Here is a 57,152-nt window from a genome sequence, read left to right as displayed (position 1 = left end):
CTATTATAAAGAGCCAGAAGAAGGAAAAAAATCTTTTGCAGATGCTTTTGGCGCATTAGAGAGAGGCGCTTTTCTAGTTGTTGAAGGGATCGACAATAACAGAGCGCAATTCACACAAGTCGAAGTTAAAGAGACCGAGGACGAAAACCCTTTTGAAGATGTAGGGGAAAAAGTGGCGTCCTTTGAAACTGTTTCTACTGGGACTCGAAAAGGTTTAGAAATTCTCAACTACATTGGTGGTACATATAAAAGCGGACTGTTGACAGAAGAAGAAATTTCAAATGAGAATGCACCGAACGAAGACCCGTTTGCAGAAGTCGTTGTCAATGACGATGATCTGCCTTTCTAAAAACAAAAATAACTTTGATTAATATAATAAATTAAAAGGAGAGATTAAATGAGCTTTAGAAAAAAAATTAAAAATAACACACCAAAGGTTGAACTTCAATCCATCATGACACTAGTAGCAGGGGGATATAAAACAGGTAAGACACGGCTCTGGAAAGAAGTAACAGAGATGCATTACGCACACCCAGAAGAGGCTCTATTATTGTCCTTTGAGGACGGGTATGAAACTTGGCAACTAAACAATATTGTTCCTTTGCATGAGGAAGGCACAGACAAAAACCTTTGGAAAGTATGGGAGTATTTCAAAAAAGCTGTAGTGCCTGAATTAGTCCAAGAAGCAAAAACAGGAAGAATCGTCAAGCTTATTGGAGTAGATACAGCAGACAGAGCTATTGATGCTTGTACAGCCTGGATTTTGAATGATAGAAAAAGGCTTTATGGTAAAACATTCGAATCGCTTCAGGATATTTCTGAGTCGACTAACGGTAAGGAAAATGGGTGGACAGCTCTTTATGAGGAACTTAAAAAGCCTTTCGATACTTTGAAAAATGCAGGTTATGGATTAATGTTTCTCGCATGGACAAAGGAAAAGGAAACAACCCTTTATGATGGAATGAAGTATAACTCCATTCAACTTATGATGCCTAACTCCGGAAGAAAAGTCTTTGAGTCGCAGGCAAGTCTTATTTGCTGCTTACATAACGAAGTATCCGTGTTGGATAAACAGGGAAATGAGCTTGATGACAATATTAAAGATAAAAAAGGTCGTGATAAAGCAAGTAACTTCCATGACACAAAAGTAATGATGTATTTTAGACCTTCTGAGTATGTTGAAATTGCTGGAGGCCGATACACTGAACTACCAGAAAAGGTTGAATACAGTGCTGAAAACTTCTTGAAGACATTCGAGAATGCAGTGCTAGGACAAATTACAAAGACTGACCGAACTGTCCAGGAAATAAAAAAAGAGGAAGAGTTACTTAGAGAGGAGAAGGTGCAGGAAGCTGCTGAGAAGACTGAAAGCGACCCTCAGACTTACTTGGACGAAATCACTTCTTTAGTAACTGGTCAAACGCCCTCAGTAAAACATCAATTAGCTGATGCTTACGCGGCAAAGTTTGGCGGACAAAAGAATTATAAGCAATTAACTTCTGTAGAAGATCTTAAAGAAGCTTTAAATATCACTAAAGAAATACTGGAGGCGGCTAACTAAGGGAGAGAAATCTCTCCCTATTTTATAAAGGAGAATTGCCTATGAAAGAAGTAAAATGTCAGTGGTGTGGATCAAAAGGGGTTAAAAATAGTATGTCCTGTGAAGCAAAACCCACTGGGAAACTCAATAAGAATGGATCAGAAAAATATATCAGGAAATACTTTCACGGCGATTGCTTTGAGGCATACAATCAGGATAAGAAATTTAAAGAAAATGAAGCAACAGAATTTGATGAACTCTACAATTACTTATTAAATTTGCATAGATTAGAGCGGTTAGACTCCCGTATGATTGAGCGTATCCAGGATATAAGGAACGGTACAGTTAAATACCAAAATCGAAAGATTAAAAGGTATAAAGAGGGCGTTCCATTCACAAAAATTTTAGAAGCATATAAATTCTCTGAACAACAATTACATAATGTCCGCAATTACAAAACCCTTGAAACAAGTTGGCAAGAGTTTACCTATTTCCTGAGTATCGTAATCAATAATTTGAACGAGATGAAAGAAACGAACAGGCGTAGTAAGCAACAAGATGATATCCGTACAAACATTATTAATAAACAAATTCAAGTGCAAAGTGAAATTGATATTAAAATTAAACCTAAAATCATAAAAAAAGATGAATTAGATATCTCAAGTTTTTTATAGGAGAGTGCCATGAAGAAACGAAATTACATAGATGAATTTGTTGAACCGTCATATATTCATGAGTCTCTTTTCGTTGGGTATTTGTGGTCAAATCCAATGTTGTATCAAAGATACAGAACACATAAGATTACAAAGGAAACATTTACTGAGCCAATATGGTACTTCTACTTCACTGTTGGATCTCAGATGTTTGAAAATGGAATCAGAGATTTTGACGACAAAACTGTTTATTCATTCTTAGTATCAAGGCCTAAAGAAAAAAATAAAAAGAGCTATTTAGATGCTTACAATGATTTTGGTGGCTATGAATCAGTCGAAGAACTTATGAATGAATGTAAAACCGACAGTCAGAATGAAGAGTACCATTTTAACGAAATTCAAAAATATGAGAGCTTGCGAAAATTACAAGATGCTTCATTGATTGATATTTCTGATGAGAAGTTAATTGAAAAGCTTACGATTATGACGCTTAAACAACTGCAGTTATATGTGCAATATAAGTATAAGGAAACATTCGCTCACATCAACTCTGGCGATGTTATCGAGCACGATCTCGTGGACGGGCTCAATGAGACAATTGAAGACCTGGATTCAGGTGAGTCTATGGGATCGCCATTACATGATTCTCCACGATTAAATAGGAAAATTAAAGGATGGAAGGACGGGTCTCTTTACTATTTAGTTCTTTCATCTGGAGTTGGGAAAAGCTCAATTGCAATGGAAAAGTTTATCTTGAGCCTTTTCGAAAACCAAGAAAAAGCAATTCTGGCCATAAACGAGGAGAGTGTTAAGAAGTGGCGTTCATTACTTCTTGCAACCATTTCATCTAAGATCCTAAAAAAACCGATAAACAGGGAAAAGTTGTATGAGGGTAATTTTAAGCAAGAGATGCTAAATAAATTAAATGCAGCAAAAGATTGGGCGTGGGAGCGTGGCCAGGGATTAATTAAAACACTGGAGTTAAAAAAGTATCGTGTAGAGGATATATTAAGCCGAGTTGAACTTTACAGGCCCAAGGGCTATAACAAGCTTATCATCGATACCTTTAAACCTGATCGATCACAAAAAGATATGGCTCGGTGGGAAGCTTTTTCAAACTCAGCTCAAGAACTGCATGATTTGATTAAGGAAGACAACCAGAATGTGGGGACTTTAGCGACAGTACAGCTGAAGTTAGGCAAAGAGACAAGATTCTTGGACTTAGACTCTACGGGAAAGAGTATGGAGATAAACGAAGTAGCTGCAGTTGTAATGATGGGAAGGTTACTTTTCGCAGATGAGTACACAGGTTCTAAAACCAGATATGAATTAAAGCCATATAACTATAAAAAGGATGAGCTGGGGAACTGGTATGAAGAAGAGTACATATTGGATCCAAAGAAGACATATTTAGTTCTATTTCTAGCGAAGAACCGTTTCGGTAGTGAGGAAGAGCAGATTATTTATGAAGTCAATTACAGTATTAACTCTTTCGAAGAAGTTGCGTATGTAAAGGTTCCAAGACTCGGAGGAGCATTCTAAGAAGGTGGCGATTAATGTCCGATCTACAAACCATTAGAGAAAGAATTTATAGAGAAGAACAGATTCAAGAAGTATTAGAAGCACTTGGTTGTTGGGGTATTAGCACTGAACAAGGAGGTAAATTGTTTGTTGCGGGTCTTCCTGATGGCGATAACGAGCGGAGTGTGCAGGTTAAAAACACCGCCTCTTTAACATCAAACATCAGAAGTAAGGGAATATCAGGTTCGATATTTGATGTTATATCTTACATACTTTATGGAGCTACAACTGAAGATGAAAAAAAAGCATGCCTTTCCAAAAGCAAATTTTGGTTATGCAGTAAACTTAATTATTTAGAGTACATAGATGATTTTTATAAAATAACAGCGGAAAAAGAAAAACCGCAGCCTAATAAATGGTTGCACAAACTTCAGAAAGAACGAAAGAAAGAAAATAGGAAAATAATAGAGAACGAAATAATGCCACAAAGTGTTTTAGATCAATATGGCATTGTCCCGTATTATGGTTGGTATAAGGAAGGGTTATCGATAAGCACACAAAAACTTTTTGGAGTAGGCATTGATGTAAGATCCGAACGAGTCACTTTTCCAGTACACAATAGGGACGGTCGATTAATCGGGGTTAAAGGACGTTATATTGGAAAAGACGAAGTTATAAAAGATAAATATAAGTATATATACATTCATTCGTGCAATAAGTCAATAGAATTTTACAATTTACATAGAGCTCTACCGTATATAAAGACCTTAAACGAGGTGATTATTGTTGAAGGCGCTAAAACAACATGGTTTTTGAACCAGTGGGGCTATAAAAATTGTATCTCCATAGAGGGGGACAGTATGTCTGATGAGCAAATAAGAATACTTAAAGAGCTGGGTATTGGGATCAAATTTGTATTTGCTTATGACAAAGACAAAGATGCCAAATTCATTGTAAATGAAGTGTCGAGGGTTACTGGCAGGATACGCTATGGAATTTATGATAAGGATAATCTGTTGTCCGGTAAAGACTCACCAACAGATAAAGGACAAGCTAGTTGGACGGCCTTGTACGATAATAAATATAAAATAACAAGGTAAGAGAGGAAAATAATGAATTATAAACTTATAGGGGAGAACAATTACAAAGAACCAATCTCAACAATAATAAAAAATAGGGATTTTGATTCTGATTTGTTCTTTAATCTGAATGAATCAGCTTTAAACCATTACTCTTTATTAAACAACATGAAAAAAGGTATTGATTGTTTAATCAAGCATATTGAGTTACGGAATAATATTTTTATTCAGGTCGACTCAGATTGCGATGGTTACCTTTCAAGCGCGATTCTTATTAATTATCTTAACCGGGCTTTTCCTACGCTTGATGTAAGATGGAGGCTTCATGAAAAAAAGGAACATGGAGCCTCCCTTGAGACAATTCCAGAAGATACACATTTGCTAATCATTCCAGATGCGGGCAGTAATCAATATGATTTGCATGAAAAGTTACAAGAGCGGGGAATAGATACACTGATCTTAGATCATCACGAATGTGAGAGGGAATCCAATGTTGCTATTGTTATTAATAATCAACTCTCAAGTAAGTACCAAAACAAAAGCTTTTCTGGAGTAGGTATCGTTTATAAATTTTGCCAAGCGTTAGATGATAAATTGGGAATACGTTTGGCAGATGATTTTTTGGATTTAGTTGCAATAGGAAATATTGGAGATGTAATGGACTTAAGGGAACCGGAAACACGGTATTACGTAAAAAAGGGCTTAAAACAAATAAAAAACCCTTTAATACAGGAAATCGTGGATAGGCAAAAATTTTTCTTGAATGGAAATATTAATATTCATTTCACGGGGTTCTCTATTGTCCCGTTCATAAATGCTACTATTCGTTATGCAACCATGGATGAAAAGATAGACATGATGAAGGCATTACTGGGTAGTCAGGAATCTGTTTATTATTCAAGAAAAAAAATATACGAACCGATTGTTAAGTCAGTAGCCAGAAGAATTGCAAATACGAAGAACAGACAGAAAAAATCACTCGAAAAACCAATTAGTAGCCTGATTGATCAGATTTACGTTGAAAAGAAAATAAATGATAAAGTTGTAGTTTTGGACGTTACCGGTGAATTGGAACCTTCATTTACAGGTCTTGTAGCTACACAATTAGCAAAAAAGTTTAAGCGTCCCGTAATTCTAGGAAGGAAAACGAAGGAGGGGAAATTCGGAGGATCTGCTAGAGGGTATGAAAAATGTGGAGTTGAGAACTTTAAACAGGTATTAACTGAATCAGGTCTTTTTAATTTTTGCGAAGGCCATGCAAATGCATTTGGGTTTGAAATTGAACCGGAATATTTTGAAAGCTTAAACATTCAACTAAATAGTTTAATTGATTCAGAAATTGCGCTAGAGGATATCCATGAAGTTGACTTTATTATCCCTGCCCAAGACATGAGCGCTTCGATAATAAAAACTATACATAAATATCGAGATGAATGGGGATCGACACTTAAAGAGCCGTTATTAGCCGTAGAAGGGATCCAAGTTAATAAATCAGATATTCAAGTGCATAAGAATAGAACATCAACATTCGTTATTAAAACTGGCGAATATAAGCTAATTAAGCCGTACTATAAGGGTGATTTCGATGAGATGTTTGATAACGGTGACGAGAACTTTTATATCAACATTGTTGGCAAGTGCAAGGTTAATAAATATGAAGATAGGTTAACCCCTGCTGTTGAAATTGTAGATATCGAAGTAACAGACAGTTTTTTATTTTAGGTGAAAATGGGGTGAAGCAATGATAATAAAACCAAAGTTAGAAACAGAAGCCACTGAAAAGTATGAGAAGCACTGGGTAGAGGACTTTGAACAAATAGAGAGCCTCTTTCTCAAGGATAGCCCCAAATTATGCGTACTTGATTCTGAGACGACTGGGTTGCACATAATTAAGGATCGTCCTTTTATGTGGGTTTTTAGTTGGTTGCTACCCAGGAATAAAAGAACAGCTCAGTTAAAGGGGCGGAGTTTTGCATTTAATTCTGATAGGGACATGTTATTAAAAGTAATTAATCTTACTAAAAAATGCATGATGACAGTAGGACATAACGTAAAATATGATTTGCATATGCTCATTAATGGAGGAGTTAACGAAGAGGTTGTATATGCCTTAAGAAACATTGTCGATACTATGGGGCTATGTAGGTTAAGTTTTGATGCTGTTTCTGCAAGAGATGGAGGGGATGTATTAGGACTAAAAAAAGTTTCGGAGAAGTACATTGATCCAAGGGCAGCTGAATTTGAAAAAGAGGTAAAAAAAGAGCTTAGAAAAATAAATGATGAAAAACGAAACGTCTTAAAGGAGTTGCTAAAGCCTTACAAGGGTTGGGGATTAGGAAAAATTAAAGAGGCATATAAAGTTAAGAAACGTAATGAAATGGACTACTTTACTAAAGAGAAAAAGCAACGTTGGCTCAAGGTTCCTGAAGAGATTGAGACGGTCTATTTTAAGTGGATGGAAGAGAACCCCTTTGCTGATTATTCTGAGGTAGACAGAAATGTAATGATGGAATATGTTCATAGTGATGGAATATATACATTAGAGTTAGTTGAATTTACATACCCTACAGTATTAAAAAGAAAACAAAAAGCCATTCTTGAACAAGAAAATAAACTAATAATTGAGTTATTAAAAATGGAACGTGTCGGTATGAAAGTAGACATGTCTTATCTTCACACCTGCTTTAAAAAATGTGAGGACGAAATTCAAAAACTATACGAGGAACTGTGGGAGATCGTCGGAGAATATTTCACTGTTTCTCAAGGGACAGTAATTGCTGATTACTTTGAGAAAAAACTTGGAGAGAGACCAGAAACTACTGATAAATCATTTCTTAAAAAGCACAAAGAGGATCGTGTATCTCAATTAATTACAAGACTTAGACGACTTGAAAAGTGGCAATCAACTTATATTTCAAGGATTATTGAAGTAGCGCAATATGATAATCATTTTTATACACAATATGGACAGTTTAACACCGTGTCTGGAAGGCTGGGATCTGATGCGCAGCAATTTCCTAAAGAAAGAATTCTAACAGAGGAAGGAGAGCATTACGAGAAAGAAAATGGAGAAGGTAAGGCACCGATTGAATATGAAATTTTCTCTCCGAGACGAGCATTTATAGTGGAGGGTGGAAATTACAACAAAATTGCATACTTTGACTTATCACAAATAGAGTTAAGAGTACAGGCAAACTATACAGTTCTGTTGAAGAGACCTGATTTAAATCTATGTAGAGCATATATGCCTTTTAAATGCACTCATTACATAACTGGTGAAGAGTATCGTTTTGATACGAAAGAAGAAAGAGCGAGGTGGTATGAAAAAAAAGAAGATGGAACGTCAGTTTGGCTTCTTGAAAACGGAGAAAGCTGGACTCCTACTGATGTACATAGCGAAACATCTCATAATACATTAATGGCACTGGCGTTTAAATGTGTGGAAAAGTATAAGCAATATGACCATGAAAAAGAATCTCCAGTTGATGAAAAATCTTTTAAAAAGTTTTGGAGATACATAGGAAAGATGTTTAACTTCATGCGAAACTATGGTGGGGGTGCTAAAAAAGCATCAGAAGCACTTGAAGTCTCAATGGAAATTGCTAATGCCCTTGTCTCAGGTTGGTCAAATACCTTTCCGGAGGTGTCTTATTATCAGAAACAAGTTGCAACTAAGGTGCAAAAGAGTAGCTATGCAACAAATATGTATGGGAGAGTTTATTTCCTTTCAAATACTGATAAAGCATACAAAGTAGGGAACTATAATGTCCAAGGATCATGCGCAGACATGTTAAAACGATATGTTATTAGAATTGGAGAATTTTTGAGAGAAAACAATTGTAAAACCCTTCCCTTAGCCAACATTCATGATGAATTGCAGTTTTTAGTGCACAAGGGTGAGGAATGGATTTTCCCTCATATTAAGAGAATTATGGAAGATGTGGAATGGATGCAAGTGCCCGTGGTGGTTGACTTAGAGATCACAGAAACCACGTGGGCTGATAAAAAGGAAATAGAAATACAGGTATCATAAATTATGAGGAAGTGATGAAAATTTTCAAAAAACTCATAGACAAAAATAAAAAATATGTATATTATAATATTAATAGCATAAAATTAACAGCAACCGTAATGCTCTTGTTTGCTGGGGGAGTGGTAAGTGTAAAGAATATCAACAGTGTAAAAAATGAAGTTGCTTCGAAAGAAGAACCATTACACAATAAAAAGCAAAAAGAATTATTAATTGAAAGCCTTACGCATCAAAAGGAACATAACTGCAAACCACTTCCTAAAATTAAAAGTAGCATGGATATACGCATCGAAAGCCAAGAGAAGTATATCAATGCAAAATTAATACAAACAAAAAAGCTCAAGAAGGTGCAGCATAGACGATTGACTGTAAAAACTAAAAATAAGTATTCAGTAGGTAAAGAAGATAAAGCTGTAATAAAGGCTACTGAAAATACACGGAGGCCTTCACATTCATTGCATTCAATAAACGTCGTAGCAACAGCTTATACTGCATTTTGTTCATCTGGGTGCATTGGGAAAACTAGGACAGGCTATGATGTATCAAGCACATCATATTTCAAAGGGAAGAGGATAATTGCGGTGGATCCTAAAATAATTCCATTAAACTCATTAGTTGAGGTTAGCTACAAAGGAAACAGCTTTCAAGCATATGCAATTGATACTGGTGGAGATATAAAAAACAACAGAATTGACATCCTTATAAATACAGAAGATGAAGCAAGGTTATTCGGAAGAAAGGCAGTTAAGGTGAAGGTATTGAAAAACTAATGATCAAGGTGTGGTAAATGTAACCAATGGATGGAATGCTGTAAACATTTTGAAAGTGTGGACGATGCAATAAATACATAGAAAAATATTACATAAGAGAGTGTGGGATACTCATGTTTGCTCTAGATCAGGAAGTATGTGTGAAATCAACTGGTGAATCAGGAATTGTAGTAGACATTTATCACGAAACAAATAGTGTGGAACTTTGGTATTACGATGGTACATATGATGAACGGAAATTTGATGACATTATAGGAGGTGATAGCCCACAAAAATCTAACGATTAAAAATAAATTATAAGGGGATGATCAGGTATTAGAGGGGATTTGAAAGTCGAAATGTCGTTCACTGATGAATATAGCCAAACAACGAAACTAGAAAGAGTCATTACTTCATGCGCTTTAGATGATCATCAAGATGGTACCCTAGGATTCCTGTTAGATGAATTTAAAAAGTTCTTGTTAAGCTCAGGCATTTCCTTTGAAGATGTTTCAAAAATCAAGTTGAAAGATTAATAGTTGGAAGCGAAAGGAGGCGGTTAATTGCCTAAGTTTTGGACTTATCCAGTGGGATTAAAGGTCATCATCAATGAGAACGCAAAGAAAGCTTGTCCTCATCATGTTGGACGGGAAGGGAAAATTATTGAGCAGATGAATTCAGCCACATATGATTACTTGGTTAGCGATGAAACAGGTGATATCACATTCTTCAAAGAGCATGAATTAAATCCAGCTAAAGGGGGTTAATTGTATGTTTAAAAAGGGAGAGAAGGTGATTGCGGGTTTCACAGAAGAGATTGGTGTTGTTGCACAAGTTGATAAAGGACATGAGCAATTAGAAGTTGAGTATCCAGACGGCTCATATAGAGTGATTGGCTTCAGCAATGTGAGAAGGGTGGAAGATAAATGACGATGATAATTTTAGAAGGCACTGACTGCTGCTACAAATCAACAGTAGCGGAAAAGCTAAGTAAAGAACTCGGATATCCGGTAATAAAGGGATCCAGCTTTGAATTAGCTAAGAGTGGTAATGAGAAGATGTTCGAGCACTTTAACAAACTGGCCGATGAGGACAATGTAATTATTGATCGATACATATATTCAAATTTGGTTTATGCGAGGAAGTTTAATGATTACTCAATCTTAACGGAAGAGCAGCAAAGGGTCATCGAGGAGAAGATTAGATATAAAGCAAAAGTGATCTACTTACATGCTGATCCGAAGGTTATTAAACAACGTTTGCTTAAACGTGGTGACGAATACATAAATGATCGAGACATTGAACCGGTTTTAGAGTTATACAGAGAAGTAATGAGCGATGCAGGATTACATAAATATTCATGGGATACAGAGCAGTGGTCTAGTAAAGAAATTGCTGAAGACATAATCTTTTTAACGGATGGGGTGATTTATGAAGAAAGTAATTGCAATTGACATGGATCAAGTTTTAGCTGATTTACTAAGTGATTGGGTAGCCTACATTAACACCTATGATGATCCTTTTCTAAAAGAGGAAGATATACTGTGCTGGGATATTAGCAAATATTCAAATACCCAAAACAATGTTTACAGACATTTGGATTACGAATTGTTCAGAAATCTGGATGTTATAGAAGGAAGTCAGAGGGCGGTTAAGGAGCTGACTAAGAAATATGAAGTATATGTTGTTACTACAGCAACAAACCATCCAGAATCCCTTAAAGCAAAGTTAGAATGGCTCACAGAGCATTTTCCATTTATACCACATAGCAATGTTGTGCTTTGTGGCAATAAAAACATAATTAAAGCAGACATCATGATTGATGACGGAATACATAACTTGGAAACATTTGATGGAATGAAAATACTATTTGATGCACCCCATAACAGGGATGACAATAGATTTATTCGTGTTATGAATTGGGAAGAGATTGAACGGAAATTACTTTGAAATATCAATATATTTAGAGTGAAAATAAAGTTAAAAGGAGTGAATTAACACTCCTTAGTAAACTAACGTGCTTCTACAGTAATTTTATAAATTACATAATTGTCGTTAATGTCATATGCGTAAACCAATGCTGTGCCCAAAGTTGAATGAGAGGATACAACACCACTGGAACTAATGCTTATAAGGTTGCTTCCAGATACAATTTCCCAACGGGTGTAGCCTTTTAATAGAGATACGTTAGAATTCCTAAGCATGTGAAAATCAACTGTACCAAGCGGATCACCTAGCTGCTTAACTTGATCAACTGATTTGACAGGGGTTAAAGCAGAAGCCTGTGATGTGAATGCAGGGAGTGCTAGTGCTGTAAGCGATAGAGCAGAAACAATCAATCCTTTGTGAAACTTTTTCATAAGAATTACCTCCTAGGTTTTGATTGTGATTACAACTTCAGTCTATCATGTTAAATATTTGAAATGTGTGAAGTGTTTGTGAAACTATTTAAAATATCTCTTTTATAGAGAAAGGAGAGATAGATATAAACGGAAAGGATTTAAACAAAATACATAATAATGATTGCGTCCAATTCATGAAGGAGAATATTGGTGATTGTTTTATCGACTTAACAGTGACTTCTCCTCCTTATGATGACTTAAGAAATTACAACGGATATTCATTTAATTTTGAGGAAACTGCTAAAGAATTGTATAGAGTGACAAAAGAGGGCGGAGTGGTTGTTTGGGTAGTAGGGGATAAAACACATAAAGGTTCCGAAACAGGGTCAAGTTTTAGACAAGCTTTATACTTTAAAGAGTTGGGATTTAACCTGCATGACACAATGATTTATGAAAAAGACAGTATCAGCTTTCCAGATAAGAATAGATATTACCAGATTTTAGAATACATGTTTATTTTTTCGAAAGGTAAGCCAAAAACAATCAATCTAATAGCAGACAGGAAAAATAAATGGTACAACGGCAAGAAACACATAAAAGGACATTATAGAAAACTGGATGGTGAAAAAGTAAGGCATCATAAGCAGAACTTACTGAAGGAGTTCGGTGTGAGGTTCAACATTTGGAGAATACCGAATGGTCATCAAAAATCGTCGTTGGACAAAATAGCATTTAAACATCCGGCAATTTTTCCAGAAAGGTTAGCAGAAGATCACATTCTTTCTTGGTCAAATGAAGGTGACATTGTGTTTGACCCCTTCATGGGAAGTGGAACAACTGCAAAGATGGCAGCTTTAAATAATCGTAAATACATAGGTACGGAGATTAGTAAGGAATATTGTGATATTGCAAATGAACGTTTGAGGAATTACATAGGAACTAAATAAAAGATCAATTTTATTTAGAATAAAAATAAATTATATGGAGTGATTTAGTGAAAGTACTAAGTTTATTTGACGGAATGAGCTGCGGACAGATTGCCCTAAATAAAATTGGCATTACTGATTATGTATATTATGCGAGTGAAATCGAAAAATCGAGTATCGCAGTAACACAAAGGAACTATCCATTCACAATTCAACTAGGTGATATTTTAGAATTAGATGAACAAAAATTAAAAGGATTAAATAAAATTGATCTTTTGCTAGGCGGAAGTCCATGTCAGAACCTAACTATAACTGTAGCTGATCGAGAAGAGCATTTTACAGGATTGGCAGGAGATAAATCAAAGTTGTTCTTTGAGTACGTGAGGGCCTTAAAAACAGTTAAGCCCAGGTATTTTTTATATGAAAATGTTGAGAGCATGAAAGAGAAGGATAAAGAAACGATTACTAAGAACTTAGGCGTTGAACCAATAATGATAGACAGTGGACTCCTTTCTGCACAGGAAAGAAAAAGATATTACTGGACTAACATTCCAAACGTTAAACAACCCAATGAAAGGCACCAGGTATTAGCAGATATTCTTGAGGAAAAAGTTGATGAAAAATATTATTACAATCTTAATTATGATTTTTATGGGTTGCATAAGCGAGTAGCTGCAAAGCTTGATTTATACAACTATGATATTTTACAAAGGGTATACAGTCCTCATTTTAAAGCTCCAACCTTAACAGCATGTAGAGGTGGCCATAAGCAAAAGAAAGTTATACATAATGATAGAGTTAGAAAACTTACTCCCCTGGAATATGAGAGACTGCAAACGGTACCTGAAGGTTATACAAGAGGTGTTGCAGACAGTCATAGATACAACATGCTTGGGGACGGATGGACAGTTGATGTAATAGCTCATATTTTAAGCTACGCTGATTTTCAACGTCAAAGGGAGCACAAACAGAAGCGGTAATTTGAATAAAATTTGTCTTTTAAAGAGTAAAAATAAAATATAAGAGGTGAATCGATCCTATGGTTAACTATCCAGAAAGTTTAAAAGAGGAAGCCGAAAAAATTAAAGATGAAGTAAGAAGCGGCAAATTAGACGAGGGGAAAATAAAAGCCATTGCTAAGTCTGCGGTTGAGTTTTTAAGATCTCAAGAAAAGAGTCATGCTCATTGTGCAGAAGTTGCTGGAGCAATTGCTGCAAACCTAGATGAGTTCTTCAAGTCTTATCTAAAAAAGGATTAATACAACAGGATAACAAGAAAGGATAAAGGGATGTTTATTGAAAAGGTACTATGTTAGATGTAAAGATAACAAAGGCGAAAATGCGTCTTTGGTAATTGAAGCAGCATCAGTAGAAGAGGCTAAAGGAAAAGCATTAGACACACATAAGGTAAAGACCATTTATAATGTAAGCGTTGGTGAAGGAAGAGGGACAAATCATCTTCAGAGAAAGCACTCCCCGTACATAAAGAACGACAATGGAAAAGCTATAATCATATTCTCGTAGAGGAGGAAATAGCAATCAATGAAATTCGAAACGAAATGATTGGCAATGATATTGATAATATTGAATCATTGCTAGACAGGCTATATGTTTATTTGGAGAACAACATCCGGTATGAAGATAAACACGTATGGGAAAGAACAGAGAAAACGCTCTTACAAGCATTTACTGCTCTAAAAAACATCAAAGAAATAATTTAAAAAACAGTAGACAAATATAAAAAATAAGTATAGAATAAAATCACTAAGAAGCGGAAGGAGAGGATAAATGAACAGAATATGTGATATCTGTAGTGAATACATAGAAGGTCAAATCATATGCCTCAGAGTAAGTGACTTGAAGACTTATGTAGATTTCAATTGTTGCAATGATTGCGCACAAGAACAATCTAAGCGCATTAAGAACGAATGTAGTGAAATGACTGTTTCAAAAACTTTGAATCATTTAAATTTAAAAATAAAATAAGAGTATAAAATATTCCTTTTATCGAGAATGGAGAGATGCTAAATGGATAAATTGAAAGTTTGTTTACATAAAAAAGGTGCTCATACGTTAGAAAGAACTGTTAATGGGGCCTGGATATTAGATTCAAAACCAATTACTCAGGATCAAGCAATTAAAGAACTAGTTGAAGCGGTTAGTGATTTAGGATATTGGTGCCAAGTAGCAAAAGATGTTTTAGATAAAGAAGATTTTAATGCAGTTCAAGAAGCGTATGAATACAAAGAGGAGGTATAAATGGCGAAATCAAGATTAAACGGTTATTGGGATAACAAGTTGGATGCCAACGAAACAGTTTATGTTGAGAGGGTTTATAAGAAAGGATATGTAACTGGATTTAAGTATTTACAAGTTGGTGAGAAAGAAGTTACTTCACCATTTAGGGCTACATATGAAGAGTTAGAGGGGAATTATAATCAACGGAAATATTCATAATTTCCCGGGCAAGCGCAGTATACGACAAATCAAAACAATTAATGAGGGGTGAGGGGTATGCAAACCTTAAATGCACCGATTTATGAAGTTAAACAGGAGAGCGACTGGTATAAAGCAGAGAAGAAACGAAAAGAGGGCATTAACAACTTCTTCGACAAGTTTGAAGAAAAGTATGGCGTCGAGGAAGGTTTCTCGTTTTATCACTCTGAATATTTCGGAGTCTATGAAGAAACTGAAGCGTATGAAGTATTTAAAAATGACATTGTTAAAAATCCAAAAGACGGTTTTTACGCTTTCAAAAAACGATCTAAGCATTTTAACGAGATAAAATCTATGATTGAGAAAATTGAAAAGGTAAGTCCTTTCAAGTCTCATGATGAACTTGGTTTAAATAACATGACTGGTCGTCAGTGGATAGACGACAGGTGGTTCTTTGGAGTTAAAAGTGAACAATTTGTCAAAGGAGACAATGTGGTTGCTATTGACTATAAGGATTATCTAAAAATTGTAATGGAGCATTTAGATTAAAATTCAATTTTTAAAGAGACTTATAAGGAGGCGAATAAAGTGGGACGCCATAAAGCAACGATAGAAGGATTGGTTATGAAAGAAAGCTATTACGCACATCGTGCACCAGGCACAGTAAGATGGATTGCTCAGCCAGTGTGTAAAGTAATTCGCACTGAACCAATCTTCGAGGGGCATATAGATATTGAGCCTATAGAAATTGGAGGCAAGGTTTATATCCCCGGACTTAATGAATATGTCATAGTGACTGACAGGCAGCGAAACATACATAACGAATGGACATATCAAACCGACAGAGTGATCAAGACAATTGTAGACGAAAAAAGCTTGAAGGAATGCGAAGAACTCAATGAGGAGCAAGCAAAAAGCAATGATGGTCTAAAACAAAGACTTATTAAAGCTTCTTGGTGGAAGAGGCTAATTAAAAAAGACTAGAGGAGAGATATTTATTGAATAAGGATACAAAAGATATTTGGAGCGGTTTCTTTATCGGATCAGGTTCTCTAATTGTAGTAGGGTTACTTATTTTTGTTGAAGCATTGACTATGGCACTAGTTGTTTATTACGGATTGAATCATGTGTTAAATCCATTGCTTATTGATACATACAACATTCAAAATGTTCATGTCACTTTGCCACATTCATTTGTTATCGGTGTTTTACTTAATATATTTGTCAAAGGTGTTAAACAGTCACACCAGGAAAAAGATGAGAACATCTTCAAGAAAGCCGGCAAGTCTTTACTTCATTCAGCTTTCGCCTTGATCGTTCTGTATGTGAGCACACTGTTTATCTAATGACGAGAAATCCGCATGAACTTAAATACATGGAGGGTGATGTTATGGAATTAACAAAGAAGATTACAACGGCTAGAGGTACATATGAAATTAAATTAATTGCGGAAGAAGGAACGGGGCTAGGGTGGGACATTCTAGAATGGGAGGTTAAGGATATTGTTACAAAATGCACACTAGCTGCAGGCAATGGAATGCCTTTATCACATGTTCCTTATCCCTTAAGACGATTGACGCTAGTTGATAAAGTTAAGCGAATTATTAGTCATGTCGAATCAGAAGAAACAACAAAAAAGAGAAAGGCAGATGGCATTAAGGAGTTCAATGAATGGAGCGGAGTTCTGAACGTGTAACTGGTTAAAAGTTTTATTTTAATCAAAAAACATAAAACAGGAGAGTGTTTAAATAAATGAAAAAAGCATATGAAGTTCAAGAAATTATGGAAAGGAAACATAAAGAAGAGCTAGGAAATGAACTGAGTTATTTAAATAAATCTATTTTTGTTGCTGCTAACGGAGGACAAGAAGAGATAAAGGTGGTTTTCTCAGTTGGCGAAAGTGGAGATAGTATCACTGAAGAAAAATTAATCCGATTAAAAAAACTTGTCCAAAAAGAAGGCTACATAGTGGAATTTGAATATCCGAACCCATCAGAAGATGGCAACAGAAAAATAGCAATGTTGATCAAATGGGGCTTTTAGTCAAAGGATGATTTTAGAGAGAAGGAGGAATAACTAATGGCTTATGATGAGATCAATGGGAAATTAATTAATCCTAAAGTTAGTGATGTAATTAAAGCGCTGCAAGACCAACTTGATTTTAACGGAGATACGCCAATTGAATTCAGAATTGATGGTGAAGAAACAAGTAATGAAATTCAATTAGATCCATATGAAAATGTTTTATTGTTTCATTTAGAGGAGGCTTAAATAAGGAGGAAGTAAATGTACTTTATAACAGAACCGAATGATCTGATCGGCAAAGAAATTGGATTTATTCATGCAAACCAATTTTGCGATAGTACTACAATCGTAACCAAAGATGGCGGAGTGTTGATTGTGAAACAGGTTTTTGATTTGGACGAAGATCAAACAAATACTATTGTATTTAATGAATGCAGGGCAAAAAAAGAGTTATATGAGAACAGATATGCAAAACACGAACTCAATAGAATTAAAATCATTACAAAAAAAGACTGGGCTGATTATGAACTGCAGCTTAAAAAAGCAGAAGAAGCTCGTCAAATTGAATACCAAAAGAAAAAAGAAGAGCAGGAAAGATTGGAATATGAACGACTAAAACTGAAATTTGAGGGGCAATAAATTCATATGGATGTATACGAAGTAGTTGGTTGCCGGTTTAGACATTATAAAGGCGGTCTGTATAAGGTTATTGGAGAGGTCATTCACACTGAAACAGAAGAAAAGTTGGTTACATATGAAGACCATGACGGAGTTTTTTGGAAAAGTGGTTGTTGAGAGTAAAGAGATTCACAAAAATAGATTAGGAGCTGATGAAATAAGATGAAATTCTTTGAGGCACGCAATCCATATAGTGCATTAATTAAAGCAAATACAAAGGAAAAAGCAATGAAGCTATATGTAGAAGAAGTTGCTGATGATGACGGACACTTAAGTGAAGATATTAAAGAAGTTGGCAAGGTTTACGCTACAATCATGCATGATAGAACATTAACAGTAAATCATGAGCTACGACCAATGTCAGATATATTTGATGAAATTGAAAGTAATGAGGAAATGGTTTTGTATAAGGATAGACGTTTATTTTAAAAGAAAACAATAAATTAAAAGGATGATGAAAATGAATAAAAAATACGGACTTTATTGCATGGGAACACTTGTTAACACTTATGATGACGCTATTGAGGCTCATAATGATGCTGTATATGCTCAAAAAGAAAGTGGGGTGCCTCATGAAGTAAGAGAAATTGATGAAGCAACTGATTTAAACGAAATTAAATTTAAGCTATCAGAAGAAGCTATTGCTGTAGTCAGCAATACTGTATATACAGCAAGAATGATTCCTAATACTGAACAATTCGAAATAACTGACACTACAACCGACAGTACTCTTACTTATACAAAATCAGATATAGACAAGTACATCAAAAATAATCTTTTGGTTTTAGTTTAAATAAAATCACAGTTTCATAGGAAGGGGAAACAAAATGAGTGCAGCAAGAAAGTGGAGAGACCTGAGAAGCAAATTAATTGGATATAAGGTCTATGGTAAGTTCAATGATGTTGTTATTGACCATATTCTCAATGATATGGATAAGTTAGACGTAAGACATGACAAAGATAAAAACAAAAAATAAAGAAAAGGGAGTTGTGGAATGGGAGCTGTTAGACGTATTGATTCAACTCAACCGTATGTGAAAAAGAAAAACATTATTACCTTTACAATAGCCACTGAGAATACTCATATTCATTTAGCTGATGGGCAATCTTTTCCTGTGATCGAAGGAGATATTATTGGCACTGACCAGCAGGGGAATCAATTTGTTGAATTAGAAAAAAATCTAGAAGACTATGTTCCTGTTGTTGAAGAAAAGAAGAACTCGCTATATGAAAGTATGGCCAACGGTTACATGGAAATGGGAGACCTTAACTTAGAAATGTCTGAAGCATTCCATCATGCTGAAAATGAAGCAGAAACAACCACGAACAGTTTAGTTAACGGGGCATATAAAGAATATTGATTATTACATATGAAAGCAAGACAGGTAACGTGAAAAGGTTTGCTCAAGCATTACAAAGGGAGTTAAACTTCGACATCATTGAAATTACAGATGACTTAATTGTTGAAGAAGAATTCATACATATTACATATACGATAGGCTTTGGGGAAGTGCCTGAAAGGACTTTGAATTTTATTATTAACAATAAAAATAAAATAAAAGGAGTTATTGTGAGTGGTAACAAGGTTTGGGGTGATAACTATGGTTTAGCTGGGGACAAGCTTTCAGCAATGTTCCACGTACCATTGTTATTAAAGTTTGAACTAAGTGGAACAAAACAAGACTTGCAGAAGATTAATCGGGAGGTACAACTTATTGACAAACACAATACCAAAGTGGATCAAGCTCAATAATGAGATCATGATTCAGAAAGACGGTAAGTTTCAATTTGAGAAGGATAAGGAGGCAGTACACAGTTACTTTGTTGATTACATTAATCAAAACACAGTCTTTTTTCATGACTTAAAAGAGAAACTGGATTACCTGATTAAAAACGATTATTACGAAGAAGAATTCTTAAGTAAATACACATTTGAACAGATTAAATCAATTTATAAAATTGCTTACAGTTACAAATTCAGATTCCCTTCTTTCATGAGTGCCTTTAAGTTCTACAATGACTATGCATTGAAGACAAATGACAAAACAAAGATTCTGGAAAGATATGAAGATCGCGTCTCAATTGTAGCTTTGTATTGTGCAGATGGTGATTATGAAAAGGCTATTGAGGAAGTACACGTCATGATGAAACAAGAGTATCAGCCGGCAACACCTACTTTTCTTAATGCAGGGCGTAAGCGAAGAGGTGAAATGGTAAGCTGTTTCTTGCTTGAAGTGGGAGACAGTTTGAATGATATTTCACGTGCAATTGACATTTCAATGCAGTTGTCTAAATTAGGCGGTGGTGTAGCATTAAACCTAAGCAAATTACGAGCCAAGGGTGAAGCGATTAAAGACGTAGAGAATGCAACTAAAGGTGTCGTAGGTGTTATGAAGCTATTGGATAATGCTTTTAGATATGCAGATCAGATGGGTTGATTTGGCCCCTTTCGTCAGTAATGGCGATCGAAAACCTCTTTAATTCATGGGAACTCCTACAAGGACAATCATGAGCGAAGCTAGACTAAAGTCTTGAACGTGCAACGACTAGCCGAAAGGCGTAGGCTGCAAGCTATTGGCAGTCGAAACAGGAGGCACCCTCTTAGGGTGAAGATATAGTCTAACCTTCATGGTAACATGAAGCAGCCATATGGCGGGGCGTGCTTAGCGAACACGTCTGAATGGTCTGCAAAGACAAGGATCAGGAGCAGCTTATCTAAGTGTATTCCACCCAGACATTACAGACGTCCTTGATACCAAAAAAATAAGTGCTGATGAAGATGTCCGAGTTAAAACACTATCCATTGGTGTAGTTGTTCCTGATAAATTTATTGAACTGGCAAGAGTAGATAAAGACTTTTACATGTTCTATCCTCATTCAGTTTACAAAGAATATGGACAATATCTCGATGAGATGGATATCAATGAAATGTATGATGAGCTTGTTGAAAACTCTAGAGTTAGAAAAGCAAAAGGAAATGCTCGAAAGCTGTTGGAGCAATTGGCCATTCTAAGAAGCGAATCTGGCTATCCCTATATCATGTTTGCTGACAATGTAAATAAAGTGCACCCAAATGAACATATTTCAAAAGTGAAGTTTTCTAATTTGTGTTAACTGTAGCACCTTCGGTCAGCAATGATCGTAGCAAACCCGTCTAAACGGTGAAACTCTATTCAATAGACAATACCGTGCTAAACCGCACCTTGCGGAAATGCCGAACGACTATCGAAACCACGCATAAGCGTAAGGGAGTAGAGTACATCGCAAGCATATGGCGATGGAAACGGCGGGCGGCCTTATAGGTCGATGATATAGTCTATTCTTGCGAGTGATCGTAAGCAGTTCATAAGAGAACGGACGAGAGTGTTGCGCCTTTCGTTGAATATAAAAGTCAGAGGTGCTCCAAGCGTCACAAGTGTCAGTTTATACAGATTACGATCAGGAAGATGAAATTGGATTAGATATCTCATGTAATCTTGGATCCATGAACATTGTAAATGTAATGAGTAACCAATCAATTGCTTCAACGGTCAGAATAGCAATTGACTCACTGACAACTGTCACAAGGAAAACAAACATTGTAAATGCCCCAGCTGTTGCGAGAGCAAATACACTAATGCGATCAATTGGTCTAGGGCAGATGAACCTGCACGGTTTTCTAGCTCAAAATAAAATTGCTTATGAAAGTGAAGAAGCAAAAGACTTTGCAAATACATACTTTATGATGGTTAACTTTTACTCCCTGCAGCGTTCAATGGAAATTGCAAGAGAAACAGGGGAGACGTACTACAAGTTTGATGGATCGACCTACAAATCAGGTGAGTATTTTGATAAGTACGTGACAATTGATTATAGGCCTAAATATGAAAAGGTTAAGAACCTGTTTGGAGATCAACATATTCCTAACATTGAAGATTGGATGAAGCTTAAAGAGGATGTTATGAAATATGGCTTGTATCATTCGTATAGGCAAGCTATTGCACCTACAGGAAGCATCTCATATGTTCAATCATCCACGGCAGGTGTAATGCCTATTATGGAGAGAATTGAGGAACGTACATACGGAAACAGTAAGACATATTATCCGATGCCAGATTTATCGGCTCAGAATTGGTTCTTTTATAAGGAAGCATACGACATGGATATGTTTAAGGTAGTTGATCTAATTGCAACTATTCAGCAGCACGTCGATCAAGGGATTTCATTTACGTTGTTCTTAAAGGATACGATGACGACGAGAGATTTAAACCGGATTGACTTATATGCGCATCATAAAGGAATTAAAACACTGTATTATGCTCGAACGAAGGACACAGGGCAGGATTCGTGCTTGAGTTGCGTGGTTTAAGCGAGGAGGCGCTGAAAGATGTTAAGTTCATTGGCAGTTTGGTATTTGAGAAAAAGAAAAAAGTCAGTACTGATTGGGTATCACATAAAGGGCGGATTTATTAAAACCCTTAATAAACACGCACTAACTTACGACAATGTATTATTTGATATCGATTATAGGTCTGCTGATGATAGACCTATTATATTGCCTGAAGGGAAATTCACAATTGAACGAGAGTTTATATCTAAGAAGGAGGACTAATAGTTGACGAAATATACAGCAGCAAACTGGTCAAAGCATGAAGATGATTTCACCCAAATGTTTTACAACCAAAACGTAAAGCAGTTTTGGCTTCCGGAAGAGATCGCATTAAACGGCGATCTCCTCACTTGGAAGTACTTGGGTAAAAATGAGCAGGATACGTACATGAAGGTGCTCGCCGGCCTGACACTGCTTGATACAGAGCAGGGGAACACAGGTATGCCGATTGTGGCTGAGCATGTAGAAGGCCATCAGCGAAAAGCGGTTCTTAATTTCATGGCGATGATGGAAAACGCGGTGCACGCAAAATCTTACAGCAACATCTTTCTTACATTAGCTCCGACGGAGACGATTAATGAAGTCTTCGAATGGGTGAAAAACAATAGGTTTCTTCAAAAGAAAGCAAGAACAATTGTTTCAATTTATAAAGCAGTTGAGAAAAACGATGACATTTCCCTATTCAAAGCAATGGTTGCATCTGTGTTTCTGGAGAGTTTCTTGTTTTACTCAGGGTTTTATTATCCACTTTACTTTTATGGACAAGGGAAGCTCATGCAAAGCGGGGAAATTGTAAATTTAATTATCCGCGACGAGGCGATACACGGTGTTTACATCGGATTGTTAACTCAAGAGATATACAAGAAACAAACGCCTAAGAAGCAAAAAGAAATGTATGAATGGGCTTTAAGCTTGCTACAAGAGCTTTATGAAAATGAATTGGAGTATACAGAAGACGTCTATGATCACGTTGGTTTAGCCCCAGATGTAAAGAAATTTATCAGATACAACGCAAATAAAGCTTTAAACAACCTTGGATTTGAACATTGGTTTGAAGAAGAGGATGTTAATCCAATTGTTATTAATGGATTGAGCACAAAGACTAAGTCACATGACTTCTTTTCAATGAAGGGCGTTGGCTATAAAAAAGCAACAGTAGAATCATTAAGGGACACGGATTTTATATTTGATTAAACTTAAAAAAGACAGTCTTGTCGGTAAAGTTTATGTGAATAACGCAAACCAAAAGTACAAAGTGGTTCAAGTTTTTAGAGAAATGAACAGATATAAATATAGAATTCATTTTCTAAAAACTGGGTATGGAAGAGTTGTTGAAAAAGTTGAAATGAAACGCGGGAAGATAAAAGATAAGTTTGAGAAGTCTGTATTCGGAGTAGGGTACATGGGCAATGTGAAAATGACTGATCATAAAAAGGAGTACAGTGTTTGGAGCGGAATGCTTGAGCGTTGCTATCATCCAAGGGGAAGTGGTTATGAAAGATACGGTGCCAAAGGAGTGACTGTGGAAAGAAGGTGGCATTGTTTCGAGAATTTTTTAGAGGATCTCCCTTTAATCAAAGGGTATGATGAGATCCTGTTTTCTCAAGGAAAGATTCATTTGGATAAAGATAAAATTCAAATAAATGTGCCAATAAATAAAAGGAAATACTCACTTGTAACATGTTGCTTCTTAACTAAGAAAGAAAACAACAATTATAGAGACTTAGAAAATATTAAAAAAGAAATATTCGCATTATCTCCTGAAGGAGTTTTGATTGAAGCTAAAGGAATTAGGGAGTTTGCAAGAGACCATGGATTAATTAAACAAGGTATTATGCGGTGTTTATCTGGAAGGGCTAAAACACATAAAGGATGGAAATTCAAATATAAAAGAGAGGCGATTTAAATGAGATTAATTAAATTAGAGCAGCCTAATTGCAATCCCTGCAAAATGGTATCCAATTATTTAAATGAAGTAGGAGTTAAATATGAGACAGTTGATGTTACACAAAAGCCAGAAGTAGCAGCGCAATTTGAAGTAATGGGTGTACCGGTGACTATCTTGCTTAATGAGCAAGGAGAGGAAGTAAAACGAAGTATTGGCTTTAAGCCGAATGAACTTGATGAGTTGTTAAAGGAATTACGATAAAAGGGTAATTTATTAAAGGAGGGCTGACCATATTCGGTTGGAATTTTAATAGGCTTTTATGGTGGAAGTACATATTGTTGTTGATTTTTTTAATCACTATCCTACCCTTATGGATAATTGATTGGATAACCTTCTGTAAGATTAAACGTGTAGACTGGATTATTCAACGGTACTCAGATTGGGCTACTTATTTAATTTTTGGATAACAGATGTTTTACATAAAAAACTAAAGGAGTAGCGAAAATGACTTTACAAATCAAAATTAAATATTCAGATGATACGCAAACGAGAATCAGTAAAATTGAACAGGGCGATTGGATTGATTTGCGGGCAGCTGAAGATATAACAATCAAAAAAGATGAATTTAAACTTATTCCGTTAGGAGTAGCGATGGAGCTACCAGAAGGGTATGAGGCTCATATCGTTCCCCGGGGAAGTACATTTAAAAACTTTGGTATCATTGAAACAAACTCAATGGGTATTATTGACGAGTCCTACAAGGGAGACAATGATTTCTGGTTCTTTCCGGCTTATGCATTACGGGATACAGAAATTAAAAAAGGGGATCGTATCTGTCAGTTCAGAATTATGAAGAAGATGCCTGAAGTTGAATTGATTGAGGTGGATCATCTTGGCAACGATGACCGAGGTGGTCACGGATCAACTGGAACTAAGTAAGTAACATACTTGGCTGTGTATACGATGACTAGATATACCATGTCGTAGAATAACACAGCCGAGTATTCAAATTAGTGGGTTTCTACAATTGAATTGATATCTACAAATTCGTGAAAAAGCTCGTCTTTGGTATATCCTGTGTATTCTCTGTTTTGAAAGTCGTATCCAATAATACTTAGAGGTTCCCCGAATTTACTTGTACCCGAAAAGCCAGACGGCCCAGCTTCTGTATAAAAAATAATTTTAACGGGTTCGCTTTTAGAGAAAAGGGAGATGAAATTTTGAGCAATTCCTTTAAACCCTTTTGAATCTTCTTTAGTGATCTTATCGATTTCGACCACAATTTCACTAACTGAGTTTTCAGCGCTAGTGCCATGATAGGAAGCATCGTCGTAAATATGAAGAATTTTCTTTTCGATTTCATAGACGTATTTAAATTGACTTTTTTGATCGAAACCAGCTTCGTAGATATAGCCTTCAATGGTATTTTCAGTATTGTGTCTAGTAACTTTCATCTATTAACCACCTTTGTATGAATTTTATAATAATTAAATTATACCAAATGATTGACACTTTGAGGTAATGCTAACCCTTGGATTTTATTTAAAAAAGAAAGGAGATTAGAATATGGTTAAACTTCTTAAAATCAACAAATTAGAAGAAATGGTTAAATACGAAGACCCTAACACATCAAATGTTCACCACGGAGGAAAGCAATGGACAAGAGGAGTCCCCATTGTTCTTGTTACTAAAGAGGATCGAGCCTTTGCAATTAATGAGTGGGTGTATATCAACAATAATGGTGAATTAGTTTATAACAAAAAAAAGAATCTATGGTGTCAAGGATGGGACTGGTATGACAAAGGTAAATCGCATATTAAAGAGGTTTTTGTAGTCATAAATAAATGAACATCTCTATAAAAGAAGACTTTTATACAAATTTTAAGGAGGAAAAAGACCATAAACAATAACAGCCGTAAAGATTTACAAGCAAAGTATGATGACATGCTCTTCAGAAACGGACTTTGTTTGGGATTTATTCAAAAACAAGGGCTTGAAGATAAGTTCTTTGAGCATATGAAACAAGTTGCAACTTATGAAGAAGACCAAAGGTATAGAGTTGCAGCAGTTAATTTTTTGAGTTTATTAGAATCAAATTAAAACAAAAAGGGGAAAAGATATGGAGAATACTTATCATTATTATAAATTAAACAAAGAACTACAGGCTGTAAAAGTTGTCTCTGGATTGCTTCCCAAAGAAAGCGAAGCTTATAGAGAACTGATTAAAATTGAAATTGGAATTTTGGAGGAAAAGAGAGATATTCTTAATGGCAAAGGAAAAATGAACAAACTGGATCAGGAACAAACAACAGACCTGGGAAGACAGCTAACAGATAAGCTCGCTGAAGTTTTAGAAATTGTTGAAAGGTTTAACCATCATGGATAATCACATAGAAAAAATAAAAAGTCATCTAAAAGAAATAAACAACCTTGAACAGGGTCTCAAACTTTTCAGTGAAGACGATGAAGAATATATAAGCTTATTAGCTAAGATACAACGGCTGTTTGATTTAATATCAGACGAATCAATGGAGGCCTTTAAAGAACTAACAATACATATAAGAAACACAGGTCAGAAAAGAATACAACGAGGAATTGACCGGCTACCTCATGCAATCAAAGAAAGTGTGAGTGAGGAAATCAAAGACATGAAGAGAGCCGGCGAGCTGTTTGATTAAGCATAGTTATTTATAGGGTAAAAATAAAATAAGGAGATGTATTATAATTACATACTTTACGTTATTACTTGCAGCATACTTGTTTGCACTAAACATTAATGAAATTAGATTAATTACACGAGGAGAACAGAACGTTTACTCAAAAGTTACACATATGCTTTCTAATTCGCCGTATAAAGAACTGAAGAAAAATAAGAACTTAGTGTATGTCATGACATTGTTCAAGGGGATTTCTTTTATTATCCCCTTGGCTACTATTGGATTGATTACGCATGACAACTTGCTAATGTTAGCTTGGACAGCTTTTGCTTTAATTTATACCGGTTTAACAATGTTTAAAATTCTCGATGTTTTGGAAGGTGACTCAAACAATAAACAAAACAAGTGCGTGTACATGCTGTTTGTTTGCGGTAATATTGTCTTCGTGATTAACTTTATTATTAGTTGGTTTAAATAAAGGAGAATAGAAATGAGTCAATTTGATAAGCAGTACAACACAATCATAAATGACATTATTAATAATGGGGTATCAGACGAAGAATTCGATGTCAGAACCAAATGGGATACTGATGGAACACCAGCGCATACATTAAGTGTAATCAGTAAGCAAATGCGCTTTGATAATTCTGAAATACCAATTTTAACGACTAAAAAAGTCGCCTGGAAAACGGCAATCAAGGAATTGCTTTGGATCTGGCAGCATAAATCAAACAATGTTAACGAATTAAACAAGATGGGCGTACATATCTGGGATCAATGGAAACAAGAAGACGGTACAATTGGCAATGCATATGGATATCAGCTTGGTAAGAAGAACAGGGAGCTAAACGGTGAGAAAGTTGACCAGGTTGATTATCTTCTTCATCAGTTGAAAAATAATCCATCATCACGCAGGCATATTACAACGCTTTGGAATCCAGATGAATTAGACTCAATGGCATTGACGCCCTGTGTTTATGGCACTCAATGGCTTGTAAAAGGAGGGAAGTTGCATTTAGAAGTTTTCTGTCGCAGTAACGATCTCGCGCTCGGGAATCCGTTTAATGTGTTCCAGTACAATGTTTTACAGCGTATGATTGCTCAAGTTACTGGATATGGGCTAGGTGAGTATGTCTTCAATATTGGAGACTGTCACGTATACACTCGTCATATAGACAATTTGAAAATTCAAATGGAAAGAGAGCAATACGAAGCACCTGAGCTATGGATTAATCCAGATGTGAAGGATTTTTATGATTTCGCAATTGACGATTTCAAGTTGATTAATTATAAGCATGGAGACAAGCTTTATTTTGAGGTAGCGGTATAATGCTATCTCTTATTGCTTGCTGTGATAAATCAATGGCCATAGGGTATGAAAATAATTTGCTTTACCATATTCCTGTAGACATAAAACGTTTTAAAGAACTCACTACAGGAAAGTTGTGTATTCAGGGAAGACTTACATACGAATCGATCGTAAACATTACAGGAAAGCCACTTCAGAACCGAAGGAATATCATATTAACCAGAGACAAGAATTTCAAGCCTGATCACTCTTCATTCGTTTACCATTCGGTTGACGATGTCTTAAAGCTTATACGTGGTCAATTGGACACAAATGAAGAAGTAATGGTTATTGGAGGAGGCGCTATATACGAGGCATTCTTACCTCATGCAGATAAGGTTTATTTAACGATTGTTGATTCAGTTGCTGCGAAGGCAGATTCCTATTTTCCAAGGTTAAATGATGATTGGAGAGTGATTGAAAAGGATCACAGGAAAGCAGGCAACAATACCGCATTTAATTATTCATTTATTACTTATGAAAATTTCAGAAAAGCATAGACAAAAATGAAATATAAGTATATTATTATTCTATATCCAATAGAGGCGTGTCGTTGTCATAAGTTATAAAAATAAAAAATAAGTATAGAGGTGATTAATTGCAACAAAAAGAGCAAGAATTGTTGTCAAAGAAAGAGCAGCTTGAAATTGATGTTTTAGAAAAGGAAGCAACTCTACTCCGGCTAGAAGTGGAACAAGAAGATTCCAATCTCCACAAAATTGGGGAGATGGGTGTACTTAAAGATTTTCTTTTATACATAAAGAAATACAGAGCAATGTTTACTGTACAGCAAGCAGAAGAATTTAGAAATATGGATGACCGAATGAAAGAAATCATCAAAGTTCAGGATGGACAAGTAATGGTTGATGAAGAAGCTTTACAGGGATTTATTGAGGAAATTGAGAATCAAATTAAATTAATATAAATTGGAGGAGATGAGGAATGAAAAACGTAAATCAAACGGTGATCAATAATGCGAATACGGTATTTGAAAAGAAGGACGATAAATATTTCGGCTATAAATCTCGTTTTGGAGATGTCGTTATTGGTGGAGCATATTCGTATAGGTTCGTAGTTCACTACGCAAAAACGAACCAAGACGTTGTTATTATGCCTGGCGATGTGAATACAGTAACGACTCCGCTCTGTACAACGTTAGAGGAACGTTTATGGAAGCCAGAGAAAACCGCCCAAGCCCGCCGTGATGAAATCGTTAAGCAGGCGAAGGCAGACGTTTGGGAATTAACGAAAAACGGTGATGGAGTCAGATATAAATTAGACGCATTCTACCACGCATCCTGTGAAGTTGAATTCGTAGTAAATCGCCATAAGCGAACTGTTGTCGTCTTGTTGAAAGGGATTCGTACCCGAGAGGTCTACGCAAGAGGAATCGCAAAAGCCGTACCTGACGACTGCTTCAACGTTCACATCGGAAAGGCGATTGCGCTAAGACGTGCGTTAGGCTTGGCGGTGCCAGACGAATACTTGAACGCTCCGCAGCCGACTGAGATTCGTGTGGGCGATGTTGTTCGCGGAAAGTACGAAGAGAGCTATTATCGGTATGAAGGCAGACTTTTCGGCGACAGTTACGAAGAACAGATAAAAGAAATTGAGGACGGCAAGTTCCGATACATGAGCGGAGATTACGACTTTATAGACAGTGCCGACCTAACGATTATCGACGACTCACGCGAAGAGGTGGGAGGTGAGTGACGTATCATAGACGCCTGAAGACGACGGTGTTTAAAAAGTATAGCGGATATGATTGGACTTGCGATGGAATGTTTCAAGCACCAAAAGTTAAAGGAAGCAACAAAAGAAGGAGATCGAAACATGAGCGAATAATCCGAAAAGTGATGGATAAAAAAGAAATTAGTTATTACGACTAAGTTAATATGAAATCTGTATTTTAAAAAGAATGTGAGTTATCTAGAGGCTGAAAAAGGAGGTGGGAAAATGGGACAGGTGCTACACAACCCTGGACGGGGAGCTTAATAGCAACATTATAAAAGGAGGTGAATACAATGCCAGTAGTTTTATACGGATTTGGAAGAGGAGCGTAAAAAGAGAGGGGATAGACCCCTCTTGAATATTAATGAAATTGGCCATTCATACTTTGTTGAGCTAGGCGAACCAAACGTTTTGTAATAATGAACAATAAACAAAGGAGTGAAATGTATAGGTATTGTTAAAGAACAAAAGATTGAGGTCAGTTGGAATCCTATGACATCAAGTCATTATCAAAATCTAGGTTATGAATTTACTTTTTGGAGGGATAAATTTCATGTGCCATATTATCATTTGCCACTTACTTCTGTAAAAACAGTTTTAGTTTCTTGTGATAAAGAGAAATGTGCAAATGTTAAGTCAGTTAAATACGATGAGTTTAACCGGTTGTACAAAAACAAAAAATACGAATGTAAAAAACATAGTCATTCTTACTATGAGGATAAAGCGAGGGAAAGTGGGTTTATTTTAGCGTCAGAATACAAAGGCGTAAAAGGTAGAGTTGACTTGATCTGTTTAAAGAATGGTCATAAATCAACAAAATTGTGGTCTCAAATTAATAATGGATCTAAATGTTTAAAATGTCATCATGAAAGCCTGAAATTGAGCATTGATTACATAAAAAAAGAATTCTTAAAGAAAAACTTATTGCTCTTATCAAATGAATACGTCAACGAAAAAAGCAAGTTATCTTTTAAATGCGAGAATGGACATTATGGAGAAATTGCTTGGAACTATTTTCAACAAGGAGGGGGATGCCAGCGGTGTTATAGGGAGAGCCGATTTAGAGAAGGTAATCCAAGGTGGAATAAGAATAAAACTGATACACAGAGGATAAATGACAGGAAGTATTATGAATATTTACAGTGGAGAAAGAAAGTTCTACAAAGGGATGATTACACCTGTCAAAAATGTTGGCTTAAAAAGAAAAAATATTTAACTGCTCACCATATCTACAATTATACGGAGCACAAAGATATTCGACTAGAAGTTGATAACGGGTTGACCTTGTGTGATTCTTGCCATGAACATTTTCATAATACATATGGATACACGAACAACAATTATATGCAATTGTTTATGTTCTTAAACGAAAGGGGGATAAAATGAAAATCGATTATGTTTCAGATCTCCATATTAATCACTGAATACCTTGGAACAATAACCAAATCAAATGGGAAAGGCAAACAAGGGAGATTGTTAGAAGGTTAATATCGAATGGAAATGGAGAGGTATTAATCATTGCCGGTGACTTTACTGAGTGGAATCAACAGACACTGTGGGTACTTGACGAAGTAGCAAACCAATATGAAAAGGTTTATTTCACGTATGGTAATCATGATCTTTATTTACTCAGCAAAAATCAGCAACGAAAATACTCAGATTCATTGGGAAGGTTAAATGATCTAATTCAAAAGGCTACAGATATCAAGAATGTCACTCCATTGATAAAGTCAACGGATACATACAAAGGGAAAGTCTTTGCAGGAGATGTTATGTGGTATCTTCCTAAAGGAAATGAAGGGTGGGATTTCTTCAAAGGAGTCTCAAATGATTCAAACTATATCAGCCTTAATGGATACAGCAAAGAAGATGCGGTAAGAGCAATGTGGAAAGAATCAATGGACTGGTATGATACCCTTCAAAACACTCACATTGATGTATTTGTTTCGCATGTCCCTCCTGTACACAATCCATATTCACCATTTGAGCCTAACAGCTGCTATATGGTCGATTTGCCATTCATTAATGCGGAACATTGGGTTTGTGGACACGATCATTTACAAGCTGAGTTTGATAAAGAAGGAACGAGCTTTCACATGAATTGCATTGGGTATCCGTATGACTACGATATGTATCCAAGAGTAAATGAGGTACCTGGTAATGAAGTTGACACGTATAAAACGTTTGAGCTAAAGACATTTGAGATCAAATGAAATTCTAATTTTATTTGAAGGGAGAATTTAATAATGAGTACCCAAAGAGGGACAAACACACCGGAGGAATTGGCTAAATCAATTCAGAAACTAGGAAGGGAGATGCAAGAATTTAATGACTGTATCAATGGTATTCGTGAAATTGTTATTACTCTAGATGAAGATGATGGGTCATTTACGATTACAACAGATTAAAATGTTGATTTCAATTAGAAAGGTGGAAACAGGTTGATTGTTACAGCATGGATATTGTTCGTTGCATTTGGGCTTGTGTTGTTAGCAAACATGGATTCTCAAGGGGATATTAAATTTGCAGTGTATATTGGTGTATTAAAATTTGTTTCAGTATTCATTGTTGCCATTGCGGCAGGAGTGATTTGGGGAGGGTTATTTCAATGAAAGACAATACCGATATTGAAAATAAATATGTGAAACTAAAGCATGTTAAAGATGTTGAGTTTAATAAATACCAGGGACAGTTATTATGATTGGTCAGATAGCTATGAGAAGTATGACAACAAAGTAAAGAATACAGTCGAGTGGTTGGAACGGAATGCTAAAACGTTGGATAAGCCGATCAAATTTAATCAAAAAGAAGAATTTTATGAAGTGACTAATTATGAACCCGTGGAATTGAGTTAATGAATAAGCCGGTACTGACGTTAACCTATGGTCTTGGTATTACTGAAGCGTTTATTATGGGTTTTGCAATAGCTCAGAAGTATTTTGTCCCGGCCATCGTAAGTGGGATATTGACTTTAATCATCGGCTATTTCCATGTATGTAAAGGCTCAAAAACTGAATAAAATAACAGATTTTTTAGGAGGTAAAATTAATTGATCGTATACACCACACTAGGTTATTTCCCTGTGCTGAGAAGAAAATTATCCAAAGAATTTAAACGATTAGGTTTTAATAGCCTGAAAGAAAAGCGTTGGTTTTTAGCTAAGATCTTAGGATATGCGCCAAATTTCAAAGAAATGTCTATAGCTGAAATGGAAAGAGTGATTGATGAGCTTACTAAGTACGAAAACGTAAATGAAATCATATAACTAAATTTAAATAAAATCGGTCTTTTAATGAAAGGCATAAAGGGGGGAATCGGTCATGTCAATAGTTAAGAAAGGGGACAAGATTAGAGTAACAAAGGAAGCACAAGGTCATTGGGGCCACATTATCTACCCTGTTGGAAGCGAATGGGTAGTCAAAGAGGTAATTACACCTGACACAGGAACGGTTTTCTGCAAGGGGAATGATTATGGAATACCACAGACACATTATAAGGTTATTTAGGATAAAAATAAAATGAGGTGAAAGGTATAAACGAGAAATATAAAACAATTCAAATACTGTTCAACAAAATGGAAAGACAAATGAGTACGGTGAAAGAAGCTCTCGAGAACAAAGAATACGAAAGAGCCCACCGTAACCTTATTAACCTTTCAGATAATAATGAAGAATTAATGCAGGAAATCAGATGGGCTCGGAAAGGGATTAAGATTTAACTTTTCTTCTTTCTTTATGGTTCCATTCGTACAGCTCTTCAATTGAGCAACCAATGGCATCAGCAAAAGTCATGCCCGTAGCTAAGTTCATATTTGCTTTAGCTCCACTTATATAATCGTGGATACGTTGTCTTGACATAAAACAGTGTATCAAAGGTTTATTTTAATATCAATTTCGGTTTCAATATTTTAGGAGAGTGATTGATTGGGAGGTACAAACCAAGGTAAGGTTTTTGAAGCAAATATAGAAAAATCAGCTGCAGATCAAAAGCTGTTCTTCTATAGAATTAAAGATGTTAATCCAATGTTTTTAAAAAGGGGAGCTGCAGTATCAAAAAACAAATATGATTGCTTCCTGCACTATAAAGGTTATCTTTTTCCTTTTGAACTTAAATCAACAAAGAACAAGTCTGTATCCTTCAGTGAAAAGATCATCAAGTCACAACAGATTAAACACTTAAAAGAGGCAGCGCAATATCCGAACATAATCCCTGGCTTCCTGTTTCAGTTTAGAGAGCCAGAAAACAAAGTTTATTTCGTACATATTAATGATTTCCTTACATATAAGAACATAGCTGAAAATCAGTTGTCACATACATATAAGAATAAAGTAAACAAAGCCAGCATTCCGATTGCCATATGCGAAGAGATCGGAACAGAAGTACGCTGTATGAAGAAAAAAGTTAACTATACATATTACTTGAACAAGCTTTGCGATGATTTGATTAAGAAGGTGAAATAAGTGGGAGGGTTATATGCTAGAAGTTAAGGTGAATGAATCGGAGATTAAAAAATTATACCTTGAAGAATTGGAGAAGCATTTAAATAAGCTAGATAATGAATTGCTTTTCTGGGATACTGATGATTTAATTAAAAATACAAAAATGTGCTGGAATACAATACAGGAGAAATTCTTCTTTGACCCAAGATTTCCCAAAAGAAAAGTGGGGAGAAAGTGGATGTTTCCTGCGAAACAAACAAAAGAATTTCTTCTTGAATGGTTATTGGAACAGCCGACTGAATAGGATCGAATTTTGTTAAATCCCTCTTGAAAAATAGAGGGATTTTTTGATTACCTTTAGTCGGAGGCTTGACCACCAATGACCACCATCATTGACCACCGTTTGACCACTGGAACATTATAATTAATGAAATTTGATGAAAATATGACCTCTAAACAACTTTGTAAACCTTGTTAAATCAACATTTTTGAACCTTGATAATATAAAAAGATATGTTCCGCACACAGGTTCATCCGTGGGAGCGCGAACAATATATGTCTCAGTATTAATCTCTCAATCCCTTGGCACTATTGGTGTCAGGGGATTTTTTGATTTGTTAACAAATTTAATAATTTAATATAGATCATACACCACCCACAAAACACCCACAAAAAATCAATAAAAAATTACTCCATAATTGTGGAGATATAATTCTCATTCATATGCTACACGTAAAAAAAGGTATGTCATCGCTATTGAAAAACTCCATATTGTATTCTCGTTTTTTATTTGTTTTGATGATCCATTCGTTTTTCTTTTCCAGCTACATCCAATTGAACCTCTTTTTTTGTGGAAAAACCACGCTTAGACTTTTCTTTAAATTTTTGAAGGAATCGGTTGATGCTGGTATCAGCCTGTTTCCTTCAATCAGAGATTCTTTCATATTAAATGAACTGAAGGTTAAGCAGATGGAAAGGGCGTTAGAAAACAGCCTGGACGATGAAGAACGCATGATCATTGAGAAAAAATACTTAGCAGCCAGCCAAACGAAAGACATTCATATTTATATGGAACTCGGCATGAAGAAGGACACCTATTATGAAATAAAACAGCGTGCCATTTTACGCATTGCTACAGCACTCGGAATAATCTGAGTGCTTTTTTGTAGTAAGCAGTTGTGTGGGTGGGATTTCCTATTTTAACGTTATATGGTGTATTTTTCATTATGACTATGTTAGTCTCCTTAAAGGAAGGACTTGAAAACAAAAATAGTAAGCTTGCTTCTTGTATTGAGTTTAGTCTGCGGATTTGCACTTCCTTCTTATGCTAAGACATCGATGAATGAAAAGGTAAAAACCAATGTTTCTGGAATGAATGTTATAAGTCAGTCTGAAGGTGAAGCATCTTATACAATCGAATATGGCGGAAAACAGTATTTTATTGATCAAAAAACTCTAGATAAAGGAACCTCTAAAGAGTCGATTAAAGTTGATCAATATTTGTTAACTTATGGCCATCGAACACTAGTCGATTCTGCTACAGTTAATATTTCCGATGAATCAAGTGAGATGTCAACTCTAGCAAAATGTAGAGGGAAACAAGGTGTTTCGGTAGCAATTCCTATAGTCAAGGTGAGCATGAATTCGTGTGTAATTAAAAAATTCTTAGATATTGTTGAGGATGCTGACGGTATGGCAGGGGCTATCGCCGGGATAGCAGCATTGATAAAAAAAATACCTGGGATTTCAGTATATGCTGGAGCAATTGCAGGGGCAATGTTTGCTGGTAAGTATGCCATAAAAAAAGTATCCGATAATGGAAAGTACGGAATTTCTTATAATTGGATAATTGGTACCCCTGTTGTTGTACCTTGGAGAAATGGTTAATTATTAAGGTGGTAATATCAAATGAATCGTATATTAGTCTCAATAGCTATTATTATATTCCTGATTGAATATATTGTAGCTCCACTCACAGATATAGATACCGGAAAATACGGCACGTTTATAGGCTTAATATTATTGAGTATTACGGTTCTAAGGCTATCTGATAATGACAAATCATAAACTTTTGAAGGGAGCAGACTTCGGTCTGCTCTTTTTTGTTTATTTGGGTGTAAAACGAAAACTAAGCGACAAATTTCCGACAAAACAGGGGACAAATTGGGGGAGAAAAGGGGGGACTATATATTCTTCATAACAATCAACTGACGAATTTTCAAGTTTCTCTGAGATATGGGAGTACACGTCGGAAGTGATGGTTATATTTTTATGTCCAAATATTCCCTGTACAAATTTCAATATTGCCTCAGATTCAAAAAGAAGAAAAGCGTGGCAAACTGTAAAATCCAGACGGGTTACAGTGTTCTTCCCTTAATTAAAAAGACCGGGGTATCACCCCGGCTCTGTAATAAAAGCTGCCCATCAAAGGGCTTGCTCATCTGATATTCATGATAGACCTATTCCTTCAGGTTCTGAGGCTCAAGGGAGGTCTGTTTTTTTCTTATATACGTCAACAGTGCGTTATAAACGGCTCGAATAAACCATTTATATTTAAATGAGGATATTATATGATTTCCTTCATTTTCTTTTGAAATTTGATTTCTTTTAGGATGAAGGCTAAATGAAACCAATTATGTTCTAAAAAATTGAACCGGCCATTTTTATTTTCAAAAAGCAGGAGCAGGAAATTCATCAATTTTGATACGAAGTAAACTATAAGGTTTCTGTCGTAAGTCTTTTCCATAATGAAATCTAGCCTGCCGATGTAATTGGTTCACGATGACATATAAGTATTCATCCGGACCAATCGAAAAAGTATCCGGCCATAAAATTCTCGGATCATGTGCGATGGTTTCCATTGTGCCATTCGGCAGCATCTTTCGAATACTATTGTTCTCATAATCTCCGGCATAAATGGCTCCTTTTGCATCTGTAATCATTCCATCAGACGCGCCTTTTTCTCCCCAATACGCCACATGATAAAGTAAATCCATGTCCGGTATATCTCTATCTCTCAGGGCTTCTGTTGAGATCGAGAACAGATGACGGCTGGTCAGTGGACAAAAAAATAATACCTTTCCGTCAGGAGAAATCGCAATACCGTCGGATGCCAGCCTAAACGGGGAAGTTGAACCATCTCTGTTACGATTCATCAAAATTTTGCCTTCTACTTTCGGTATAAAATAGGAATCCGGTGAAGTTGGATTTGCTCCATTTAACCGTCTAAATGCGTTTCCGGTTTCTAAATCCACGACGATAATAGCTCCTGGTCCTTTGGAAGAAGAATCCGTTATATAGGCATAACCTGCAGTTCCAACACGAAAATCAAATCGGACATCATTCAGGTAAGTTGTTGGAAGGACAACATCTTCTGTAAAGGTATAAACTCTTCTGATTGTATTGGTTTTTAAATCAATAGCGACTAATTTTGCCCCGCCTTTAATTGGTTCAGAAAAATTGGGTGCCGCCGTATCTAGTACCCAAAGGGTCCCTCTTCCATCAGTAACTACACTTTGGACACTGATGAAAGTCATTTTGATATTCTCAGGGTTAACCAAATTGGTTTGTAAATCAGGATAAGGCTGCAATTTATCCCCAATTATTTCCGCCACCGTAAATTTAACATTGTCTCCCCATTTCGGAAAACAAATGAAAATACGACCAGTTTCTGAAACAGTAACACCGGTAGGCATAGCTCCATAAAATGCATAAACCAGTTCTAAATCCCCAAAATATTTTTCAAAAGGCAGCATAGGTTTCATAATATCCTCCTCAACCAATTAAACGGGATATCACTTATATATGATTCGCATTTTTTCTAGTGCATGTTTCTTATTAAGTTTTTCTAAACAAAAGATGATGGAAGTGCTTATCATTTAATAAATCAGTCAGGTGACACAGGGAGTTTTTACTTAACGTCTGTCGAAGCAGTCGGCAATTACAACATGGTATGTCCTTTGGTCGGTTTTAAATTCTCTGAAAAAAGAGTTGAAAAAGCAGAAAAGATTTTATAATATGAAATCAAGTTAGTTTGTTCGATCAACAAACTAATAAAACCACTTTAATTGTCCATCATGTAAAGGTCTTAAATGGGAGGGGGATAAGAGGCTCGATTTAATTGGAGGTATATAAAAAGCGAAAGCCAAGCTTTTATCCTGTTCACTGCTATCTGATCACCATTTGGATGTTGAAAATGCTCTGTGAAAGTAAACCGCTGTCATTTTTTGAAAGCGCTTTTATATGCCGCTCACTGGCCGATAATTTTAAAAAAATGTTATACCATTTCATCATGTTCCTTATGTAAAGGATCGAAAAGGGGAGAAATCATGCTCAGTGAAAATGTAAAGAAGATCAGCATGGTTGAAAAAGTTGGATATGCGTCTGGAGATTTTGCATGTAATTTAATTTATGCAACAGTGTCTACGTATCTTTTGTTCTTCTATACAGATGTTTTTGGTTTATCGGCAGCAACAGCCGGTACGATGTTTTTAGTGGTTAGAATCATCGACGCTCTCGCTGATCCTTTTATTGGAACAATAGTTGACAGAACAAATAGCAGGTTTGGCCGCTTCAGACCGTATCTTTTATTCGGAGCTTTTCCCTTTGTCATATTGGCAATACTCTGTTTTACAACCCCGGATTTTTCGGATATGGGGAAATTAATATATGCCTATATCACCTATGTCGGCTTATCGCTTACATACACCATGATAAACGTGCCATATGGCGCGTTAACATCTGCAATGACCAGAAATAATCAAGAAGTTGTTAGTATAACGTCTGTCCGTATGTTATTTGCGAATCTTGGAGGACTTGTCGTTGCATTTTTTGTTCCCTTACTGGCTGCTTATTTAAGCGATAATTCCGGCAGCGAATCTCTTGGCTGGCAGCTAACCATGGGTATTATGGGAGTTATAGGCGGGTGCCTTTTAATCTTTTGTTTTAAAAGCACAAAAGAGCGTGTCACGCTTCAAAAATCGGAAGAAAAAATTAAATTTTCGGATATATTTGAGCAATTTCGTGTTAATCGGCCTCTAGTTGTATTAAGTATTTTCTTTATTATTATTTTTGGAGTGAATTCAATCAGTAATTCGGTTGGCATCTATTACGTAACGTATAATTTAGAAAGAGCGGATTTAGTGAAGTGGTACGGTTTGTTGGGAAGTTTGCCTGCTTTGGTCATTTTACCGTTTATTCCAAAGCTTCATCAATTATTAGGGAAGAAGAAATTACTAAACTATGCATTATTACTGAATATGATCGGCCTCTTAGCTTTACTTTTCGTTCCGTCAAGTAATGTATTCCTGATACTTTCCTTTCGATTGCTGGCTGCTGCAGGAAGTCTCACTGCCGGGGGATATATGTGGGCGCTTATTCCTGAAACAATAGAATATGGAGAGTATAAGACCGGGAAAAGAATGGGCGGTCTCATATACGCTATTATCGGATTTTTCTTTAAATTCGGCATGGCCTTGGGAGGGGTTGTACCGGGTTTGGTTCTAGATCAGTTTGGATATGTGGCAAATCAGGTGCAAACGCCGGAGGCATTGACGGGAATTTTAATTACAACAACCATTATTCCCGTGTTCTTACTGGTTCTGGCCATGATTGATATTAATTTCTATAACTTAGATGAGAAAAAATATAAAAGCATGGTTCGAGAATTAGAGAATAGAGACAAAGTTTATTTGGATCATATTGACGATTTCAAAGCTTAAAACATGATGAGTCAACAGAAAATAGCTGAGGAGGAGTTCAAAATGAAGATTATCAATCCAGTACTTAAAGGATTCAACCCCGATCCGAGTATTTGCAGGGTTGGAGAGGATTATTATATCGCTGTATCTACATTTGAGTGGTTTCCGGGAGTCCAGATACACCACTCAAAAGATTTAGTCAATTGGCACTTAGTTGCACATCCATTACAGAGAGTTTCGCAATTAGACATGAAAGGAAATCCTAATTCAGGCGGGGTCTGGGCGCCATGTTTAAGTTACAGCGACGGAAAGTTTTGGCTGATCTATACGGATGTTAAGGTTGTAGATGGCGCCTGGAAAGATTGCCACAATTATTTAGTGACTTGTGACACGATTAATGGTGATTGGGGGGAGCCGATCACATTAAACAGCTCGGGTTTTGATGCTTCTTTGTTCCATGATACGGATGGGAAAAAATATTTATTAAATATGTTATGGGATCAGCGTATTGATCGGCACTCCTTTGGAGGCATTGTCATGCAGGAATATTCTGATAAGGAGCAAAAACTAATCGGTAAACCGAAAGTGATTTTTAAAGGAACTGAAAGAAAGCTGACAGAAGCGCCGCACCTTTACCGTATCGGGAACTATTATTATTTATTAACCGCAGAAGGAGGAACGCGGTTCGAACATGCTGCTACAATTGCCCGTTCTGCAAATATTGAGGGCCCATATGAAGTTCATCCCGATAATCCTATCTTAACGTCATGGCATGCGCCGGAAAATCCGCTGCAAAAATGCGGACATGCATCCATTGTACAAACACATACAGGTGAGTGGTATTTAGCTCATTTAACGGGACGTCCCATTCATCCGGACGATGATTCAATTTTTCAGCAGAGAGGATATTGTCCTCTGGGCAGAGAAACTGCTATTCAAAAACTCTATTGGAAAGATGGCTGGCCATATGTAGCAGGCGGAAAAGAAGGGAGCTTGGAGGTGGATGCGCCTTCTATACCAGAAACAATGTTTGAAGACACGTATCCGGAAGTTGATGAATTTGAGGATGCAACATTAAATATCAATTTTCAAACGTTAAGAATCCCGTTTACGGAGAAATTAGGTTCATTAACTCAAGCGCCAAATCATTTACGAATATATGGCCATGAATCCTTAACTTCGACATTTACTCAGGCATTTGTAGCCAGACGCTGGCAAAGCCTCCATTTTGAAGCGGAAACGGCAGTTGCGTTTTATCCGGAAAATTTTCAGCAAGCCGCTGGTTTGGTGAACTATTACAATACAGAGAATTGGACGGCTCTTCAAGTCACGTATGATGAAGAACTTGGCCGTATTCTTGAATTAACGATATGTGATAACTTTTCTTTTTCACAACCGTTAAAAAATAAAATTGTGATTCCTCGTGAAGTCAAGTATGTCTATTTAAAAGTGAATATTGAAAACGAAAAATATTATTATTTGTATTCATTTAACAAAGAAGATTGGCACAAAATCGACATTGCATTAGAATCGAAAAAATTATCAGATGATTACATCCGCGGCGGGGGATTCTTTACAGGAGCTTTTGTAGGGATGCAATGCCAAGATACGAGCGGTCATCATATTTCGGCCGACTTCAGATATTTTCGTTATAAAGAAAAATAATTAGCACATGAAAAAGGAGATTTCTATTTTAGAACTCCTTTTTCATATTAGAAGGTGCCCATGTCAGTATTGATTCAGAAATACTCCTAGAATAAAAAAACCCATCTTTAAAGATGAGCTTAAAACATAGAAGTATGTACATTTCAGTTATGAACCATGTCGAGAAAATGATCGATAACAATGGAGGACATTCCTAGAGCAGGGGCATTTTTTCCTAAGATAGATGGTAATAATTCATAGCTATTGTCTAGTTGGGAATAAACCCTGGATGACACTTCGCTTTTAATTGAATGTAAAACCATAGGATGCGATTCAATGATGCTGTTTCTTAAAATGATGGCTTGCGGATTAAATGTATTTAAAATATTGGTCAGGCCTATTCCTAAATAGAAACCAAAATTCTGTAATGCCTGTAAAGTTCCAACATCATTCAGATGGGCAAGGTCTATGATATCTTGGCTGGACACTTTTTTCTCTTTCGTCTGAAGAGATGTTAATAAAGCCTTCTCTGAAGCATACAATTCCCAGCAGCCTCGGTTTCCGCAACTGCATTTAGGACCCTTAAAGTCTATTGTCATATGTCCCATTTCTCCAGAGAATCCGCCAACCCCTCTATATAAATGATTGTTGATCATAACGCCGATCCCTATTCCTGTACCGATACTTGCATAAATAATGTTATCGTGATTTTTTGCAGCACCAAATACTTTTTCTCCATATGCGCCGGCATTTGCCTCATTTTCAATAAAAACGGGCACATTGAACTTCTTTTGGATGAAAGATTTTAAGTCAATATCTCTCCAGTTGGCGTTCGGAGCGAAAACAATTTTTTGATTTTTGTCAATCAGCCCGGGCGCGCATATCCCTATACCAATAAGACCGTATGGAGATTGCGGCATTTTTGCAATAAAGTGATGAATCATCTCAATTAAAATATCTTTAGTGATTTCTGGAGAATTGCATTCCAAATGATGGTGTTGATCAAGGACGATCGTCCCTTCAAGATCTGTTAAAATGCCATTAACATAATCCACGCCAACATCTATTCCTACGGAGTATCCTGCTTTTTTATTAAAAACAAGCATGACGGGTCTTCTGCCGCCGCTTGATTGTCCCTGACCTATTTCAAATACGAGGTTTTCTTTCATTAATGTGTTTACCTGTGAGGAAACAGTTGATTTATTTAATCCGGTCATTTCAGATAATTTTGCTCTTGAAATAGGTGAATTTTTAAGTATTTCGTTTAGTAATAACTTTTGGTTAACTTTTTTGACAAAGGCTTGATCAGCGATATCCACTTCATCCACTCCATTTGTATAATCTTTAAATTAAGTTGAACGTTCTGTGTTATCGTGCGAAACGCAGTACATAGCGAATCCAACCTTTATTATATCTAATGTGTTCGTAAAAAACTAAAAAAAATATTGAAAATACTGATGAGGTTATATAAGATGAAAATAAGTTAGTTTGTTTAGACAACAAACTAATGTGCAACATGACATAAAAGCATTTGTATTTGAATGATCATGTTTAGAATTTATTTTTAAGGGGGAAATCACACATGGCTCACTCTCATTCCGGTTCGGTCAACTATTTTGAAAGCGCAAACAAAGTGATTTACGAAGGGAAAGAATCCACGAATCCTTTAGCATTTAAATACTATAATTCTCAAGAAGTAATTGGCGGAAAAACGATGAAAGAGCATTTGCGATTTTCTATTGCCTATTGGCATACATTTACCGCTGACGGCACAGACATTTTTGGCGCAGCTACGATGCAGAGACCGTGGGATCACTATAAAGGCATGGATCTGGCGAGAGCGAGGGTAGATGCAGCGTTTGAGCTGTTTGAAAAACTGGATGCGCCATTTTTTGCTTTTCATGACCGGGATATCGCACCGGAAGGAAGTACGTTAAAAGAGACAAATCAAAATCTGGATTTAATCGTGGATATGATAAAAGACTACATGAGAACCAGCGGCGTTAAGTTATTATGGAATACTGCAAACATGTTTACGAATCCCCGTTTCGTCCATGGTGCGGCGACTTCTTGTAACGCAGATGTATTTGCGTATGCCGCAGCCCAAGTAAAAAAAGGATTAGAAACAGCAAAAGAGCTTGGCGCCGAGAACTATGTATTTTGGGGCGGACGTGAAGGGTACGAAACTTTGTTAAATACCGATTTAAAATTTGAGCTTGATAATATGGCCAGATTTATGCATATGGCAGTGGATTATGCGAAGGAAATCGGGTATACAGGGCAGTTTTTGATTGAACCAAAACCAAAAGAGCCGACTACCCATCAATATGATACGGACGCAGCAACAACCATTGCCTTTTTAAAGCAATATGGCTTAGACAATCATTTTAAATTAAATCTCGAAGCCAATCATGCCACATTAGCCGGGCATACATTCGAACATGAATTACGCATGGCGAGAGTGCATGGCCTTCTTGGCTCTGTTGACGCGAATCAGGGTGATCCGCTTTTAGGCTGGGACACAGATGAATTTCCGACAGATTTATATTCTGCGACATTAGCAATGTACGAAATTCTGCAAAATGGCGGTCTTGGAAGCGGAGGATTAAACTTTGACGCAAAGGTCAGGAGATCTTCTTTTGAGCCTGATGATTTACTATATGCCCATGTTGCAGGGATGGATACATTTGCAAGAGGGTTGAAAGCCGCCCACAAATTAATCGAAGATCGTGTGTTTGAAGATGTGATTCAACACCGTTACCGCAGCTTTACTGAAGGGATTGGTCTTGAAATTGCAGAAGGAAGAGCTGATTTTAAAACACTTGAGCAATATGCGCTGAACAATCAGCCAATTAAAAACGAATCAGGGAGACAGGAGCGGTTAAAAGCGATATTAAATCAATACATTTTACAGGTATAACAAATGAAAAAAGAAGCTCCAGATCCAGCTGTAAAAAGATGCAGGCAGCCAAGTTCCCGGAATTGCCCGTCATGAAGTTACTGTTATGGCGGGTCAATTCAATGGGGATCTATTTAGAGAGGAAGGAGTGAAAAAATGAAGTATGTCATTGGAATAGATCTTGGTACGAGTGCCGTTAAAACCATTTTAGTCAATCAAAACGGCAAGGTTTGTGCAGAAACGTCCAAAAGTTACCCGCTCATCCAAGAGAAGGCGGGATATAGTGAGCAAAATCCTGAAGACTGGGTGCAGCAAACAATTGAAGCATTGGCTGAATTGATTTCGATATCCGACGTTCAACCCGGGGATATTGACGGGATTAGCTATTCAGGACAAATGCATGGGTTAGTACTGCTTGATCAAGATCGGCAAGTGCTGCGTCATGCGATTCTTTGGAATGATACCAGAACGACGCCTCAATGTAGCAGGATTACCGAGACATTTGGCGATCGTCTGCTTGATATCACAAAAAACCGTGTCCTTGAAGGGTTTACATTACCTAAAATGGTATGGGTGAAGGAACATGAGCCTGAACTTTTTAACAAAACCGCTGTTTTTTTGCTTCCGAAAGACTATGTGAGATTCCGCATGACTGGCGCCATTCACACTGAATACTCCGATGCGGCGGGAACGTTACTTTTACATATGACCCGCAAAGAGTGGAGCGATGAGATCTGCAATCAATTTGGTATGTCAGCGGAAATTTGTCCTCCGCTTGTTGAATCCCATGACTGTGTAGGATCGCTGCTTCCGAGCGTTGCGGCGGAGACTGGGCTGTTGGAAAAAACAAAAGTGTACGCCGGGGGAGCAGACAATGCTTGCGGTGCTGTCGGAGCCGGTATTCTTTCTTCCGGAAAAACATTATGCAGTATCGGGACGTCAGGAGTCATACTTTCCTGTGAAGAAGACAAAGAAAGGGACTTTAAAGGGAAAGTGCACTTTTTTAATCATGGAAAGAAGGATTCTTTTTATACGATGGGAGTCACGCTCGCTGCAGGGTACAGCTTGGACTGGTTTAAAAGAACGTTTGCGCCGAACGAATCGTTTGAACAATTATTACGGGGGGTGGAATCTGTTCCGATAGGAGCAAATGGACTGCTGTACACTCCTTACTTAGTCGGTGAAAGAACGCCGCATGCTGATTCATCTATTCGGGGAAGCTTGATCGGAATGGACGGAGCCCATAAAAGAGAGCACTTTTTGAGGGCGATAATGGAAGGCATCACATTCTCTTTATATGAATCAATTGAACTATTCCGCGAAGCGGGAAAATCAGTTGATACGGTTGTCTCTATTGGCGGGGGAGCTAAAAATGAAACGTGGCTTCAAATGCAAGCTGATATTTTCAATACGAGGGTGGTTAAGTTAGAGAATGAACAAGGTCCCGCCATGGGGGCTGCGATGTTAGCTGCCTTCGGAAGCGGGTGGTTTGACTCTCTTGAAGAATGTGCAGAGCAGTTCATTCATGAAGCAGCTGCATTTTATCCAAAAGAACAAAATGTTCAAAAATATAAAACACTATTCGAGTTGTATAAGAACATTTACGTTCACACAAAAGATCTCAATACAGCTTTAAAGAGCTTTCGACAAAAATGAAGAAAGAACCTCGCCAAATTGGCCAGGTTCTTTTTATATTGCACAAAAACAGACACGGTGATATAATCAGAACACGCGCGCTTTTTGTGTGAAAGTCATAGTTATCCATCTTATATTATGATTATATCATGCTGAAAAGCTCTTGTCAAATTTTTTTGAAGGGGAGATATAGAATGAGTTCTTTGGTTCTCGGCATTCACGAAATTGAAAAAACACAGCCTTTGCTCGTTGGAGGAAAAGGGTTACATTTAGGGGAATTATCAAAAATTCAAGGAATACAAGTACCGGAAGGATTTTGTGTCACAACCGCAGGATATCAAAAAGCCATTGAACAAAACGAAACGTTACAAGCGCTGTTGGATCAACTGACCATGCTGAAAGCGGAGAATCGCGATCAAATTGGTGAAGTCAGCAAAAAAATCCGGCAAACCATTATCGAAGCAGAAATTCCTTCAGATGTAGTCAAAGCAGTTGCTTGCCATCTCTCCCGGTTCGGCGAAGAACATGCCTATGCCGTACGTTCCAGTGCGACAGCTGAGGATTTGCCGCATGCCTCTTTTGCCGGTCAACAAGACACCTATTTAAATATTACCGGCGTCGATGCGATCTTGCAGCATATCAGTAAATGTTGGGCGTCCCTATTTACGGATCGCGCGGTCATTTACCGTATGCAAAATGGGTTTGATCACAGCCAAGTTTATTTATCCGTTATCATCCAAAGGATGGTGTTCCCACAGGCTTCGGGAATTTTATTTACCGCTGATCCGATGACCGGAAACCGAAAGCTGCTATCCATCGATGCCGGTTTTGGACTTGGTGAAGCACTGGTCTCCGGCTTAGTCTCTGCCGATTGTTATAAAGTACAGGACGGGCAAATCGTCGATAAGAGAATAGAAACTAAAAAATTGGCTATCTATGGACGAAAAGAAGGCGGAACAGAAACACAGGAGATCGCTCTTGATCAGCAAAAGATTCAAACACTGACTGATGAACAAATTTTACAGCTGGCACGTATCGGGAGACAGATCGAAGCTCATTTCGGCCAGCCGCAAGATATCGAATGGTGTTTGGACCGCGATACTTTTTATATTGTCCAAAGCCGTCCGATCACAACGTTATATCCCGTTCCTGAAGCGAACGATCAAGAAAATCACGTCTATATCTCTGTTGGTCATCAGCAAATGATGACGGATCCCATAAAACCCCTTGGATTGTCTTTTTTTCTGTTGACGACTGCTGCACCCATGCGTAAAGCCGGCGGAAGGCTATTCGTTGATGTCACACATCAACTGGCATCCCCTAATGTCAGAGAAGTTTTCTTAAAAGGCATGGGGCAGCACGATCCGCTCTTAAAAGACGCACTTATGACCATAATAGAGCGAGATGATTTCATTAAGCCGATACCTGGTAAAACGGCACCGATTCCCGGCAAAGGCAATGCAGATATGCCGGATCAAGCTGAAAACGATCCGGCAATTGTTTCTGATTTGATTAAGAGCAGTCAAGCATCGATAGAAGAGTTAAAACAAAACATCCAGACGAAATCAGGAGATGATTTATTTCGTTTTATTTTGGAAGATATCAAGGAATTAAAGAAGATTCTATTTAACCCAAAAAGTTCGGTGTTGATTCGAACTGCAATGGATGCTTCATCATGGATTAACGAAAAAATGAACGAGTGGTTAGGTGAAAAAAACGCAGCAGATACGCTTTCTCAATCTGTACCCCATAATATTACTTCAGAAATGGGGCTTGCGCTATTGGACGTCGCCGATGTGATCCGCCCTTATCCAAAAGTAATTGCCTATTTAGAGAATGTAAAAGATGATCACTTTTTGGATGGGCTGGTGAAGTTTGAAGGCGGGCGGGAAACCCGTGACGCTATCTATGCTTATCTCAACAAGTACGGAATGCGATGTGCCGGAGAAATTGATATGACAAGAACTCGATGGAGCGAAAAACCAACTGCACTTGTCCCTATGATTCTTAATAATCTCAAAAACTTTGAGCCAAATGCCAGCCAGCGGAAATTTGAGCAAGGTCGGCAGGAGGCGTTGAAGAAAGAACAAGAGTTATTAGACCGATTGAAGCAATTACCGGATGGTGAACAAAAAGCCAAAGAAACTAAACGAATGATCCGCATCATCCGGAACTTCAGCGGGTTCAGGGAATATCCAAAATACGGCATGATCAGCCGCTACTTCGTTTATAAGCAGGCTTTACTGAAAGAAGCCGAACAACTCGCAGAAGCGGGCGTTATTCATGAAAAAGAAGACATATACTATCTCACTTTTGAAGAACTTCAGGAAGTCGTACGCACAAATAAATTGGATTACCAAATCATCAGCACACGAAAAGGCGAGTACAAAGTATATGAAAAACTAGCTCCGCCGCGTGTTATCACGTCTGACGGTGAAATCGTTACAGGCGAGTACAAACGAGAAAATCTCCCGGCCGGAGCGATTGCAGGGCTGCCCGTTTCATCGGGAGTCATAGAGGGGCGGGCACGGGTTATTTTAAACATGGAAGATGCCGATTTGGAAGATGGGGATATATTAGTTACCTCCTATACTGATCCCAGCTGGACACCATTGTTTGTATCCATAAAAGGCCTGGTCACTGAAGTTGGCGGACTGATGACCCATGGAGCGGTTATCGCGCGTGAATACGGCTTACCTGCAGTTGTCGGAGTTGAAAATGCAACCCAATTGATAAAAGATGGGCAGCGAATCCGCGTTCATGGAACAGAAGGCTCTATTGAAATATTATAATAGCGGGGGTGTGCAGCACGTCACCAGATATTTCCCGCATTTTACTAAGAAAAGCCGGAACCTCTTAGAGGAGGAATCCGGTTTTTTTTATGTGAAAATGACTCAATGTGTGAATACCGCATTTTGCGGGTGAGCCCTTCAGTGACTAAATCTTTTTATGAAGGTGAGTAATATCCTTTTTAAGTTCACAACATCTGTAATCCGATGAATTAAAAACGCCTTAGTAACAATTATTTAGGGGCTATGTTCATGAACAAGTCTTTATTCAAAACAAAATGACCTATTGGGTTAATGGCGTTAAAGATGAAGATAAGTCTGGTGTCTTTGAAAGAGAAAAGTCTGCAGAAGATACAACGGGCCCATCATCAAACATGCTGAGTGCTAAGTATTGGACGGAATATGTATCAGATTGTTTAGGCGATAAGAATATTAGCCAATGGGCAATCACTGGTTTAGCTATTTTTATATGGAACTGCTTGCGAATTGTTGATTTTCGGAATCGTTTTTAAAGAATGGATCACAACGCCTTTTGGATTGTTCGCCTCATTCTTCATAGCGGCAATATTGGCGCAGGCAGGGGTGGAAACTCTCCCGCTTACCAGAGTAAAAATAAAAAATGTTTATCTCAGATTGGTTTTTTTTAAAAGTAAAAACGCCATAAAACTTCTTATGGCGTCTGTCCGAACTAAGGGATGCAATGTTTGGGAGACGAATATAAATCGTCAATGTGCTAGAAAAGGAATGCAGCACCTACAATGATTAACAAAATGAACAGCACAACGATCAATACGAAAGAGTTTCCGCCATAATTTCCACCGTAGTTCCCCATATTATTGCCACCTCCTGTTGTTAGGATAGTACATAATATGCCGGACGATAAAATTCGACATAGATTTAAGTCTAAATAAGAAAAAATGGATGTTAATGTCTAAAATGAAGAGCTTCTAAAACAATAAAATAATGGGAGGTTAACTGAAAGAGAGAAATGGATGGGACGGTTTGCTGTTTAAAGAGGAGGGATATGGCTAAACATGCAATAAAACTGTGTATGAAAGTGGTGAGCCATGAAGTTACTTCATCATGCAGAGCCACATACGAAGAGGTACAGGGAAATTATAGTAAACGAAAATATCCATCATTTCCCGGGCAAGCGCAGTATACGACAAATCAAAACAAATCACAAAGGGACGGAAGGTAAGATAAAAGGAGGCTGCTTGCGGGTTTGTGGTGCAGATAAAGTTTCCGTTTCATAAAGGTCATATGTTTATTCGAAACTTTACGTTTATTCCTGCAGAATGCTTGTAAAAGAAAGTCGGCAAAACTGCCGACTTTCCTAACGGAATTTAGATCTCAACAGATCTAAAGAAACCATCGACACTATCACCGGTGCCGCTATCATATTTCAGGATGTATTCTCCTTTTTGGTTAACGCTGAATTCTTGAATGAACGTTTTCCCCGCATTTAATGTCGTAGAGGATAAGAGTGTATTCCCATTAGGATAATTAATGGTAAATTTGAAAGATTTGCTGCCGTCATTCGCAACAAAAACTCTGATTTTTCCTGGAGAGCTGCCTTGATAGTTGAATGAAACCTTACCGGTACCGCCAGAAAAAGGCTGACACGCAATATACGGAGCGTCACATGACCAACCAGCAGGTTTCATAACTTTATCTGGATTTGGCAAGGATTTTGCAGTAACATCTGCAGTCCCCATTAATGGAATTAACCCAAAAGCAAGAGCGCCGGCAATAATTTTCTTTTTCATTCGTATTCCTCCTCTTAATAGTGAATGTGATACAGCTATAAATTTACAATATTTATAAAATAATTCCTTCTTTTTCAAGTTGAGAAAAGAAGAAAAAATTTAAAGAGGACAAATAAATGTCACAAATTAACAATCCGTACACTGCAGTAAACTGGTCAAAGCATGAAGATGATTTCACTCTAATGTTTTACAATCAATATGAAACGCAGAGATTGCATTGAACGGCGGTCTCCTCACTGGAAGTATCTGGAGTTAAAACGGGCGATCGTTAACCCTGCGCGGGGACATCAGCGTATCTGCCAGTTCAGAATAAGGAAGAAGCTGCCTGATTGAGTGAGGTATAACGATGACCGGGGCGGATGCGGATCAACTGAAACAAAGTAAATTCCCAGGCAAGAAGTATTTCTTTAACCTGAAACTTTTATAAAGCATTAACGTATTACTTTATAAAGGTAAATAAGGAGGCTTATGAATGGGATTAAAAAATTTCTTTAATACTGAGTTAAAATGCTCTATCTGCGGAAAAACATTAAAATCAGGGGATGAGATAACAGCTTATCTTACACTTCCGAGTGAGAAGAAGATGCCTGTGGGGAGAATGGATAAAGTGTTAAGCAAACACTCTGATAAGGTCTGCTGTAAAAAGTGCAGTGAGTAGGTTTTTAGTGTTATGAGGAACCTCTGGCGGGTTTCCTCATAACAAATATCAACCAATTAAATTAGAAAAAAGCGAAATTGTGATGATTAAAGTAGATAAAGAACTGAGGGATACCAAAGGGATCATTTTTCGTTTACTTTGCTTTTTTGAAGGTTTGTTTAGCTCGTGGATCACTGCACCCCATAAAAGCATGGATGCTAAAATGATAAGACTCATATGTAACAACACTCCTTTGTTTCTATAAATTTTACCATATATATCACAAGGATGTCGATTGAACGAACATCTCTATAAAAAGAAGATGTTTATCTAAAATTGTTGAGAGATTCAGTGAACTATTATGTAGATTAAATTAGAGAAGTTCGAAAAAGGCCTCAAATTACTCAGTGAAGATGAATATGAAGAGGTTCACAGTTCATATCCTACAATTGCTCAAACGTTCAGTCACATCTGCGCGGTGGATGTTATGTGGCTGCAAGTACTTAAAGGAATAGACATGCAGGAAGCATTGGAAGGTTCTATGGCTTATGCAGAAAGGGCTCATTTATATTCTGCAGATGAATTTGCGGCGTCTTATGATGAACTGGCTTCACAGTTTGAAGAATGGATGAATAGCCAAACAGATGTAGAACAAACAATGAACTTACATAATCCTTGGTTAGGTTACAGAGAAACTGCTTACTCAGAAATTTTATTCCATGTTGCCAATCACGGAACTTATCATCGGGGCAGCATAACAACTATGTTAAGACAGCAGGGCTACGCTTCGGCAATGAATGACATTGCATTATATTGGTATCAGGATTAGTTCAGAGAGTACTTGCAAAATGCATAACCGCCGAATGATCTGTAGAGCTTCTTTTCTGAACTAAATGACAAAGTCTCATTCAGTCTGGGTGGGGCGCCGAGCAAGAATCGAGATCAAAGGCTGCCGTATCATTCCCGGCAGCCTTAATGATTAGGAAGTAAAATCGATAACCATGCGGCCGGTCACTTTACCTTGCTCCATTTCTTCAAAAATATCATTCACATCTTCGATCGGGCGTTTTGTCACTTTAGGTACAACTTTACCGTCTGCAGCAAATTGAAAAGCTTCCTTCAGGTCTTCTCTGGTACCTACTAATGAACCTACTACCTGAATTCCATCTAACACGAGACGGGGAATATCTAAATCCATTTTGTCCACCGGTAAACCGACAGCGACTACGCGGGCTCCTGCTTTTACAACATCAATCGCTTGATTGAAAGGGGTTTTAGAGACAGCTGTGATGACCACAGCATCAAGCCCTAAATCGTTAGTCACTTCTTTTGCTTTAGCGACGGGGTCTTCGTTTAAACTGTTTACAACCGCATCAGCGCCTAAGCTCTTAGCAAAATTCAATTTTTCATCGCTAATGTCGAAAGCAATCACTTTAGCGTTAAAGACATTTTTTGCATATTGAACAGCCAAGTTGCCTAAACCGCCGACTCCAAATACACCGATCCATTGACCTGGCTTAATTTCACTGACTTTAACGGCTTTATAAGTTGTTACACCTGCACAAGTAATGCTGCTTGCTGCTGCAGGGTCTAAATTTTCCGGCACCTTTATTGCATAATCAACCGCTACGATTGCTTCTTCAGCCATTGCGCCGTCAACTGTATAGCCGGCATTTTTTACATCGCGGCACAAGGTTTCACGGCCAGTTAAGCAATATTCACAGCAGCCGCAGCTTTCAAACATCCAGGCAATAGAGACGCGGTCACCCTTTTTCAAACTTGTTACACCTTCACCAATCTCAGTTACAATGCCTATTCCCTCATGACCTAAAGTGACGCCAGTAACATCCCCGAAATCCGCATTTTTAACATGTAAGTCAGTATGACATACACCACAGTATTCCATCTTAACTTTGGCTTCACCATGTCGCAAAGGACGTAATTCTTTTTGTACGATCGCTATACTTTTGTCTTTCGTTGCTACTACTGCTTTCACGTCATACACCCCTTTTTATCATTGGCAGAAAATTGTTACTTATCTTACAATTTAGCACACTGCTCTCCTTTTGAAAACCCTTACATTTTTTGCGGACAAGTGTCTCTGCAAAAATTGAGGGAGCTATGCAGGGAGGATTCTATGGATATCATGTGTCATCTCCAAATGCACAGAATTTACATATATACATAAATAGATGCGTTTTCAAAAGAGGCTTTTTTTGAGCGATAAAAAGCTGACGGAAGATAAATTTGACAATCACCGGCTCACTAAGTTTTTGCCCTTGGGCTATATATGTTTGTATACTCGGGTTTTGTGCCATTTGCATTGGTTACTGTGGTTATCATTGCTTTTTACGCATTTATTACTTACTTTTTGTTTGCTGTTCCTGTGCAACTATGGCTAAGAAAGAAGCCTAAAAAGTTTAGCTTGGTTCATCTTTTCATTTATACAGCAGTCGCTTTTTTAGCTGTGTTCTTGTTCTGGCACATAGATAATCCGTCAATTGATTTCACAGTTTTCAGAAGTTTCATTTATTACATAATGAGCATTGTTGCTGCGTTCATATATTGGTTCTGGGACTCTATATTTCTGAGAAATTACAATACTCCCCAGAAGTAAAGCTGATGTTCTAAAAAAGACCGACTAGCGCCATGCCCAGTCTGCATTGTTCAAATTGAAATTCATGTGATGAATCCAGAAAGCGGGTGAGGAAAAATGGAATACATTGAGTTGACTAGGGACAATATTGATGACAATCATATTTGCTGTGCATTAGGTACGAAACAATATGAGGATGCGGTAAATGAAAAGAAGAGCTGGCTCAAGGATCGGATGATTGATGGCTTGGTGTTCTATCGCCTAAACGAACGGGCAAAAGTTTTTATTGAATATTTACCTGCAGAAGAAGCGTGGGTTCCGGTAAGCGCACCTCTTTTTATGTTTATTAATTGTCTTTGGGTCTCAGGTAAATATAAGAATAACGGACATGCGAAACATTTGTTAGAAAAATGTGTGTCAGATGCAAAATCCCGCGGTATGGATGGGATAGTTCATATAGTGGGGAAGAAAAAACTCCCTTATTTAAGTGATAAGCATTTCTTTGAACATATGGGATTTGCTGTGCAAGATGAAGCAGAACCCTATTTTCAGTTGATGTCACTGACGTGGAATGAACATGCATATCCTCCTGTATTTAAAAAACAGGTGAAAAGTAATTCCGTTAATGATGAGGGAATCACAGTATTTTATACAGCTCAATGCCCATTTGCAGTCGGATTGTTAAAGGATTTAAAGGAACTGACTGAAAAGAAAGGACTTCATTTTCAGGCCCGGCGAATAACGTCAAAAGATATGGCGCAAAAATCCCCGGCAGTTTGGACGACTTTCAGCGTGTTTTATAATGGGACATTTCTCACTCATGAGATGATGAGCGTGAATAAGTTTGAAAAAATACTCAATAAGCTTTTAATGGCTTAACTTTGTTTTAATTACTATTCCTCGTTTCTATATTCGATACTGAGGGTTTTTCACGAAAATTGTTCAGTACTTTACATCGCGGGCGGCAAATGAATGATTATTGTTTTTGACAAAGATGATAACGTCCATCATTATAGTAAAAATAGATTGAGATAAGTTCTTCAACAAACGAATAAGATCTGTTGAAGAAGTTCTTTTCAAAGATCGATAACAATGAAACAGGAGACTGCAAATGCAAAAAATTGAAACCCTTCGCTTAATTTTAAGGAATTTTACCGAGAGAGATGCGCAAGGTCTGTTGGAATATTCTGCACATCCGAGAGTGAATTGCTTTCTTGATGACAGAATGTCTACGTTAGAAGAAGCTGCCGTAAACGTTCAAAAAAGAAGCCGAGATGACTCTTATATTGCAGTTTGTTTAAAAGACAGTAATGATCTGGTCGGAGAACTATTTTATTTAAAAGAAGAGCCAGATACCTATTCTGTTTGTTGGAATTTCAATGCCCGTTTTGAAGGGAAGGGATACGCAAGTGAAAGTGCGAAGGCTTTCTTTGCGTATCTCTTTATGCAAAAAGAAGCAAGAAGGCTTTATGCATATGTTGAAGATGATAACTGCAGGTCACAAAAATTATGTGAAAGATTAGGAATGCGTAAAGAAGGTTATTTTCTTGAATTTATTTCATTTACTGCACACGAGGATGGAACACCTAAATATGAAAACACTTACCAATACGCATTGCTAAAGAAAGAATGGTTAAAACAAAAACATAGTTAATAGAATTTGTGGGGAAATAATCTCCCCTTTGTCGAAAAAACCTTGCTGAAAGCAGGTTTTTTTGTATTTAAGTTAAATACTTCATTAGGTTACCGATCCATACCAATTTAAAAACGAAATAAGAATTAAAATATGCAGACAAAGCGGCGAAGCATATCGCATAAAAGGTGTTATCAGATGTATGACCGTTCCTAAAAATAAAACTTATGAAGAAAGGAACTCTAACGTGAAATCAAATTTAGTTTCGTTTCTATTAGCATTGTCAGGATTTATATTCAGTATTTATATGCAGTCAATGGCTTACTGGAGCAATGACTCTATGCTGTGGTATTGGGTCGGTGCGGTTTTGTCGTATCTATTTGCTGCAGGATCAATGGTTACTCTGATTCTTAACAAAAACAAAGACTCAATTCTAACAATAAGTTGTCTCATTTTAATGATTGTAACCGTTATGCTTATTTTAGTCACAACTTTTTGGACGACTTTTATCATTATTGCATGGCAATCTGGGATGTGAAGCTAAGGGGAATATGATCTTCTTAGTATTTTTTTATTCCTGGGATTAGAATCCCTTTTTATTATTCTTTCAAATTAAATGTAACAATTCTAATATTCATACGTTCTAAATGATAAAGGCGGGATGTCATGAAAAAACGTAAAGTCATTAAAACATTGCTGGTTATTATCACTGTTCTCATAATAGCAGCAGGATTTGCACTGTTTTCTTTAATTTCAGGAGAAAAAGTTAAATATATCGGCTATAGCCAAAGCAAGACTGGGAAGCGTCAATCGAAAAATCAGGCAAGACATCTATCGGCCCTAACTATTTCTTGAATTTGTATTACAGAGGTAATAAAGTGAATGAAAAGAACACGGTGATTAAGAGATTAACATTATTTGTTGACGGCCGGAAATATGGTGAAGATAAAGACTATCATCTTTCAGAATACACCGGAGAGAAATTAGAAGGCGGCGGAACGGGAGAAGACCATATTCAAACGTTTGAATATATGCCGGAACATGAAGTGATCGGTCATGAAATCACTGTTGAAGCAGCATGGAAAACCGATCATGAGTCCTATTCAGAAAAATTCAATCTGAAAAGAACGCATTGGTATGACTGAAAGAATAAAAAGAGGGCGGTATAACCTTCTTTTTGACGCAGAGCCTTTATTTTTGTCTGTTTTTCCTCGATTTGCTGAAGTCGATAAAAGAGGCATTGGAGCCGATAAAATTACTTACTAAGACATACATAAAGAAACCATTAAAAGCTCCCTGCCGGCATCCGTAAAAAAGAATGGATAATGAGATAAGCAATACAGCCGTAAGCAAGTCTGCAGCCAGACCTATTTTACGGTGAGACTGAAAATATGCTCTTAATCTTCTGGTGTTGTTCAAAGCGGACACCTCTTGATGCTCA

The 57,152-nt window shown here is 37.0% G+C and carries 70 protein-coding genes and 9 pseudogenes (1 of these 79 only partly in view); 72 read left to right on the top strand and 7 right to left on the bottom strand.

What is annotated here, in order from left to right; all coding sequences use genetic code 11:
- The 13 genes from NQS30_RS11390 to NQS30_RS11330 form a co-directional block, all read left to right on the top strand.
- On the top strand, positions 1-349 hold the 3' end of the coding sequence (locus NQS30_RS11390) for a hypothetical protein (protein ID WP_218791709.1). Its footprint begins 989 nt before the window's first position; 349 of the gene's 1,338 nt are visible here — the last part of the coding sequence; its start codon lies beyond the left edge, outside the window; its stop codon occupies positions 347-349.
- 48 nt (positions 350-397) lie between these two features.
- The gene (locus tag NQS30_RS11385; protein WP_218791710.1) at positions 398-1,561 is read left to right on the top strand and encodes an AAA family ATPase; all 1,164 of its coding nucleotides are present in this window, start codon (positions 398-400) and stop codon (positions 1,559-1,561) included.
- Between the two features lie 41 nt (positions 1,562-1,602).
- The gene (locus NQS30_RS11380; protein WP_218791711.1) at positions 1,603-2,214 is read left to right on the top strand and encodes a hypothetical protein; all 612 of its coding nucleotides are present in this window, start codon (positions 1,603-1,605) and stop codon (positions 2,212-2,214) included.
- A gap of 9 nt (positions 2,215-2,223) precedes the next feature.
- A complete protein-coding gene (locus NQS30_RS11375) occupies positions 2,224-3,735 on the top strand; it encodes a DnaB-like helicase C-terminal domain-containing protein (protein ID WP_218791712.1) in 1,512 nt (503 codons plus the stop codon).
- Between the two features lie 14 nt (positions 3,736-3,749).
- On the top strand, positions 3,750-4,814 hold the full coding sequence (locus NQS30_RS11370) for a toprim domain-containing protein (protein WP_218791713.1): 1,065 nt from the start codon (positions 3,750-3,752) through the stop codon (positions 4,812-4,814).
- A 12-nt stretch (positions 4,815-4,826) separates the two neighbouring features.
- Positions 4,827-6,515, top strand: coding sequence for a DHH family phosphoesterase (locus NQS30_RS11365; protein WP_218791714.1), 1,689 nt, complete (start codon positions 4,827-4,829; stop codon positions 6,513-6,515).
- A 19-nt stretch (positions 6,516-6,534) separates the two neighbouring features.
- Complete coding sequence (locus tag NQS30_RS11360; protein ID WP_218791715.1) at positions 6,535-8,826, top strand: DNA polymerase; 2,292 nt, start codon at positions 6,535-6,537, stop codon at positions 8,824-8,826.
- A 14-nt stretch (positions 8,827-8,840) separates the two neighbouring features.
- Positions 8,841-9,593, top strand: coding sequence for a 3D domain-containing protein (locus NQS30_RS11355; protein WP_218791716.1), 753 nt, complete (start codon positions 8,841-8,843; stop codon positions 9,591-9,593).
- Between the two features lie 113 nt (positions 9,594-9,706).
- Positions 9,707-9,880 carry a hypothetical protein gene (locus NQS30_RS11350; RefSeq protein ID WP_232603458.1) on the top strand — a complete coding sequence of 58 codons (174 nt, stop codon included), beginning with the start codon at positions 9,707-9,709 and terminating at the stop codon, positions 9,878-9,880.
- Positions 9,881-10,135: 255 nt separating this feature from the next.
- Complete coding sequence (locus NQS30_RS11345; protein ID WP_218791717.1) at positions 10,136-10,339, top strand: YorP family protein; 204 nt, start codon at positions 10,136-10,138, stop codon at positions 10,337-10,339.
- 4 nt (positions 10,340-10,343) lie between these two features.
- Positions 10,344-10,502, top strand: coding sequence for a hypothetical protein (locus NQS30_RS11340; RefSeq protein WP_095353281.1), 159 nt, complete (start codon positions 10,344-10,346; stop codon positions 10,500-10,502).
- Positions 10,499-11,026, top strand: a complete 528-nt coding sequence (locus NQS30_RS11335) for an ATP-binding protein (RefSeq protein WP_218791718.1) — start codon at positions 10,499-10,501, stop codon at positions 11,024-11,026. Before NQS30_RS11340 ends, NQS30_RS11335 begins: the two co-directional genes overlap by 4 nt.
- Entirely contained in the window at positions 11,004-11,522 is a 519-nt protein-coding gene (locus NQS30_RS11330; protein ID WP_218791719.1) for a 5' nucleotidase, NT5C type, read from the top strand. Before NQS30_RS11335 ends, NQS30_RS11330 begins: the two co-directional genes overlap by 23 nt.
- A 62-nt stretch (positions 11,523-11,584) precedes the next feature.
- Here NQS30_RS11330 and NQS30_RS11325 read toward each other — a convergent pair whose 3' ends face one another.
- Positions 11,585-11,932 carry a BLB8/JUQZ-1 family protein gene (locus tag NQS30_RS11325; protein ID WP_218791720.1) on the bottom strand — a complete coding sequence of 116 codons (348 nt, stop codon included), beginning with the start codon at positions 11,930-11,932 and terminating at the stop codon, positions 11,585-11,587.
- Positions 11,933-12,108: 176 nt separating this feature from the next.
- Between NQS30_RS11325 and NQS30_RS11320 the strand changes: the two genes are divergently transcribed.
- The 27 genes and pseudogenes from NQS30_RS11320 to NQS30_RS11190 all read left to right on the top strand — a co-directional run bounded on the left by NQS30_RS11320 (position 12,109) and on the right by NQS30_RS11190 (position 25,174).
- Positions 12,109-12,861 carry a DNA methyltransferase gene (locus tag NQS30_RS11320; RefSeq protein WP_218791721.1) on the top strand — a complete coding sequence of 251 codons (753 nt, stop codon included), beginning with the start codon at positions 12,109-12,111 and terminating at the stop codon, positions 12,859-12,861.
- 47 nt (positions 12,862-12,908) lie between these two features.
- On the top strand, positions 12,909-13,820 hold the full coding sequence (locus NQS30_RS11315; protein ID WP_218791722.1) for a DNA cytosine methyltransferase: 912 nt from the start codon (positions 12,909-12,911) through the stop codon (positions 13,818-13,820).
- A gap of 59 nt (positions 13,821-13,879) precedes the next feature.
- Positions 13,880-14,098 (top strand): hypothetical protein, encoded by a 219-nt coding sequence (locus NQS30_RS11310; RefSeq protein ID WP_014417940.1) that lies wholly within the window; start codon positions 13,880-13,882, stop codon positions 14,096-14,098.
- A 37-nt stretch (positions 14,099-14,135) separates the two neighbouring features.
- On the top strand, positions 14,136-14,363 hold the full coding sequence (locus tag NQS30_RS11305) for a hypothetical protein (RefSeq protein WP_218791723.1): 228 nt from the start codon (positions 14,136-14,138) through the stop codon (positions 14,361-14,363).
- Between the two features lie 504 nt (positions 14,364-14,867).
- Positions 14,868-15,098 (top strand): hypothetical protein, encoded by a 231-nt coding sequence (locus NQS30_RS11300; protein ID WP_124692953.1) that lies wholly within the window; start codon positions 14,868-14,870, stop codon positions 15,096-15,098.
- A complete protein-coding gene (locus tag NQS30_RS11295) occupies positions 15,099-15,296 on the top strand; it encodes a hypothetical protein (RefSeq protein WP_124692954.1) in 198 nt (65 codons plus the stop codon). It abuts the gene before it with no gap.
- Positions 15,293-15,824: pseudogene (locus NQS30_RS11290) on the top strand (hypothetical protein). The gene NQS30_RS11295 and the pseudogene NQS30_RS11290 overlap by 4 nt, the downstream one beginning before the upstream one ends.
- A gap of 39 nt (positions 15,825-15,863) precedes the next feature.
- Complete coding sequence (locus NQS30_RS11285) at positions 15,864-16,259, top strand: hypothetical protein (RefSeq protein ID WP_124692956.1); 396 nt, start codon at positions 15,864-15,866, stop codon at positions 16,257-16,259.
- A gap of 14 nt (positions 16,260-16,273) precedes the next feature.
- The gene (locus tag NQS30_RS11280; protein ID WP_124692957.1) at positions 16,274-16,621 is read left to right on the top strand and encodes a hypothetical protein; all 348 of its coding nucleotides are present in this window, start codon (positions 16,274-16,276) and stop codon (positions 16,619-16,621) included.
- 44 nt (positions 16,622-16,665) lie between these two features.
- Positions 16,666-16,971 carry a hypothetical protein gene (locus tag NQS30_RS11275; RefSeq protein ID WP_124692958.1) on the top strand — a complete coding sequence of 102 codons (306 nt, stop codon included), beginning with the start codon at positions 16,666-16,668 and terminating at the stop codon, positions 16,969-16,971.
- A gap of 56 nt (positions 16,972-17,027) precedes the next feature.
- Positions 17,028-17,318, top strand: coding sequence for a hypothetical protein (locus NQS30_RS11270; protein ID WP_218791724.1), 291 nt, complete (start codon positions 17,028-17,030; stop codon positions 17,316-17,318).
- 36 nt (positions 17,319-17,354) lie between these two features.
- Complete coding sequence (locus tag NQS30_RS11265; protein WP_218791725.1) at positions 17,355-17,546, top strand: hypothetical protein; 192 nt, start codon at positions 17,355-17,357, stop codon at positions 17,544-17,546.
- Between the two features lie 15 nt (positions 17,547-17,561).
- Entirely contained in the window at positions 17,562-17,939 is a 378-nt protein-coding gene (locus tag NQS30_RS11260; RefSeq protein ID WP_218791726.1) for a hypothetical protein, read from the top strand.
- Between the two features lie 6 nt (positions 17,940-17,945).
- Positions 17,946-18,095 carry a DUF1653 domain-containing protein gene (locus NQS30_RS11255; protein ID WP_232603459.1) on the top strand — a complete coding sequence of 50 codons (150 nt, stop codon included), beginning with the start codon at positions 17,946-17,948 and terminating at the stop codon, positions 18,093-18,095.
- A 45-nt stretch (positions 18,096-18,140) separates the two neighbouring features.
- Positions 18,141-18,407 (top strand): hypothetical protein, encoded by a 267-nt coding sequence (locus tag NQS30_RS11250; protein ID WP_113766140.1) that lies wholly within the window; start codon positions 18,141-18,143, stop codon positions 18,405-18,407.
- A 31-nt stretch (positions 18,408-18,438) separates the two neighbouring features.
- Positions 18,439-18,567: pseudogene (locus NQS30_RS11245) on the top strand (hypothetical protein); the annotation flags it as partial.
- 238 nt (positions 18,568-18,805) lie between these two features.
- A complete protein-coding gene (locus NQS30_RS11240) occupies positions 18,806-18,955 on the top strand; it encodes a hypothetical protein (RefSeq protein WP_158509229.1) in 150 nt (49 codons plus the stop codon).
- Between the two features lie 18 nt (positions 18,956-18,973).
- Positions 18,974-19,339 carry a hypothetical protein gene (locus tag NQS30_RS11235; RefSeq protein ID WP_124692960.1) on the top strand — a complete coding sequence of 122 codons (366 nt, stop codon included), beginning with the start codon at positions 18,974-18,976 and terminating at the stop codon, positions 19,337-19,339.
- Positions 19,336-19,731 carry a class Ib ribonucleoside-diphosphate reductase assembly flavoprotein NrdI gene (nrdI, locus tag NQS30_RS11230; RefSeq protein ID WP_218791727.1) on the top strand — a complete coding sequence of 132 codons (396 nt, stop codon included), beginning with the start codon at positions 19,336-19,338 and terminating at the stop codon, positions 19,729-19,731. The genes NQS30_RS11235 and nrdI overlap by 4 nt, the downstream gene beginning before the upstream one ends.
- A pseudogene (locus NQS30_RS11225) lies at positions 19,694-20,413 on the top strand (ribonucleotide reductase N-terminal alpha domain-containing protein); the annotation flags it as partial. The gene nrdI and the pseudogene NQS30_RS11225, both read left to right, overlap by 38 nt.
- 253 nt (positions 20,414-20,666) lie before the next feature.
- A pseudogene (locus NQS30_RS11220) lies at positions 20,667-21,089 on the top strand (hypothetical protein); the annotation flags it as partial.
- Positions 21,090-21,369: 280 nt separating this feature from the next.
- Positions 21,370-22,326 (top strand): annotated as a pseudogene (locus tag NQS30_RS11215) (ribonucleotide reductase large subunit); the annotation flags it as partial.
- A gap of 18 nt (positions 22,327-22,344) precedes the next feature.
- Positions 22,345-22,569 (top strand): hypothetical protein, encoded by a 225-nt coding sequence (locus NQS30_RS11210; RefSeq protein ID WP_218791728.1) that lies wholly within the window; start codon positions 22,345-22,347, stop codon positions 22,567-22,569.
- 3 nt (positions 22,570-22,572) lie between these two features.
- A complete protein-coding gene (gene nrdF, locus NQS30_RS11205; RefSeq protein ID WP_218791729.1) occupies positions 22,573-23,541 on the top strand; it encodes a class 1b ribonucleoside-diphosphate reductase subunit beta in 969 nt (322 codons plus the stop codon).
- Entirely contained in the window at positions 23,534-24,253 is a 720-nt protein-coding gene (locus NQS30_RS11200) for a hypothetical protein (RefSeq protein ID WP_218791730.1), read from the top strand. The genes nrdF and NQS30_RS11200 overlap by 8 nt, the downstream gene beginning before the upstream one ends.
- A complete protein-coding gene (locus NQS30_RS11195) occupies positions 24,254-24,496 on the top strand; it encodes a thioredoxin domain-containing protein (protein WP_218791731.1) in 243 nt (80 codons plus the stop codon). It begins immediately after the preceding gene.
- Between the two features lie 243 nt (positions 24,497-24,739).
- Positions 24,740-25,174: a dUTP diphosphatase gene (locus NQS30_RS11190; RefSeq protein WP_218791732.1), complete on the top strand. Its 435-nt coding sequence runs from the start codon at positions 24,740-24,742 to the stop codon at positions 25,172-25,174.
- A gap of 71 nt (positions 25,175-25,245) precedes the next feature.
- Here the strand turns inward: NQS30_RS11190 and NQS30_RS11185 are convergent, their stop codons facing one another.
- Positions 25,246-25,689 carry a hypothetical protein gene (locus NQS30_RS11185; RefSeq protein WP_218791733.1) on the bottom strand — a complete coding sequence of 148 codons (444 nt, stop codon included), beginning with the start codon at positions 25,687-25,689 and terminating at the stop codon, positions 25,246-25,248.
- A gap of 112 nt (positions 25,690-25,801) precedes the next feature.
- On the opposite strand from NQS30_RS11185, the gene NQS30_RS11180 reads away from it, so the two are divergent.
- From NQS30_RS11180 to NQS30_RS11080, 19 genes and pseudogenes are all read left to right on the top strand, one after another.
- Positions 25,802-26,083: a hypothetical protein gene (locus NQS30_RS11180; protein WP_160182756.1), complete on the top strand. Its 282-nt coding sequence runs from the start codon at positions 25,802-25,804 to the stop codon at positions 26,081-26,083.
- A 271-nt stretch (positions 26,084-26,354) separates the two neighbouring features.
- Positions 26,355-26,621, top strand: coding sequence for a hypothetical protein (locus tag NQS30_RS11170; protein WP_069007305.1), 267 nt, complete (start codon positions 26,355-26,357; stop codon positions 26,619-26,621).
- Positions 26,614-26,913, top strand: a complete 300-nt coding sequence (locus tag NQS30_RS11165; protein ID WP_069007306.1) for a hypothetical protein — start codon at positions 26,614-26,616, stop codon at positions 26,911-26,913. Before NQS30_RS11170 ends, NQS30_RS11165 begins: the two co-directional genes overlap by 8 nt.
- A 154-nt stretch (positions 26,914-27,067) precedes the next feature.
- Positions 27,068-27,370, top strand: coding sequence for a hypothetical protein (locus NQS30_RS11160; protein WP_232603460.1), 303 nt, complete (start codon positions 27,068-27,070; stop codon positions 27,368-27,370).
- A 12-nt stretch (positions 27,371-27,382) separates the two neighbouring features.
- Positions 27,383-28,222: a thymidylate synthase gene (locus NQS30_RS11155; protein ID WP_218791734.1), complete on the top strand. Its 840-nt coding sequence runs from the start codon at positions 27,383-27,385 to the stop codon at positions 28,220-28,222.
- Positions 28,222-28,740, top strand: coding sequence for a dihydrofolate reductase (locus NQS30_RS11150; RefSeq protein WP_218791735.1), 519 nt, complete (start codon positions 28,222-28,224; stop codon positions 28,738-28,740). Before NQS30_RS11155 ends, NQS30_RS11150 begins: the two co-directional genes overlap by 1 nt.
- A 98-nt stretch (positions 28,741-28,838) precedes the next feature.
- Positions 28,839-29,165: a hypothetical protein gene (locus NQS30_RS11145; protein ID WP_218791736.1), complete on the top strand. Its 327-nt coding sequence runs from the start codon at positions 28,839-28,841 to the stop codon at positions 29,163-29,165.
- A gap of 17 nt (positions 29,166-29,182) precedes the next feature.
- Positions 29,183-29,953 (top strand): hypothetical protein, encoded by a 771-nt coding sequence (locus NQS30_RS11140; protein WP_232603461.1) that lies wholly within the window; start codon positions 29,183-29,185, stop codon positions 29,951-29,953.
- Positions 29,954-30,463: 510 nt separating this feature from the next.
- Positions 30,464-31,357: an HNH endonuclease gene (locus NQS30_RS11135; protein ID WP_232603462.1), complete on the top strand. Its 894-nt coding sequence runs from the start codon at positions 30,464-30,466 to the stop codon at positions 31,355-31,357.
- Between the two features lie 38 nt (positions 31,358-31,395).
- Complete coding sequence (locus NQS30_RS11130) at positions 31,396-32,184, top strand: metallophosphoesterase (protein WP_232603469.1); 789 nt, start codon at positions 31,396-31,398, stop codon at positions 32,182-32,184.
- Between the two features lie 33 nt (positions 32,185-32,217).
- Entirely contained in the window at positions 32,218-32,379 is a 162-nt protein-coding gene (locus NQS30_RS11125) for a hypothetical protein (protein WP_218791738.1), read from the top strand.
- A gap of 33 nt (positions 32,380-32,412) precedes the next feature.
- Positions 32,413-32,583: a hypothetical protein gene (locus NQS30_RS11120; protein ID WP_218791739.1), complete on the top strand. Its 171-nt coding sequence runs from the start codon at positions 32,413-32,415 to the stop codon at positions 32,581-32,583.
- Positions 32,584-32,825: 242 nt separating this feature from the next.
- Positions 32,826-32,990: a hypothetical protein gene (locus tag NQS30_RS11115; RefSeq protein WP_218791740.1), complete on the top strand. Its 165-nt coding sequence runs from the start codon at positions 32,826-32,828 to the stop codon at positions 32,988-32,990.
- A gap of 30 nt (positions 32,991-33,020) precedes the next feature.
- Entirely contained in the window at positions 33,021-33,236 is a 216-nt protein-coding gene (locus NQS30_RS11110) for a hypothetical protein (RefSeq protein WP_218791741.1), read from the top strand.
- Positions 33,237-33,291: 55 nt separating this feature from the next.
- On the top strand, positions 33,292-33,477 hold the full coding sequence (locus NQS30_RS11105; protein WP_151280617.1) for a hypothetical protein: 186 nt from the start codon (positions 33,292-33,294) through the stop codon (positions 33,475-33,477).
- 417 nt (positions 33,478-33,894) lie between these two features.
- The gene (locus tag NQS30_RS11095; protein ID WP_218791742.1) at positions 33,895-34,431 is read left to right on the top strand and encodes a Holliday junction resolvase RecU; all 537 of its coding nucleotides are present in this window, start codon (positions 33,895-33,897) and stop codon (positions 34,429-34,431) included.
- Between the two features lie 13 nt (positions 34,432-34,444).
- Positions 34,445-34,714: a hypothetical protein gene (locus NQS30_RS11090; protein WP_014417981.1), complete on the top strand. Its 270-nt coding sequence runs from the start codon at positions 34,445-34,447 to the stop codon at positions 34,712-34,714.
- Between the two features lie 584 nt (positions 34,715-35,298).
- Positions 35,299-35,565: pseudogene (locus NQS30_RS11085) on the top strand (ArpU family phage packaging/lysis transcriptional regulator); the annotation flags it as partial.
- A gap of 102 nt (positions 35,566-35,667) precedes the next feature.
- On the top strand, positions 35,668-36,297 hold the full coding sequence (locus NQS30_RS11080) for a hypothetical protein (protein ID WP_015239906.1): 630 nt from the start codon (positions 35,668-35,670) through the stop codon (positions 36,295-36,297).
- A 782-nt stretch (positions 36,298-37,079) separates the two neighbouring features.
- Here the strand turns inward: NQS30_RS11080 and NQS30_RS11075 are convergent.
- Positions 37,080-38,174 (bottom strand): L-dopachrome tautomerase-related protein, encoded by a 1,095-nt coding sequence (locus NQS30_RS11075; protein ID WP_015239907.1) that lies wholly within the window; start codon positions 38,172-38,174, stop codon positions 37,080-37,082.
- A 564-nt stretch (positions 38,175-38,738) separates the two neighbouring features.
- Here NQS30_RS11075 and NQS30_RS11070 point away from each other — a divergent pair.
- On the top strand, positions 38,739-40,130 hold the full coding sequence (locus tag NQS30_RS11070; RefSeq protein WP_007410362.1) for an MFS transporter: 1,392 nt from the start codon (positions 38,739-38,741) through the stop codon (positions 40,128-40,130).
- 42 nt (positions 40,131-40,172) lie between these two features.
- Positions 40,173-41,774: a xylan 1,4-beta-xylosidase gene (gene xynB, locus NQS30_RS11065; protein WP_218791743.1), complete on the top strand. Its 1,602-nt coding sequence runs from the start codon at positions 40,173-40,175 to the stop codon at positions 41,772-41,774.
- Positions 41,775-41,917: 143 nt separating this feature from the next.
- Here xynB and xylR read toward each other — a convergent pair whose 3' ends face one another.
- Positions 41,918-43,072, bottom strand: coding sequence for a transcriptional repressor XylR (gene xylR, locus NQS30_RS11060; RefSeq protein WP_007410360.1), 1,155 nt, complete (start codon positions 43,070-43,072; stop codon positions 41,918-41,920).
- A gap of 263 nt (positions 43,073-43,335) precedes the next feature.
- On the opposite strand from xylR, the gene xylA reads away from it, so the two are divergent.
- The 3 genes from xylA (at position 43,336) to ppsA (ending at position 49,079) form a co-directional block, all read left to right on the top strand.
- Entirely contained in the window at positions 43,336-44,673 is a 1,338-nt protein-coding gene (gene xylA, locus NQS30_RS11055) for a xylose isomerase (protein ID WP_015239909.1), read from the top strand.
- A 135-nt stretch (positions 44,674-44,808) separates the two neighbouring features.
- Positions 44,809-46,308 carry a xylulokinase gene (gene xylB / locus NQS30_RS11050; protein WP_015239910.1) on the top strand — a complete coding sequence of 500 codons (1,500 nt, stop codon included), beginning with the start codon at positions 44,809-44,811 and terminating at the stop codon, positions 46,306-46,308.
- Positions 46,309-46,481: 173 nt separating this feature from the next.
- Positions 46,482-49,079, top strand: a complete 2,598-nt coding sequence (gene ppsA / locus NQS30_RS11045) for a phosphoenolpyruvate synthase (protein WP_015239911.1) — start codon at positions 46,482-46,484, stop codon at positions 49,077-49,079.
- A 730-nt stretch (positions 49,080-49,809) separates the two neighbouring features.
- On the opposite strand, the gene NQS30_RS11040 is transcribed toward ppsA, so the two are convergent.
- On the bottom strand, positions 49,810-49,908 hold the full coding sequence (locus NQS30_RS11040) for a YjcZ family sporulation protein (RefSeq protein WP_072589120.1): 99 nt from the start codon (positions 49,906-49,908) through the stop codon (positions 49,810-49,812).
- Positions 49,909-50,422: 514 nt separating this feature from the next.
- Positions 50,423-50,845: a hypothetical protein gene (locus NQS30_RS11035; protein WP_015239912.1), complete on the bottom strand. Its 423-nt coding sequence runs from the start codon at positions 50,843-50,845 to the stop codon at positions 50,423-50,425.
- A 125-nt stretch (positions 50,846-50,970) separates the two neighbouring features.
- On the opposite strand from NQS30_RS11035, the pseudogene NQS30_RS21425 reads away from it, so the two are divergent.
- From NQS30_RS21425 to NQS30_RS11025, 3 genes and pseudogenes are all read left to right on the top strand, one after another.
- Positions 50,971-51,083, top strand: a pseudogene (locus NQS30_RS21425) (class 1b ribonucleoside-diphosphate reductase subunit beta); the annotation flags it as partial.
- A 234-nt stretch (positions 51,084-51,317) separates the two neighbouring features.
- Positions 51,318-51,503 carry a hypothetical protein gene (locus NQS30_RS11030; protein WP_003154035.1) on the top strand — a complete coding sequence of 62 codons (186 nt, stop codon included), beginning with the start codon at positions 51,318-51,320 and terminating at the stop codon, positions 51,501-51,503.
- Positions 51,504-51,849: 346 nt separating this feature from the next.
- Complete coding sequence (locus tag NQS30_RS11025; RefSeq protein ID WP_051025518.1) at positions 51,850-52,311, top strand: DinB family protein; 462 nt, start codon at positions 51,850-51,852, stop codon at positions 52,309-52,311.
- 150 nt (positions 52,312-52,461) lie between these two features.
- Here the strand turns inward: NQS30_RS11025 and adhP are convergent, their stop codons facing one another.
- Positions 52,462-53,478, bottom strand: coding sequence for an alcohol dehydrogenase AdhP (adhP, locus tag NQS30_RS11020; protein WP_020955863.1), 1,017 nt, complete (start codon positions 53,476-53,478; stop codon positions 52,462-52,464).
- Positions 53,479-53,763: 285 nt separating this feature from the next.
- On the opposite strand from adhP, the pseudogene NQS30_RS11015 reads away from it, so the two are divergent.
- The 5 genes and pseudogenes from NQS30_RS11015 to NQS30_RS10995 all read left to right on the top strand — a co-directional run.
- Positions 53,764-54,099 (top strand): annotated as a pseudogene (locus NQS30_RS11015) (UPF0715 family protein); the annotation flags it as partial.
- Between the two features lie 96 nt (positions 54,100-54,195).
- Positions 54,196-54,957 (top strand): GNAT family N-acetyltransferase, encoded by a 762-nt coding sequence (locus NQS30_RS11010; protein ID WP_043021133.1) that lies wholly within the window; start codon positions 54,196-54,198, stop codon positions 54,955-54,957.
- Between the two features lie 232 nt (positions 54,958-55,189).
- Positions 55,190-55,732 (top strand): GNAT family N-acetyltransferase, encoded by a 543-nt coding sequence (locus NQS30_RS11005; protein ID WP_094031733.1) that lies wholly within the window; start codon positions 55,190-55,192, stop codon positions 55,730-55,732.
- A 181-nt stretch (positions 55,733-55,913) separates the two neighbouring features.
- Positions 55,914-56,249, top strand: a complete 336-nt coding sequence (locus NQS30_RS11000) for a DUF3902 family protein (RefSeq protein WP_174243300.1) — start codon at positions 55,914-55,916, stop codon at positions 56,247-56,249.
- A gap of 128 nt (positions 56,250-56,377) precedes the next feature.
- Positions 56,378-56,856, top strand: a pseudogene (locus tag NQS30_RS10995) (DUF4944 domain-containing protein).
- Positions 56,857-57,152: the final 296 nt, after the last annotated feature.

The sequence above is a fragment of the Bacillus sp. B1(2022) genome (assembly GCF_040259625.1).
Classification (GTDB): domain Bacteria; phylum Bacillota; class Bacilli; order Bacillales; family Bacillaceae; genus Bacillus; species Bacillus velezensis.
The sequence above is the reverse complement of the archived record's forward strand: the minus strand, read 5'-3'. Positions and strand labels throughout refer to the sequence as shown.

Coding starts and splice junctions, on each gene's coding strand:
- NQS30_RS11270 (WP_218791724.1), top strand. CDS start 17,028: ATGAAAAAAGCATATGAAGTTCAAGAAATTATGGAAAGGAAACATAAA.
- NQS30_RS11090 (WP_014417981.1), top strand. CDS start 34,445: ATGCTAGAAGTTAAGGTGAATGAATCGGAGATTAAAAAATTATACCTT.
- NQS30_RS11005 (WP_094031733.1), top strand. CDS start 55,190: ATGCAAAAAATTGAAACCCTTCGCTTAATTTTAAGGAATTTTACCGAG.
- NQS30_RS11330 (WP_218791719.1), top strand. CDS start 11,004: ATGAAGAAAGTAATTGCAATTGACATGGATCAAGTTTTAGCTGATTTA.
- NQS30_RS11185 (WP_218791733.1), bottom strand. CDS start 25,689: ATGAAAGTTACTAGACACAATACTGAAAATACCATTGAAGGCTATATC.
- NQS30_RS11320 (WP_218791721.1), top strand. CDS start 12,109: ATGAAGGAGAATATTGGTGATTGTTTTATCGACTTAACAGTGACTTCT.
- NQS30_RS11265 (WP_218791725.1), top strand. CDS start 17,355: ATGGCTTATGATGAGATCAATGGGAAATTAATTAATCCTAAAGTTAGT.
- NQS30_RS11075 (WP_015239907.1), bottom strand. CDS start 38,174: ATGAAACCTATGCTGCCTTTTGAAAAATATTTTGGGGATTTAGAACTG.
- NQS30_RS11155 (WP_218791734.1), top strand. CDS start 27,383: ATGAGTCAATTTGATAAGCAGTACAACACAATCATAAATGACATTATT.
- NQS30_RS11360 (WP_218791715.1), top strand. CDS start 6,535: ATGATAATAAAACCAAAGTTAGAAACAGAAGCCACTGAAAAGTATGAG.
- NQS30_RS11030 (WP_003154035.1), top strand. CDS start 51,318: ATGGGATTAAAAAATTTCTTTAATACTGAGTTAAAATGCTCTATCTGC.
- NQS30_RS11260 (WP_218791726.1), top strand. CDS start 17,562: ATGTACTTTATAACAGAACCGAATGATCTGATCGGCAAAGAAATTGGA.
- NQS30_RS11070 (WP_007410362.1), top strand. CDS start 38,739: ATGCTCAGTGAAAATGTAAAGAAGATCAGCATGGTTGAAAAAGTTGGA.
- NQS30_RS11195 (WP_218791731.1), top strand. CDS start 24,254: ATGAGATTAATTAAATTAGAGCAGCCTAATTGCAATCCCTGCAAAATG.
- NQS30_RS11165 (WP_069007306.1), top strand. CDS start 26,614: ATGGATAATCACATAGAAAAAATAAAAAGTCATCTAAAAGAAATAAAC.
- NQS30_RS11340 (WP_095353281.1), top strand. CDS start 10,344: ATGTTTAAAAAGGGAGAGAAGGTGATTGCGGGTTTCACAGAAGAGATT.
- NQS30_RS11105 (WP_151280617.1), top strand. CDS start 33,292: ATGTCAATAGTTAAGAAAGGGGACAAGATTAGAGTAACAAAGGAAGCA.
- NQS30_RS11300 (WP_124692953.1), top strand. CDS start 14,868: ATGGATAAATTGAAAGTTTGTTTACATAAAAAAGGTGCTCATACGTTA.
- NQS30_RS11140 (WP_232603461.1), top strand. CDS start 29,183: ATGAAAAACGTAAATCAAACGGTGATCAATAATGCGAATACGGTATTT.
- NQS30_RS11365 (WP_218791714.1), top strand. CDS start 4,827: ATGAATTATAAACTTATAGGGGAGAACAATTACAAAGAACCAATCTCA.
- NQS30_RS11375 (WP_218791712.1), top strand. CDS start 2,224: ATGAAGAAACGAAATTACATAGATGAATTTGTTGAACCGTCATATATT.
- NQS30_RS11180 (WP_160182756.1), top strand. CDS start 25,802: ATGGTTAAACTTCTTAAAATCAACAAATTAGAAGAAATGGTTAAATAC.
- NQS30_RS11000 (WP_174243300.1), top strand. CDS start 55,914: ATGACCGTTCCTAAAAATAAAACTTATGAAGAAAGGAACTCTAACGTG.
- NQS30_RS11240 (WP_158509229.1), top strand. CDS start 18,806: ATGAGTGCAGCAAGAAAGTGGAGAGACCTGAGAAGCAAATTAATTGGA.
- xylA (WP_015239909.1), top strand. CDS start 43,336: ATGGCTCACTCTCATTCCGGTTCGGTCAACTATTTTGAAAGCGCAAAC.
- NQS30_RS11035 (WP_015239912.1), bottom strand. CDS start 50,845: ATGAAAAAGAAAATTATTGCCGGCGCTCTTGCTTTTGGGTTAATTCCA.
- NQS30_RS11170 (WP_069007305.1), top strand. CDS start 26,355: ATGGAGAATACTTATCATTATTATAAATTAAACAAAGAACTACAGGCT.
- NQS30_RS11190 (WP_218791732.1), top strand. CDS start 24,740: ATGACTTTACAAATCAAAATTAAATATTCAGATGATACGCAAACGAGA.
- NQS30_RS11380 (WP_218791711.1), top strand. CDS start 1,603: ATGAAAGAAGTAAAATGTCAGTGGTGTGGATCAAAAGGGGTTAAAAAT.
- NQS30_RS11355 (WP_218791716.1), top strand. CDS start 8,841: ATGAAAATTTTCAAAAAACTCATAGACAAAAATAAAAAATATGTATAT.
- NQS30_RS11150 (WP_218791735.1), top strand. CDS start 28,222: ATGCTATCTCTTATTGCTTGCTGTGATAAATCAATGGCCATAGGGTAT.
- NQS30_RS11040 (WP_072589120.1), bottom strand. CDS start 49,908: ATGGGGAACTACGGTGGAAATTATGGCGGAAACTCTTTCGTATTGATC.
- NQS30_RS11160 (WP_232603460.1), top strand. CDS start 27,068: ATGCTTTCTAATTCGCCGTATAAAGAACTGAAGAAAAATAAGAACTTA.
- NQS30_RS11115 (WP_218791740.1), top strand. CDS start 32,826: ATGAATAAGCCGGTACTGACGTTAACCTATGGTCTTGGTATTACTGAA.
- NQS30_RS11295 (WP_124692954.1), top strand. CDS start 15,099: ATGGCGAAATCAAGATTAAACGGTTATTGGGATAACAAGTTGGATGCC.
- NQS30_RS11350 (WP_232603458.1), top strand. CDS start 9,707: ATGTTTGCTCTAGATCAGGAAGTATGTGTGAAATCAACTGGTGAATCA.
- NQS30_RS11310 (WP_014417940.1), top strand. CDS start 13,880: ATGGTTAACTATCCAGAAAGTTTAAAAGAGGAAGCCGAAAAAATTAAA.
- NQS30_RS11210 (WP_218791728.1), top strand. CDS start 22,345: ATGTTAAGTTCATTGGCAGTTTGGTATTTGAGAAAAAGAAAAAAGTCA.
- NQS30_RS11335 (WP_218791718.1), top strand. CDS start 10,499: ATGACGATGATAATTTTAGAAGGCACTGACTGCTGCTACAAATCAACA.
- xylB (WP_015239910.1), top strand. CDS start 44,809: ATGAAGTATGTCATTGGAATAGATCTTGGTACGAGTGCCGTTAAAACC.
- NQS30_RS11135 (WP_232603462.1), top strand. CDS start 30,464: ATGACATCAAGTCATTATCAAAATCTAGGTTATGAATTTACTTTTTGG.
- NQS30_RS11010 (WP_043021133.1), top strand. CDS start 54,196: ATGGAATACATTGAGTTGACTAGGGACAATATTGATGACAATCATATT.
- NQS30_RS11235 (WP_124692960.1), top strand. CDS start 18,974: ATGGGAGCTGTTAGACGTATTGATTCAACTCAACCGTATGTGAAAAAG.
- xynB (WP_218791743.1), top strand. CDS start 40,173: ATGAAGATTATCAATCCAGTACTTAAAGGATTCAACCCCGATCCGAGT.
- NQS30_RS11385 (WP_218791710.1), top strand. CDS start 398: ATGAGCTTTAGAAAAAAAATTAAAAATAACACACCAAAGGTTGAACTT.
- ppsA (WP_015239911.1), top strand. CDS start 46,482: ATGAGTTCTTTGGTTCTCGGCATTCACGAAATTGAAAAAACACAGCCT.
- NQS30_RS11275 (WP_124692958.1), top strand. CDS start 16,666: ATGGAATTAACAAAGAAGATTACAACGGCTAGAGGTACATATGAAATT.
- NQS30_RS11125 (WP_218791738.1), top strand. CDS start 32,218: ATGAGTACCCAAAGAGGGACAAACACACCGGAGGAATTGGCTAAATCA.
- NQS30_RS11325 (WP_218791720.1), bottom strand. CDS start 11,932: ATGAAAAAGTTTCACAAAGGATTGATTGTTTCTGCTCTATCGCTTACA.
- NQS30_RS11370 (WP_218791713.1), top strand. CDS start 3,750: ATGTCCGATCTACAAACCATTAGAGAAAGAATTTATAGAGAAGAACAG.
- NQS30_RS11250 (WP_113766140.1), top strand. CDS start 18,141: ATGAAATTCTTTGAGGCACGCAATCCATATAGTGCATTAATTAAAGCA.
- NQS30_RS11255 (WP_232603459.1), top strand. CDS start 17,946: ATGGATGTATACGAAGTAGTTGGTTGCCGGTTTAGACATTATAAAGGC.